Source organism: Segatella copri (assembly GCF_009495355.1).
Lineage (GTDB): Bacteria > Bacteroidota > Bacteroidia > Bacteroidales > Bacteroidaceae > Prevotella.
This window is the reverse complement of sequence record NZ_VZAD01000097.1, coordinates 1-57,671: the sequence shown is the minus strand read 5'-3', so window position 1 is coordinate 57,671 and position 57,671 is coordinate 1. Positions and strand designations below refer to the sequence as shown.

Sequence of the window (57,671 nt, the reverse complement as noted above, 5' to 3'; positions counted from 1 at the left end):
TGAACTACAGTTAGATACCATAGAGGAGATGAAGAGTCAGAGTGCTTATATCTGCGCCTTCTACGATCAGATGGCTGCTTACCTGCAGGACAACTGTTGCGATATAGACTCTTTTATCAAGGAATGGGACAATACGCTGCACGAGAAAAGCATACATAGCGATGCGCTCAATGGCATACGCCTCGTCACGATTCACAAGAGTAAGGGTCTGGAGTTTGATTATGTTATCATTCCTTTCTGCGACTGGATGTTGGAGACATCCAAAGGTACCCTGTGGTGTACGCCAGCCGAGGCTCCTTTCAACAAAATACCATTGGTTCCTGTCGATTTCATCGCCAAACAGATGAAGGGAAGCATCTACGAGGACGATTACCACCACGAGCATCTGCAGAACATGGTAGACAACATGAACCTGCTATATGTGGCTTTCACACGTGCCAGCCGTGGACTCTTCGTTATTGCTCATCGTGACAAGGAAACATTCCGTAGTTATCTGATAGAAAGTGTGCTATCAGATGTAGAGAAGACACTCAGCAGCGGCAATGTATCTGTAACGCTTTCCAATTCGCAAGACAAGGATATTCTTTTTGAATATGGAACCCTTAAGGTTGAGGAGGCTGATGCTACAGACAAGAAAAAGGAGAAATCGGAGAATGTCTTTTGCCAGCAAGCCACCAATATCGCTATGCAGCTGAAGGTGAATCCTGCTATGCCTCAGTTCAGGCAGAGTAACAAGAGTCGTGATTTCATAAAGGGCGACGAGGACGAGGAACAGCAGAAGTACTACATCAAGTTGGGTACCATTCTGCACAGTCTCTTCTCCTCCATCCGTACCACCGACGACATAGAGCAGGCCCTTCGTCAACTCGAATTAGACGGAATGCTCTACGACGAGAATCTCTCACGCAAGCACTTGGATTCAATGATACGCAAGCGTCTGCAGTCTCAGCAGGTGGCGCATTGGTTTTCTCCCCACTGGACACTCTTCAACGAGTGCTCTATCCTGAGTGTGGAACATGGCAAGGTGGTGATACATCGTCCTGACCGAGTGATGAAGGATAGTGAAAAGACCATTGTTGTGGACTTCAAGTTCGGTAAACCCAAGGACGAGCATCACGTACAGGTAAGACAGTACATGCAGTTGCTGGAAGGCATGGAGGCCAACCAAAGTGCAAATTCCGACAACGGAAACGACAGTCATCCACTGATAGAAGGCTATCTGTGGTATGTCTATCCCAACAAGATAGTCAAGGTGGAATTCTGACACCCCAGACTAAGACATAACGACTCTATTTCATCAAGATTATAAAAACGACGAATATGAAATCATTCTTGACATACGTAGCCCAAGACATCATACAGAAATATGGCAACAATCTGAGCGATATAGCCATCGTATTCCCCAACAAACGTGCCTCGCTGTTTCTCAACGAGCAGTTGGCACGTCTGGTTTCCCATCCTTTGTGGAGCCCCACCTATATCACCATCAGCGACCTCTTTCGTCAGCACACTACGCTGAAGGTGGGTGACCCCATCAAGTTGGTATGCGATCTTCATAAGTCTTTCGTCGAGTGTACTGGCATCGAAGAGACACTCGACCACTTTTACGGCTGGGGACAGCTGCTAATAGCAGACTTCGATGATGTGGACAAGAACATGGCTTCTGCCAGGCAGCTCTTTGCCAACCTCAGTGATATCCATGAACTCGATGACGTGTCTTACCTCACCGAAGAGCAGAAGGAAATCATCAAGAAATTCTTCAGCAATTTCTCTGATGACCACAACACCGAACTCAAAAAGCGCTTCCTACAGTTGTGGAGTCATTTCTACGACATCTATACCAATTTCAATCAGCGCCTTGAGGCACAGAACCTTGCCTACGAGGGTGCCTTGTATCGGCGTGTGGTGGAAGACGAGTCGCTTGAGTTCCGGCACAAGAAATATCTCTTTGTGGGCTTCAATATGATGCAGTGTGTGGAGCAGAAGCTGTGCTCACGATTGCAGAAAGAGGGCAAGGCTGCCTTCTATTGGGACTTCGACAAATACTATATGAAGGATGGCAACGAGGCCGGATATTACATCCGGCAGTTGATGAGTGCTTTTGGCAACGAGTTGGATTATTTATCAGATACAGAGCTATATAACTCATTTGATTCAACCAAAGATATTACCTATATTAGCGCTCCTACCGATAACATACAGGCTCGCTACATACATAGCTGGCTGATGCAAAAAGAGCGATATAAGCAAGGGCGCAGCACTGCCATCGTGCTTGCAGACGAGAGTCTGTTGCCTACTGTCATCCACTCCTTACCTGAGGAGGTGGAGAGTGTCAACATCACATTAGGCTATCCCTTGCAGCAGACTCCATTCTACAGTCTGATACAAACGCTAACCGATCTGCAGAACTTGGGCTATGACAAGGATAGAGATTGCTATCGTCTCCGTTATGTCAACTATGTGCTTCGCCATCCTTACGCCCAGTACATCTCGTCTGCTTATGCCGAACTCATGGGCGAACTTCATGACAAGAAGATATTCTTCCCTTCCCGCAAATGGCTTTGCCAAAAAGAGGACGAGGGACTTGAAATCCTGTTTCAGGAAATGTCATCGGGCGAGAACTTCAACCTTTCGCTCGTACAGTATCTCTTGGACGTGCTGAAGAACATAGGTACACAAGCACGTACGCTTGACGACCCACTCTTTCAGGAATCACTCTTTCGCACCTATACGCTTGTCAACCGTCTCCACGAACTCATCCAGTCGGGTGACCTAATCGTAGATATCATTACCTTACAGCACCTCCTGCTGCAACTCATGCAGACCACCACTATTCCTTTTCATGGTGAGCCAGCCGAAGGTATTCAGATTATGGGAGTTCTCGAAACACGCAATCTTGATTTCGATCATATCATCGTGCTTTCTGCCAGCGAAGGAAATCTTCCCAAGGGCGTCAACGACTCTTCGTTCATTCCTTATTCGTTGCGCAAGGCTTACGGACTTACCACGGTAGACAACAAAGTGGCTATCTTCTCCTACTATTTCCATCGCATGCTGCAACGTTCTGCTGACATCACCCTTACATACAACAACTCTACTGAGGATGGACATACTGGCGAAATGAGCCGCTTCATGCTACAGCTGTTGGTAGAAAGCAAGCACCAGGTGAAAACCGCTGCTCTGTCATCAGGTCAAGTACCACTTCCTCCCAACCAAAAGAAAATAGAAAAAACGGAGGAAATGATTAGTCAACTCATTGATGGAAAGATTATTTCTCCAACATGCCTGAACACTTACTTGAGATGTCAGAAACGTTTCTACTACCGGTATGTGGCTGGACTGAAAGAACCAGAAGAGTTGGATGATGAGATAGACAACCGTTACTTTGGTTTGATTTTCCATCGTGCTGCCGAACTGTTCTATCTTCAGTTTGCCCGTCCCGAAGATTTGCAAACCAATGCTAAGGGTGAGAAGCAGCTCATTCATCCCCTCATCATCAGCAAGGAGAAGATAGACTATGCGCTCAAACACGAAAACAGCCTGTATAGTTTAGTAGATCAGGCTTTTGCAGAACAGTTGTTCCGCTTGAAGCCCGGATCTAAAATGCCCGAATACAACGGTCTTCAGCTCATCAACCGCGAGGTTATCACAAGCTATCTAAAACAACTCCTCCGCATAGACCAAAAGCTGGCCCCCTATACACTATTAGGACTTGAGAAACAAGTGAATAAAACCTTTGAGTTCAATACTCCTATAGGTAATAAAGCCATCACATTAGGTGGTTTCATCGACCGTCTTGATGCTGTGGCTGCCAATGGTAATCCTGGTCTTGACAATATAGCCGAGCGCATTCGCGTAATCGACTATAAGACAGGACGTATGCCCTCACGGTTCCCTGCTGATGTGGCTACCATATTCGATCCTTCCAAGCTCTCGCTGCACACTGATTATTATCTGCAGGCATTGCTTTATTCTATCATTGTAGGCAATGACGGCCGATATAACAAGACAAAAGCCCCTGTTAGTCCGGGATTGCTTTTCATTCAGCAAGCGGGAAGCAAGGATTATGACCCGACGCTAAAGTTTGGCCGTAATCCTATCTTTGACGTGGCCGAATATCAGGACGAGTTCATGCAGCACATAGAAGCTCTCATCAGCGAGATATGCGATCCCACTCTTCCACTTGTGGCAACAGAAGACAAGCAGCGTTGTGAGCACTGTCCCTTTACAGCCTTGTGTAAGTAAAGCCTGTTGAGCTCAGCCTTATTAATTAAGGTATAAAGAGAGAAGTAGGTCATTTTTATTGATTTTAGAAAACTCTTACCATCTATATTTGGTCAAGTCTAAAAAAGAATGTACCTTTGCATAACATTATAATTAAGGTAAGCTACATTTCGACAAAACTTTTAAAAGTTATAATAATGGAAACAGTAAACAAAAATATTCGTATTGCGGTAGCTGGTACAGGCTACGTTGGTCTGAGCATAGCCACGCTGCTGAGCCAGCACCATCAGGTGACGGCTGTTGACGTAGTGCCAGAAAAGGTGGACCTTATCAACAATCGTCAGTCACCCATACAAGACGATTACATTGAGAAGTATTTGGCAGAGAAGGATTTGCATCTCAAGGCGACAACCTATGGAGAAGAAGCATACAAGAATGCCGATTTCATTGTTATAGCCACCCCTACCAACTATGATCCTGTAAAAAACTACTTCGACACGACTCACGTTGAGGAAGTTATCGAGTTGGTGATGCGTGTCAATCCTGATGCCATCATGGTCATCAAGAGCACCATTCCCGTAGGTTACACGGAGAATGTACGAAAGAAGTATCATTGCGACAACATTATCTTCGCTCCCGAGTTTTTACGTGAGAGCAAGGCGCTGTACGACAACCTTTACCCCAGCCGCATCATCGTAGGCCGTCCTGAGGGCGACGAGCGACTCGACCAAGCAGCACATACCTTTGCCTCACTCCTGCAGGAAGGAGCTATCAAACAGGATATTGACACCCTGTTTATGGGACTTACCGAGGCCGAGGCTGTCAAGCTCTTTGCCAACACATATCTGGCACTGCGTGTGAGTTTCTTCAACGAATTAGACACTTATGCCGAGATGAAGGGGCTTGAAACGAAGTCGATCATCGATGGTGTGGGACTCGACCCTCGCATCGGTTCTTTCTATAACAACCCGTCGTTTGGCTACGGAGGTTACTGTCTGCCTAAGGACACCAAACAGTTGCTGGCCAACTATGCCGATGTTCCTGAGAACCTTATTCAAGCCATTGTTGAGAGCAACCGCACCCGTAAGGACTTTATCGCCGACCGAGTGCTCAGTATGGCTGGATATTATTTCTATAAGGATAACAGCAGCTATGATCCTCAGAAAGAACACCCTTGCACTATCGGAGTGTATCGACTCACGATGAAGAGCAACAGTGACAATTTCCGCCAGAGCAGTATCCAGGGAGTTATGAAGCGCATCAAGGCTAAAGGTGCACAGGTGATAGTCTATGAGCCAACCCTCGAGGATGGCAGTACCTTCTTCGGCAGCCGTGTTGTCAACGACTTGCAGGAGTTCAAGAAACAGAGTCAGGCCATCATCGCCAACCGTTACGACCCTGTTCTGAATGATGTGAATGAGAAAGTCTATACACGCGACATTTTCAGAAGAGACTAATGAGGAAAGAAGGAGAATTTCCTGGAGAATATTCAATATTTCCACTTCATAATAAAGAAAAAACTATAAAAATAATATATTCAAAACTATGGCAAAATTAATTATCAATTCTTACGAGGAATTTGCATCTCACTTAGGTGAGAGATTAGGTGAATCAGAGTGGTTGCAGGTAGACCAGGAACGTATCAACAAGTTTGCTGATGCAACACTCGACCCACAGTGGATACATGTAGACGTGGAGCGTGCAAAAGTAGAGAGTCCTTACCACAGCACTATCGCTCATGGCTACCTCACCCTTTCTTTGTTACCCTACATGTGGCAGCAGATTGTAGAAGTACACAACATCAAGATGTTGGTCAACTATGGCATGGACGAGATGCGTTTCGGTCAGCCTGTCATCACCGGCTCACGTGTTCGCCTTGTGACAACCCTTCATGACATTCAGAACCTTCGTGGTATCTGCAAGGCAAGCATCAAGTTCGATATCGAGATAGAAGGTCAGCGCAAGCCTGCCCTTTCCGGTATTGCCACCTTCTTGTATTACTTCAACTAATTAAGTTGCTAAGCATCATTTCCAAAAACAGAAACGACAATGGGAGCAGGAAAATGGATTGGCGGTGTACTCGGATTCATCACAGGTGGTCCGTTGGGAGCCTTGGCAGGCTATGCCTTAGGCTCTCTCTTCGAACATGGACTTAACGAGGTAAACCGCCAGGATACAGGAAAGCAGGAAAGAAATAGCAGCGAGGGACAACGCAACTCGTTCATGTTCTCGTTACTTGTTCTTGCCTCTTACATCATCAAGGCCGACGGCAAGGTGATGCATTCCGAGATGGAGCTCGTGCGTCGCTTCTTACGCCAGAACTTCGGTTTGGGAGCCATGACACAGGGCGAGCAGATTCTTCTGAAACTTTTTGAGGAGCAGAAGCGTGTAGGTGTTTTGCAATATCGCAGCGTGATTCAGGACAGCTGTCAGCAGATTCGCAACAGTATGATGTACGAACAGCGCCTTCAGTTGCTCAATTTCCTGGTCATGATAGCCCAGGCCGACGGTCAGGTGCCGGCTGAGGAACTCACAGCGCTGAAAGAGGTTACCTATCACTTAGGACTTAGTGCTGACGAACTTGACCAGATGCTCAACCTCCGCAGTGGAGCTTCTTCGGCTTCAAGTCTCGACGATGCTTATCGTGTACTCGGCATATCGCCATCGGCTACCAATGATGAGGTGAAGAGTGCCTATCGCAAGATGGCTCTCAAGCATCACCCCGACAAGGTGGCTGCCCTTGGCGAGGATGTCCGCAGGGCTGCCGAGAAAAAGTTCCAAGAGATCAATGATGCCAAGGAACGTATCTTCAAGGCTCGTGGATTATAAAGTTGAGTGTTCTTACTCAACTTATGCTGTGTTCAGCTTCTTTACTGCATCGCCCTCGGTTATCCTGACGAAGCACCAGCGGCCAAACCAAGACGTGACGACATGATTAAGTTCATGGAGTAAGGACATATAGGCCTTTGGCCGATAAACCACAATACAATAGATCATTAACTCAACTTCCACATTTGTGAAAGTTGAGTTGTTTTTTTTGTAGACATCGAACGAAATGAAGGAAGGAATAAGAAAAAAAAGACGAAATAAGCCAGTTTCTCACGCGAAATGGTTGTAGAAAGTACGAAAAGAGAATGTAGTGAGAAAAAACACAGCTAAATATTTGCTTATTCAATAAAAATGCGCTAATTTTGCAAATGAAGCGAAGATGACAATGAGTATGATTGTAGCATCACCTTTATTAACTATTTATTATTCAAACAATTCAAAAAAATCATGAGCAATCTTTTCGACATTAAAGATTATGTTGTGGTCATCACAGGTGGAACAGGCGTATTGGGAAAAACTATCGCCAAGTATTTGGCTCTCGAGGGAGCCAAAGTTGCCATCCTGGGACGTAAAGAAGAAGTAGGCAACGCTATTGTGGAAGACATCAAACAAGCAGGCGGTGAGGCTTCTTTCTTCAAGAGCGATGTGATGAACAAGGAGATCGTAGAGCAGAACTGCAAGGATATCCTCGCTAAATATGGTAAGGTAGACACCCTGCTCAATGCTGCCGGTGGAAACATGAAGGGCGCAACGATCGGCCCCGACCAGACTTTCTTTGACTTGGAGACAGAGCAGTTTCAGACGGTGCTGAATCTGAACCTCACAGGTACTGTTATACCTACACAAGTATTCCTGCATCCAATGGTAGAGGCAGGAAAGGGAAGCATCATCAACTTCTCTTCTATGGCAGCCTTCCGCCCAATGACCCGTGTCTGCGGTTATGCAGCAGCCAAGGCAGGCATCTCCAACTTTACAGCATATATGGCTCACGAGACAGCCAAGAAGTTTGGTGAGGGTATCCGTGTAAATGCCATAGCTCCAGGTTTCTTCATCACCGAGCAGAACCGTGCGCTCCTTACCAATCCCGACGGAACCTACACAGAGCGCGGAAAGGATGTTATCCGCCAGACTCCGTTCGGACGTATGGGTAAACCAGAAGAACACTGCGGCACTATCCAGTATCTGATGAGCGATGCTGCATCATTCGTAACAGGTACTGTGGCTGTAGTGGATGGTGGTTTTAATATTTTCGCCATGTAACAACGCAAACCTTTACGCAACATTTTTGCAACATAAATGTATAACGTAAAGGATATTTTTATACCTTTGCAGCAGAAATAATTAGAAACAATATAAACAACAAAACAAATCATGAAAGAGCTTAAATCTTTGAACAAGCGTACTGCTCCAAAGAGCGTTATGCCAGAGAAAATTATCCAGTTTGGTGAGGGCAACTTCCTTCGCGCATTTGTTGACTGGATTGTATGGAATATGAACAAGAAGACCGACTTCAACGGTTCTGTTGTTGTCGTTCAGCCTTTGGCTGGCGGTATGGTTGACTGGCTGAATGGTCAGGACTGCCTCTACCATGTAAACCTTCAGGGTAAGGAGAATGGTCAGGCCATCAATACTCTTGAGCGTATCGACGTGATTAGCCGTGCACTCAATCCATATTCTCAAAATCAGGCCTTTATGGCTTTGGCAGAGCAGCCAGAGATGCGTTTCATCATCTCTAACACAACTGAGGCTGGTATCGCATTCGATGATTCTTGCAAGTTTACTGATGCTCCTGCTGCTTCTTATCCAGGTAAGTTGGTACAGTTGCTGTTCCATCGCTACAAGTTCTTCGAGGGCGACCCAACTAAGGGTATGATTCTGATGCCTTGTGAGTTGATCTTCCTCAACGGTCACCACCTGAAGGAGTGCATCTATCAGTACATTGAACTTTGGAAGGGTGACATGGGCGCTGACTACGAAGGCTTCAAGGAGTGGTTCACCAACCACTGCTACGTATGCGCTACTCTCGTAGACCGTATCGTTCCTGGTTTCCCACGTGATACCATCAAGGAAATTCAGCAGAAGGTTTGCTACAAGGACAACCTCGTAGTTAAGGCTGAGAGCTTCCACCTCTGGGTAATCGAGAAGGCTGAGAATATGACTGTAGAGCAGATGCAGGAAGAATTCCCTGCTCACAAGGCTGGTCTGCACGTTCTCATCACCGACAACGAGAAGCCATACCACGAGCGTAAGGTAACACTGCTCAACGGTCCTCACACTGTATTGAGCCCTGTCACTTACCTGAGCGGTGTAAACATCGTACGCGATGCTTGCGAGCACCCAGTATTGGGCAAGTACATCCACAAAGTACAGTTCGATGAGTTGATGCAGACTCTTAACCTGCCAATGGACGAGTTGCAGAAGTTTGCTTCTGACGTATTGGAGCGCTTCGAGAACCCATTTGTTGACCACCAGGTAACAAGTATCATGCTCAACTCATTCCCTAAGTATGAGACTCGCGACCTCCCAGGCGTGAAGATCTACTTGGAGCGTAAGGGTGAGTTGCCACAGGGCTTGGTATTCGGTTTGGCTGCTATCATCACTTATTACAAGGGTGGCAAGCGAGCTGACGGTGCAGAGATCAAGCCACAGGACGACCAAAAGATTATCGACAAGCTGACAGAGCTCTGGGCTACTGGCGATACTCAGAAGGTGGCTGAGGGTGTTCTTGCTTTCGACTACATCTGGAAGGAAGACCTCAACAAGACTGTTCCTGGCTTGACAGAGTTGGTTAAGAAGGATCTCGACCTCATCCAGGAGAAGGGTATGCTCGAGGCTGTTAAGACCATTCTGTAATCGGAAACTAAGACTGATGTAAATTTTTTGAACATAATGTAAAGAGGATTCCTCCTTCGGGAGAATCCTCTTTTTTGTTATTCAAACTTTATTCAAATATGAAGAAAAGCTATCTGTATCTCATAAAGAGTTTCATGGCATGCGCCCTACTCTGCTCTTTCGCTTATGCAAAGGCACAGACGAAGACAAAGGATCTGAGCAAGCCACAAACACAGGTCAAGGGTTACTATACCCAGTATTATGGCAATCAACCCGACCTCATCAAGAAGGCGCAACAGTGGGCAGAGTCGGGCGAGTGGCGCAATGGTTTCGTGCAGGCCAAGCCCCACAGCAGCGTGAATCTCGTAGACTTCTATCTGCAATATCAAAAAAACCCTGCACAGTGGAAAGCCCTCTTCGAGTATCTGAGTCATACCGACCTGCTCGCCATCAGCAAGGGCAAGCACAAAATACCCGGCACACAGTTGGTGGTAAGTGTAGAGGATTCGCAGAACGGTCCATTGGCAAAACGAAGGAGCGAGAGTCACAACCACCACATCGATTTCCAGTATGTGGTAAAGGGAACGGAGCGTTTTGGCATCATCGACCATTACACCAGTATGCCCAACAGCAAGTACCGACCAGACGTGATACACTATGATTACCAGGTAGAGAAAGCAAGATTCTATGACAGTAATCCCGATGAATTCTTTATTTTCTTCCCTCGCGACTGGCATATAGCCAAAGTGGAAAACGACACTAACGACCAACAAATAAGAGTGATAGTCATCAAGGTGGATTATATGGATTAAAGATTTAGGGTGTAAAGTTTACGTTTTTTTTGCTATTATGAATATTTATTAGTAACTTTGCACCCAAATTTTTGAAAAATATAACACAATAATGAAGGCTTTCAACATTCAGACAAAGTTGTTTTCTTGTTTGAAGACTTACAACAAGAAAACATTTATGTCCGATCTCATGGCTGGTATCATTGTGGGCATCGTTGCCCTTCCTTTGGCCATTGCGTTCGGTATTGCATCAGGAGTAACACCAGAAAAGGGTATCATCACAGCCATTGTGGCTGGTCTCGTCATCTCACTCTTCGGAGGAAGCAAGGTGCAGATAGGCGGACCTACAGGTGCGTTTATCATCATCATCTACGGCATCATACAGAAGTATGGCTTCGAGGGACTCACCATCGCTACCCTGATGGCTGGCTTCTTTCTCGTACTCTTCGGACTGCTGCGATTGGGTACCATCATCAAGTACATTCCCTATCCCATCGTGGTGGGATTCACCAGCGGTATCGCTGTCACTATCTTCACCACCCAGATCAAAGATCTCTTCGGACTGACTCTTCCTTCCAACCCTTCCGACTTTATCGAGAAATGGGGAGTCTATCTGCAGAACTTCGACACAATAGACCCATGGTGCGCCCTGATAGGTGTAGCGAGTGTGGTGGTTATTGCTGTCACTCCACGTTTCAGCAAGAAGATTCCAGGCTCATTGATAGCTATTATCCTGATGACCATCGTTGCCCTGCTGCTGAAAAACTTTGCCGGTGTCCTCTCTATCGAGACCATTGGCGACCGCTTCTCTATCAGCAATGAGTTGCCAGCCGCTCAGGTGCCCGACATGAACTGGGAAACCATCAAGAGCTTGGTATCACCAGCCATCACCATTGCCATTCTGGGAGCCATCGAGTCTTTGCTCTCTGCTACTGTAGCAGATGGTGTTATCGGCGACCACCACGATTCCAATACCGAGTTGGTGGCTCAGGGACTGGCGAACATTGCCTCTCCCCTCTTTGGCGGTATTCCTGCCACAGGAGCCATAGCCCGCACCATGACCAATATTAATAATGGCGGTAAGACCCCTGTTGCTGGCATCATCCATGCCGTGGTATTGTTGCTTATCTTCCTGTTCCTCATGCCTTTGGCCAAGTACATTCCTATGGCTTGTCTGGCAGGTGTGCTGGTGGTCGTTTCTTACGGTATGTGTGGATGGCGCTCGTTCCTTGAACTGATGAAGAATCCTAAGAGCGACGTTACCGTCCTGCTCATCACCTTCTTCCTCACCATCATCTTCGACCTCACCATCGCAATCGAGGTGGGACTCATCATCGCCTGTCTGCTCTTCATGAAACGTATGTCGGAGACTACTGATGTCAAGGCCATCACCGAGGAGATCGACCTCAACCAGGACGCAGAGTTCTCTACAGGAAACCTGGATCACCTCATCATTCCACAGGGTGTGGAGGTGTATGAGATCAATGGTCCTTACTTCTTTGGAGCCGGCAATAAGTTTGAGGAAATCATGGCCTCATTTGGCGACCGTCCTAAGGTGCGCATCATCCGTATGCGTAAGGTGCCCTTCGTTGATTCTACAGGTATCCACAACCTTACCAACCTTTGCGAGATGAGTAAGAAGGAAGGCATCCAGATTGTGCTTTCGGGAGTAAGAGAGAAAGTGAACGGACAGTTGGAGCATGCAGGATTCTATCACCTCATCGGCGAAGAGAACATCTGCAGCCACATCAACCTGGCATTGAAGAGAGCCAACGAAATCATAGAAAAGTAAATCGTTATGGAGAATAACAACAAGAAACCTATAGAGCTGATATTTAAGGAAGACCTGCATCAGTATCTCCTCTCAGTGGGGCGAATAGATGAGCGTCTGCCTGAAGCTCCCGACATTGAGGCACTCTGGGCAAAGATTGGCGAGAGTTATCTGCCCGATGCCATGCGTGAGTTTGGCAAGTATCCCACTGTAGCCTTGGGTTGGATTATGTTTGTAGGCATGGCCATCGCCAAATACTGGGATGAGGACTGGGAGCTATACGGCAAGGTGGAGGATCTGTATATCTATCTGCGCGACCGCATAGATTTCGACCACATGGATGACTACATCTGTGAAAAGGTTCTGCTGCTGGACGAGTATGCCCACAAAGGCTTATCGAACATTGTGGCAGAGTGTGCCGCCCGTACCTATAACACACTTATCCATCAAGGTCTGGAGCCAGGTACTGAGGCTGCCTTCAGGGGTTTCATCGCTGCCCTGCACCAGATGTACCTGATGGGCGCAGCCATCCAGCTCAACGCCATGGGTTATCACATGACAAGATTATAAAGGGAAGTTAGAGTAGTTAAAGAAGTAGCAGCACGCCCTGAAAGGGCAGAAGCTCTTAGCCCAGGGCGTTGCCCTGGGTATAATGGCAGTCTGCAAGGCGCCCTGTAAGGGCAAAAGCTTTAAAATATACCTAATAAAAATTGAAAATTCTCTGCGTTATGTAAAGCTTTTGCCCTTACAGGGCGACAGGTTTGCGTACAAAATAACCCAGGGCGTTGCCCTGGGCTAAGAGCTTCTGCCCTTTCAGGGCGTGTGGGGGAAAACAGGCGAGACATCAGTAACTTCTAACGACCGAAGGGAGTGATAATTTCTTGCAACTGTTGGGAGTGATAACTTCTTTAACTCCTAAACTTGCGAAAAGCATAAGAAGGGAATGAGCATTAATACTCATTCCCTTCTTCTTTGATAATACTGGGACCGTCGATCAGTTCGGGCGCAGGTTTGTTGCGGTTGACGTCACGGTAAGCCTTGCGCAAATCGCCAAGTCCTATGTCGATGCTCTTGTTGACAGGACGGTCTTTATCCACCAGACTATGAGAGAAAAGCCACTCATAGGTTTTCTTGAGATAAAAGATACGGGCAGGTGCTCCATGATTGGCACCAGGCAGCCAGTCGTAGAGCAGTCGGCTGTCGTTGCCACTCCTTTTCAGTTTCTCCACCACCACCTTCGACTGTTTCACGGGCACGGCTCTGTCGGCAGTACCATGAATAATCCAGAAAGGCAACTTGCCCAGTCCACTCACATCCTTGAGCGAGGTACCTCCGCAGAGTGCCATTCCTGCTGCAATGCGGTCGGGATAGGTGCCGCAGACATCCATAGTGCCATAACCGCCGAGACTCATGCCCAGCACATACACACGGGTAGAGTCGCAGGCGTAATGTTTCCTTACCCAGTCGAAGACATCCATCACCTTCTTCGGGCTCCAGGCTCCACCGGGGTTCTGAGGCACAATGGTGAGGGCATCAATATCCCTGCCTTTCACGATGGCATCAAGAGGACCATAACGGCGAACACGCGAGAGGTCTCTTCCGCAAAGGCTTGCTCCATGCAGGAAGATGATGACAGGAGTCTGCTCTTGAGAATAAAAATAATCTACTGGTGTATAAACCCAGAAGTTGTAGCCTCCGGGAATAGAATCTTTAACGGCTCTGAGGAAATCGTAAGCCGATACCTTCAGAGCCGTCAGAGACAGAACGATTGCAAAAAGTATTTTCTTCATATTTTTGGATATTCGTTATCAATAAACTTACGAATGCCAAAATTACAAATTATCTTTCTGAATCGCAAATTATTTCAATTACTTTGAAACACGTTAATAGGTGTTCACACACGTCGCACCCATTCTGTGATTCATTATTTCTTTCGCTTGAAACTTATCTGCGCAGGAACTTCTGTGCGCCTGTGCTTCCATCCTTGCCCTTGATGAGCACAATGTACATGCCTTTGACAAGAGCAGAGGTATTGACAAACTGAGAGTCTGTAGAGCCTGCCACCTTCTTACCGTCAGCGCTGAAGACATTGAGTGAGGCAATGTCACCATAGACAATCAGACCATTGGTGGTCTGGTACATCTGATAGGTCTTTGTGGCGCTATCCTTCTCTACCTGTTCAATGCCCGAAACAATAGGATTGCCATCTTCGTCCACCTCCTGGTAAACGCCCAGTGTCAGGTCGGTAAGGTACATGTCGCCACCACCATTATTGGTCAAAGTCACAACAATAGGCTTCTTCTCTATCTTGCCCACCTTGGCTTTCACGTCAACCGGAGCTACACCTTCTGACAACGAGACAGGTACCGTTCCTGATTTGGAATTATCTGCATAATGCCAGTCGATAACGAGCGTACGACGACCAGTGCAATATACATTAGATTTCATCTCGGCAAGAGAAGGCAGGGTGAACTCTACGTTGGTTGTCTTTGGAATTCTGTAAGCACCATAAGTAGCAGAGTACTTCTTGCCTCTCGCCGTAGTTTCATCTACGTAGGTCACCGAACCACTGCCATCTGATGACTTACCATAGTATCTTGGATTCACGCCATCTGCTGTTCCGCCTGTGATATACTTCTTCACCTCATCGGCAATTACCTCATCCTGGAAGAGATAGTTGTTGACTACGGTTGTGGTTACCCAGTTCTTTCCATCGCTTGGCTCAGGTATGGCATCTTCCACCGTACCGTCGTTCACAGGCATTTTGAGCGTATAGGCATTGTCATCGCCACCATATTCGTATGGACCATAGTCAGGAGCCTTGCCTACATAAGGGATGTTGAGGGTTACTGACCAGTTCTGTGGCGCATTGTCCGCATATTCGTATGCAGCCTTATGAGCATCCACCGTCTTGAAATCTGTAATCGGAGTACCTGCATCAATCAGCTTGCTGCCAGCTTTCAGACGACCGAACTTCAAAGGCAACTCTCCGTTATCCTGACGGGCACTGATGCCTGTCTCGTAGCTCAGATCCTCGTACTCGGAAGAATAATTATTGATAGTTTTGGCATAGGAAGTACCATTGCTGCTTGCCTTTTCACCCAAAGGATTGGTGTTATCGAGTGTGGTCCAAGTACAGTATTCGATGTCTGGCGCCTTAGTGAAAGCAGAGTTACGTTCCATCTTTTGTGAGCCATAGGCAAAGCCCACGCAGTTGCGCAGCACCCAGTTGCCATAGTCAGGCGCTTCCATGTTGTAACCATAGTTGATGCCGTTGCCATAGGAGAGGTCATTGATCAGATAAGAACCCTCGCGATGATGGTTTTGGTCGAATCCTTTGTTGGCGTGGAAAGCGACAATACAGTTTTTGAATACATGACCGCCTGTTGAGGTACCGCCCTGCTTGCATCCTCCCATCTTGAATCCGTTGGCATTACCCTTGTCGAAACCATTATTCAAGCACCAGCAGTTGTCAACCACAATAGGGAAAACGGTGTAGTACAAGTCCCAGCCGTCGTCAGAGTTGTGCCAGGCACGACAACCATGAAACTCGTTTCCAGGGCCAGGAAACAGTTTGATGGCGAAACCGTCAGCGTTGCCTCCGTTAGTCCATGGGTCGTGGTTATCATAAGCATCGCAGTTGACGATAATATTGAATCTTCCGTATTTGAACTCGGTATTGCGGGTGTTGTTGCCTTTACTGTCCTTACCGAAACCTTGCTGCAATCCTGTGTCTTCATTGCCATAGAAGCGGCAGAGCTCCACTACGCAATAACTACCCTCAAGTTTCATACCATTGTCAGCAGAATGGCAGATGTCGAGACCACGATAATGCCAGTAGTTGGCACCTATCTTGTGCATGATACCTCGGTTGTTAGCAGCCTCTGTTGCAGTACTGCGTGGCTGTCCAGCGAAGTCGAATACTGGGCGCTCTGTGTCACCAGGATAGGCAAACACACAGATACGCTTGTCTGCAGTACCTGTCTCAGTCACATTGATGGTTTGTGAAAGATGGTAGGTTCCTCCTCTTACATAGAGAATGTCGCCAGCCTTCAGTGCAGCAAAAGCCTTTACCGGGTCACCAAAAGGCTTGTCGATAGTCATACCATTACCTGTACCATTAGGTGCCAAGTAATAATCTTTAGCCATAGCTCCATGCGAAGCTAAAAGGCACAACGCTACAAGCGCTACCTTTGTCTTTGTTTTAGTTTTCATTTTCACTGTTTTGTTTTTAGTGTTTGTTTTTTGTAGTTTATATTTGTTTTTTTAATTAGTTGTGTGTGAATCCATTTTTGGTTTGTTTTTAGTGTCTTGAGTTTTTGATGCTACAAAAGTAATATTATCATCCGAAAAAGCCATGATTTTCTTTGACAATTAAACATGTTTAACCTTAGGGGCGGTAATCCCCCCAGTTTCACATGTGGTTCAAGTACGGGCTTTGTCTCAAGTCGCATTGTGGGGTAAGGGGATATTGTAGGCAGAAGTGGGCATTTCAGCCTCAATTTATCTGATAATTCAGTAATGAGAGGACGTGTACACGCAAGAAGGACGTTGAAGGGCTTAGTTGCGGATTTGAGGAGCTTTATTTGTAACTTAGCGTTTTTAATTTGCTAAGTTACAAATAAAAAATAGTATGCCAAAGTCTTTATATAAAATAATTATCCCCAAACCTCCTTGGTAATTGGGTATTATTGTGATAGGCGACTCTCAATTTATTAATCTTTATTCTTGAGCTTCATTTATTGTTCTTTGCTGTTCGTTAATCCACTTGGTTATTGTCTCCAGCACTTCAGGTGCAATGGTTTCTTCTATTTGCTGATATTCCACAATGCTGCCAGTAGAGCAATGCTGGAACAGATGGTTTACACCATCAATCTTCTTTATAGTGTGCTTGCAGTTGGAGAGTCCAGTTTCAAGTATAGTTGTATTGGCGGCGCAGTCCACTTGAGTGTCTTTTGTGCCGTTAAGTGCCAACACTGGGCATTTAATCTTGGACAACTGCTTGCCAGCATCTATAGTTATGAAATGGCGTATGTATGGCAAGTCGGCTTGCTCTAATGATCTCTTTAGGATAGGCTTTAAATTGTCTGGCACTCCGTCGATGGTTATCTCACTTGTCTTCTTGCCATTGGCAATCTCTTCGAGAATATTTGATATGTTATTGCAGTAGGAATCCACCATCTCCTTAGGCAGGCCTAAGGATGACATTGCCTGGCGGTTCTGCATCACGAGAGTTTCTTTACCTGATATAGCCATGCCAGCGAGCGACACAATGAAGTCGGCTTTGCCTTCAGCGGCAAGCATCATGGCTATTGTGCCTCCCTCGCTATGTCCTAATATTCCAACCTTATTGAAGCGCTTGCGCAATAATGGTAAGGCAGATGCGGCATCTTGGAGGAAGTCGGCTGTTGTGAATTGACCGAAATCAATATTCTTATCATTCCAACCACGGTCGTCATAACGTAAGGAAGCAATGCCTTGACGAGCCAAGGCATCTGCAATTACGGCAAGGGGTTTATGGTCAAACCATTCTTCGTCGCGGTTCTGCTGTCCGCTACCAGTAACCATCAGCACTACGGGAGTCTGCTTAGAATAGTTTTGTGGTAGGGTGAGGGTACCGTTGAAAGTATATCCTGCATTTGTGAAGCTTATGTTCTCTTCCTTATATGGAAATGGAGCAACCGGAGTTTGCGGACGTTTAACTACAAGTTTGCCGGGCTTTAGTGTAAGAGGGATGTGGAAACCATTTTGGGTGTATGTACCTTTAATTTCGCCATTCTCCATCTTTCCCTCAAATGTGGCTCCAATCATGGCAACCGAAACTTTTATTGTACCATCGTCCTTAATAGTCTTCTCGGCTGGTATTCCTTTAGCACCTTGCGAAGGCGAATCCATGGTGCAGCCGTCGCCAGAGAAGTTGAATACTAAAGGCAACTTAGTTCCCATTATGTTTAGTTCGCCGTTCCATGCTCCTTCCTGTGCATGGGCTGCAAGTGAGGCAAGCGCAATAAACACTGTTGTGATGATTCTTGTAGCTTTCATAATTGTATTTATTAATTGTATGTATTAATGGATTTTACTTTTTCAGTGCCCTCCCTGGGCTAAGAGCTTCTACCCTTTCAGGGCGTACTTGAACCACAAGAGAAACTTGAGTCATGTTATTCGAAAATTTCCGATTATTCCTCTTGCTTCTTCACCCAAACCTTGTGAGAGCCTCTTCCTTTTGCAGTGATAGGAGAAGAAGGGTCATCTGTCAACGTTTTCAATTCCATGGAGGCGGCAGTCCGGCTTAGATGATTGATGGCTGCATAATCGGTAAGGGTGATGAAACCGTTTTCATGAATCTCTTCCAAGGCACGACTGACACGCTCTTCTTTGGAGTACAGCTCGCGTTTGATAACTTTTACACCACTCATATCACGTTCCAGATCGGAGTTGACAAGTAGTCTTACTTCCTTTATCAACTCGGGCGATGTCTTGAAATTGATATTCTTTACTCCCACTGTACGATACGCCATCTTGTCATCGTCATGCTGCATCTCTGTAGGTTTTTCGTCTTCGAACCCCAGGGACAACGAAAAGGTTCCCAATCCATCCAGGTTGACATTGTACCCCATAGCCAACATACGGGCCAATATGTTACACATATCCGTTAAAGCAGCCTCTATCGCGCTCGTTGGTAATGCGTTGTTATACCACTTCATCTTTTTTATAAACTCTTCTGTAGACAGTGTCCGATAGGTCACCATTTTAGGATAAACCTTGCGTGTGCCGGTCTTATCCATGTCTGCCATTTCTACTAATTTGTACTTTGCCATAGTTATATTAAGTTTTTTTGTTATTAGGAAATGATTGTCTGTCACTTATGATTGTTTTGCCAAACACCAATAATGCGCAGAGTGGTCAACTAAAATCGTTAAACCACATTTAAAATCTCCGTTCAAAGGCTTTGAACGGACATTCAAAGGCTCTGAACGGACATTCAAAGGCTCTGAACGGACATTCAAAGGCTTTGAACAGAGATTTATCAAGTGCAAAGATACAATTTAAAAGGGCTTAATGCAAATTTTTAATGCTATTTCAGCAAAAAATCTTTTAATTCAAGATTTTTATTTCCTATATGGCTAAAAAAATAAGGGAAGTTAGACTGGTAAGAGGTTCATTGCTTATTGTTTAGTTTTCAAACAATAAAGCATTTGACTCTTAACCCATCTAACTTCCCTTAACTTCTTTATTTTACTCTAAATTTCCGTGCGACCAAAGGAAGCGAAGCTTCGCCTGATCGCTATTACTTACGTGTCTTAGAACTTATATCCCAAGGTCATGAGCAACTGATGACGGTTGTTGGAAACCTTGGTTGCTGAGACCTCATTGCTGATGGCTGGAGTGAAACCCTCTTTAGTGCCAAAGTTCTTGCTGCTCATAAAGGGATAGAAGTCACCGTCCTGAGCGCTGTACTGGTAAGCCAGGTCGAGGAACATCTTCTTGTAGTTGAAGCCAAGACCCAGAGTGAAACGGTTGATCGCCTTCCAGTTGGTGTAATCGGTAGAAGTTGCCATGTTGACACCTGTATTACCATCAGCATCATAAGAGCACATCAAAGTCTGGTCGCGCACACCGTCTTCCTTATACAAAGCCGACACATAGTTGTAGCCCACGCGTACAGCCAACATCGGAATTGGCTTGTACTCCATACCCAACTTCAGGGTGCTCACACCATTCAGGGTTGCCTTGGTGTGGTCGTTCATAGGCTTGTCGCTGCTGCTCGACTCGTAGTAGTCCCATCCGTCATAATAGCCACCGTCTTTGATACGATTGTCCATGTGATTGTACCAGGCATATTCGTAGGTAGCACCGAGAGCGAAGTAGTTGCCGATGGTGTGACCCAAGCTCAGACCTGCTTTCCAGGGAGTATTGAGACGATAGTCGTAACCCACGTATGACGAGTTATGTCCGGCAGCATACTGCCCCTGGTCGTTGACAATATTATTGTCGATAAGATACAGATCGGCAGTACCCTTCATAGTCAGGTCATAGAATACAGGCGAGTTGACATAGACACCGATGCGGAAAGGAGAACTCTCCACAGGACGGAAGATGACACCCGCCTTTACATCAAATCCAGTTCCGTCAATCTTCAGACTCTCGCACGACTCGCCATAGGCTTCCTTTTCGGCTACAAAATTCTCAGTATAGTAAGAGTCGCTGTGGTAATTGACATCATGCAATCCCAAGGTGACACCCCACCATACGCGGTTCTTGATGCTTCCGCTGATGTTGAAGTCGTAGACACCGATGTAGCCATGCTGATACTGTCCGAAAAGGAAGGAACGACCATCATAGAAATTCTGCAAGTTATTCTCGTCCTTGCCCATCAACTTATGATAATTCTCGTCCACACCGTTCCAGATCAGGTCACCCGCATTGCGGATGTAGCCATCATATCGTGTGTCGATATAGTTGCTGTAGTCAGTCTTGTTGGCTGCCAACTTAGACTGTGAGGCACCGTTGAGCATACTGGTTGCCGTGAGAATCTGCATGAAGTCGGTACTCTTATGGAAATTGAATGCCAGGTTGACGTAAGTCTGGTTGCGGTTGGCCATAGACCATACAAAACCAATCTGGTCGAAGCTCACCTTCGAGTTCTTTCCATCGATGTAGGCATTGGTGCCATCAAAAGTGAAGTTCTTGTCGGCCGACGACTGCGCCAGCACACCGGCAGAAAGAGCTGCCTGACTCTTGCGGAACATACCTATACCTGCAGGGTTGGTGCTGATAGTAGAAAGGTCAGCACCTAAAGCCTCCATGGCTCCACCCATGCCCACATAACGGGCAGTACCCGTGAGAGCAGTCTCAGCCAGTTTGGCATCCTGATAAGTTTCCTGTGCCATAGCCGGAATTGTCATGAGTCCCAACAAAGCCGGCAAAATGATCTTTACACGTTTCATATTCTTGAAATATTAAAAAGTTTCTATCTTCTTCCACTACCATAACTGCGCGAACCGCCTCCGCCACCGCTGAAGCCTCCGCCACGGCTGCCTCCAAAGCTTCCGCCATGACTCTGGTTGCCAAAGTTGCTGTAGTTGAAGCTGCGGTTGTTGTTATAATTGTAGTTTCGGTTGCTGTTGGTATTTGTGCTCTCGCGACGGCCAAAGCGATTGTATTGCCCAGGATAATTATTCCTGTAAGAGCTATTTACGTTAGAGCCTGATGCTGAATGGCTAAAGCTACGATAGCCGTTGCTTGGGCGCACGTAAGCCACAGCCGGACCTCCCCAATACCAAGGATAATAACCACCCCATCCATACCAGGGACCACCATACCAGCCAGCATAGCCATAATACCAGGGGTCGAACCAGGGATCAAACCAGGGATCGTACCATCCTGCATAATAGCCATAACGCCATGGATTGTGCCAGCGCCAGTAAGAACTGCGCCAGTAGTATGGTCCGCAGCCGTAATAACTATAGAACCAAGGATCGTAAAATCCGTCCCAACGGCTCAGGTCTCGGGTGCAGTCGAAATCATCACCCATGCCACGCATGTACTTCTCGGCAAAAGCCTCGTCATCGTAGATGGAATCGGGAGCCACGCCCTTGCCCACTCTGAACGATATGATGTCGTTGCCCAAAGAGTCGGCTCCGATGTTCTGATAATGGCTCAACAGTTTACCGCCACGGTTGTATTCATCCACATTTCGGTCACTTCCCGACCAGTAGAGGGCATATATGCTGTCTTGACGTGCACGCTGGGCAGCCAACAGCTTTGCCTTCTGCACACGTTCCTCGGCTGCCTTCTTGGCTTCTTGCTTCGGGTTGAAGTAGAGGTCATCATCTTGTGCCATCATTGTCAATGGCAGGGCAGCCATAAAGACTGAAAGGACTAACCATTTTTTCATATTCTTTTTCTCCTATTTATTATTGTTGTTCTTCTTATATCTGTTATCTATGTCTATAGATACAATGAATCAAGTGCAAAAATATTGCTTATTTACATGCAAAAATACAGAAAAACCCTAAATAATGGTAGGTTTTTCCCTATTTTTTATATTTTTGCAGTAAAATTTAAAACGAAATTCAATGAAATACTTAGTAGCGACATTCAAAATCGAGGTTGAAGCCGACCTGATGCAGGTGTGCAGAGACCTCTTGGCAGACAGCTCGGCTGAAGCGGGATTCGAGTCTTTCGAGGAAACGGAGCAAGGACTGGAGGCCTATGTGCAGAAAGATTTCTTCGACAAGGAGGCCCTCGACAACAGTATTGCCGATTTTCCCATAGAGAGTGCCCACATCACTTATGAAGTGAAGGAGGCTGAGGACAAAGACTGGAACCAGGAATGGGAGGAACAGGGCTTTGAACCCATTTGCATCGACGACCAGATTCTCATCTACGACGCCAAACATCCCGACCTGCACCCTACTACCTCGCCCGACCATATAGAAATAGGTATAGAGGCGAAGCTTGCCTTTGGTACGGGCAATCATGAGACCACCCGTATGATCGTCTCTACCCTTCTTGGTATGAACTTAGCGAAGAAGCGCGTTCTCGACTGTGGTTGCGGTACGGGTATTCTCGGTATTGCCTGCGCCAAGATGGGTGCAAGCGAGATTGTGGGTTATGATATTGATGAATGGAGTGTGAACAATGCGCAGCATAATGCCCAACTGAACGGCGTTGACAATATGGAGGTACTCTTCGGCAATGCTTCGGTCATCAACCACATCAGCGGAATGTTCGATCTGGTGATGGCAAACATCAACCGCAACATCTTGTTGGCTGACATGAAGTCGTTCAGAAGCGTGCTCAACGAAGGCGGCTATCTGATACTGAGCGGATTCTATAACGAAGACATCCCCGTGCTGATAGAGAAAGCAGAGGAACTGGGACTGAGAGAGGTAAGCAGAAGAGACGACGAAGGCTGGGCGTGCCTTATTCTGACCACTCCATAAACTTGCGCTCGTTGTTGTTGGCTCCGATGCACAGCTGGCGCAAATCATAATAGCTGCCATTGTAGATATTGAAGTCGACATAACCCTTAATACCTGGCAACTTACCGGCATCGGTATGTTGCCAGAACTTCCATTTACCCTTGTATTGTACCTTGTCTACATAGTAGTGGGCTATCCAATAAGGATAGTCGTCGAAAACAGGAGCACCAAGGTACTGCTCCTTAAATTTATAATAGGTGTAAATGATGGGCTTGACATGATAACGGTCTTCCACGATGTGAAGCCAAGTCAGCACATCGCGCTGGAATTCCTCCACACTCTTATCGGCAGGCTTGTGTTCTATGTCGAGAACAGGAGGAAGGTCGCCTTCTGTAAGATGCACCTTATCGAGGAAGAAATAAGCCTGTTCGCGTGCCGACGACTTGTTGCTCCAGAAGTGGTAAACGCCTCTAATAAAGCCATAATCGCGTGCCTGATTAAAGTTTTCTCTGAAATTCTCGTCAAGACGTGAGGAACCCTCAGTACTCTTGATAATGATAAAGCGCAGGGGACAACCTTTGATCATGGCGTCCTTGAGTTGTTCCCAGTCAATAGTGCCTTGATAATGCGAGATGTCGATGCCTCGTATTTCGTATCCATCAGGATACTCGGCATCGCCATAAAGCGCACGCCAGCGGAACCCCGTAGGTCCCACAAAGAAATAATAGAACGCACCCACGTAGAGAAGCACAACAGCAATACCTCCTATCCACCATGCCCAGCGAGGGTATCGGCCAAAGAAGCCATGGCGGGTACGAGAAGTGCGACGGCGCCTGACGGGCTGTCGACTTGTTTTGCGTTTTTGTGGTTTACGTTGGGTTTGTACCATTTGGTTTTATGTGCTTTTATGAAGAAAAGCAAAGAGTGAAAAGCAAAGAACCGCATGGATTTAAAATAAAAGCATTTGAATTCTTCACTCTTCACTCTCCTTATTTTATAGGGTAACTTTATTTACCTTCCTGTTCCAGCTTCAGAGTCTTTGTGGTCTGATCACAAACCTCAGCAGGACCCCAGTACTGGATAGGACCAGGATAAACGTAAGAAGTTTCTCTTGCCCAAACATCACGCTTGGCAGCGAAAGCCTTGAATGGAGCACCATCAAGCTCGACGAGAGCCTTGCGGATAACTGGCTTCATCTCGCCATTACGCTTCTCCATGTTCATCATCATGGTGATTGGCACACCTCCTGCCTTCCATTCGTCGGTATTGGCTGTTGTATTCTTTACGATGGCCATGTAACCAGTCTTGCCGTTGGCGATAAGCTGTGCAGCGCTGGTTCCAAGTGCGTAGCAGTAGTCTGCGTCAAAGTTGGATGGAGCAGCGCAACGACCTTCGTAACCGAAGAAGTGATGCTGAGCGGCAAACTTACCTACGTACTTGCCTTCCTTCTTCCATTCGTCCAACTTGGCAGCAACCATCTCAGAGAGCAACTTCTCTGTCTCGATGAGAGAAACCTGAACGTTTCCGTGTGGGTCGCGGTCGAGAGAGAGCTGACGGGCAACACCCTCAGGAAGAGTAGCGAATGTCTCGGCATTCTCCTTAGAGAGGTGAGCCAGAATGTACTCACGCTGAGCATCCTTGTCCAAATCCTTATAGTCAGCACCATGAGCTGCCAAGAGGTCGTTCAGTTCCTCAATAAGACGACCGATAGCAGGGATAAACTCTATCAATCCTTCAGGAATCAGAACAACACCGAAGTTATTACCATCAGCAGCACGGTCGGCTACTACCTGAGCGATATTCTCTACAATCTGGTTCAATGTCATATCCTTGGCCTCTACCTCCTCTGAAACAAGGCAGATGTTAGGCTGTGTCTGAAGCGCGCACTCCAAAGCAATGTGAGAAGCCGAACGACCCATCAACTTGACGAAGTGCCAGTATTTACGTGCAGAATTGCAATCGCGCTCAATGTTACCAATCAACTCAGAATAAGTCTTGCAGGCTGTATCGAAACCAAAAGAAGTCTCAATCTGATCGTTCTTCAAGTCACCGTCGATAGTCTTAGGACAACCGATTACCTGTACACCACACTTCTTGGCAGCATAGTACTCTGCCAATACGCAGGCATTGGTATTAGAGTCGTCACCGCCGATGATAACAACAGCCTGGATGTCCAACTCGCGGATAATCTCCAAACCCTTGTCAAACTGGTCGGTCTTCTCCAACTTGGTACGGCCAGAACCAATCATATCGAAACCACCAGTATTGCGGTAGTCGTTGATGAAGTCGGCTGTAATCTCCATATAGTTATGGTCAACCAAGCCACCAGGACCCATGAGGAAACCATAAAGGCGGTTGGCTGGGTTCAACTTCTTCAATGCATCAAAAAGACCACAAATGACATTGTGACCGCCAGGAGCCTGACCGCCACTGAGGATAACACCCACGTTCATCTTGGTGTCGTGAGCCTCGTCACCAGGTACGAACTCTACGAGAGGCATACCATAAGTGTTAGGGAAGAGCTTCTTGATTTCTTCCTGATTGTCTACACTCTGAGTAGGAGCACCTTCTTTCACTTTTACGTTGCCCTGTAATCCTTTAGGGAGTTTAGGAAGGTAGGCTGCTCGTGCTAATTGCAATTCACTTTTTTCCATGTCTTTTAGAATTTATAATTTTTTATTTACTGAAACTTCAAAACATCTGCAAAAGTAATTTATTTTTTCCACATAAAGAAACAAATAAAGCTAAAAATGAGTTAAAGAGAACTTTTTTTTCATTCTTGTGCACGAATTACGAATAAATTTACTATCTTTGAGCATTGAAATCATATTGTCATTCATTTAAAGATAAAAACTATGGCTAATAAAAGAGATTTAAAACGTACAATCAATTACATCACCAGCGATATGTTCGCCGAGTGTGTAGCAGCTTCATTGTATAGCAGCAAACCAGCAGACGAAGACGTCGACGGCATTCTGACTGCTATTGTCATGATTCGCACAGACTTTATCTGCCGCGTGTCACATCCAGAGCCAGGCATGGAGCAGAAAAAGTACTATAAGAAGCTCATTGAAGACTTCAACAAGCAGGCCTGCGAGATTATTGACCAAATCAACAATCTGGATTAATTATTGGAAGGAATTCTGATTCTTACATTATTATATATAATATAAGTTTTCTAACCAAAACTTCGAAACACACTGTAATGATTCAACAATTATCCAAATGGATACTCTATAAGCGCTTGGGATGGACCAAGGAGATTACCATAGCTCATCCCGAGAAGTATATTATCTGTCTTGCTCCACATACCAGCAACTGGGACCTCCTCATCGGACAACTCTACGCTCATGCCGAAGGAATCAAGAGCAACTTCCTGATGAAGAAGGAATGGTTCTTCTGGCCATTGGGACCCATCTTCCGCAAGATGGGAGGAATACCGGTATGGCGAAGCAAGCACACCAGCATGACCGACAACCTGGCTGAGGAAGCCCGCAAGCGAGACCACTTCTGTCTCTGCATCACACCCGAGGGAACCCGTTCGCTCAACCCCGACTGGAAGAAGGGATTCTATTTCATTGCCCTCAAGGCAGGAATTCCTATCCTGCTCTATGGCGCAGACTATCAGAAACGGCTCATTACGTGCACCAAGCAGATTATACCATCTGGCGACCTGGATGCCGACATGCGAGAAATCAAGTTGTACTTCAAAGACTTCAAGGGAAAGAAGCCCGAGAAGTTTACGATAGGCAACATATAAAAACCCTGATGAAAGAAAAACTCTACATGATACGACTGTTGACTTGCAGTTTAGCTGCATGCTCATTCCTTTCCTTGCCCGTCGCAGCTCAGTCTGTGACGGGCAAGGTATACCTTGACGGCAACACAAGAGCATGGGAAGATATCAACTACGAGGGAGACCCATGGGTCTTCAACATGTCTCGCCCCTACTTTGTAACGCGTGGACTGCAGAACAGACACCTCTCGGTATGGGCATCGCACGGAAGATATTATGATGGAGACCATAGAAGATGGAAATGGCAACGCCCCAACCTCTTCGGCACTACCGAGGACCTCTTCACGCAAACCATCGTGGTGCCCTACCTCATACCCATGCTGCAGAATGCCGGAGCCATTGTCTTCACTCCACGTGAGCGTGACTGGCAGAAGCATGAAGTGATCGTCGACAACGATGATGCCTTCAAACGCCCGTATTATGTTGAGACCGTCAACGGTAAAAAATGGAAAGACTGTGATTCCATAGGTTTCGCTGCCAGAAGAAGATATTATGAAGACAATCAGAATCCCTTTACCGACGGAACTGTAAGGAAGGCAAAAGCCACCAAGAAGAAGAACCATAGCGAGATAAGCTATCAGCCCGACCTGCCCGAAGCAGGCAAGTATGCTGTCTACGTAAGCTACCAAAGTCTGCCCAAGAGTGTGACCGATGCGAAATACATCGTCTACCACAAGGGAGAAGCAACCGAGTTTTCCGTCAACCAGCGCATGGGCGGAGGAACATGGGTCTACTTGGGCACATTCGACTTTGACAAGGGCTGCAATCCACTCAACCGTGTGGTTGTAACCAATCAAGCTTCCAAACGAGGAGTGGTGACCAGTGATGCCGTACGTTTTGGTGGCGGCATGGGCAACATCCTGAGGGGCAACAACTCAAGCGGTATGCCCCGCTGCCTCGAAGGAGCACGATACTATGCACAGTGGGCAGGTGCTCCCTATCATGTATACGGAGGAAGAAAAGGAGCCAATGACTACGCCGACGACATCAACACACGCTCGCTGATGACCAACTGGTTGGGAGGCGGAAGTCCCTATATGCCAGCGCTTCAGGGAAAGAAGGTTCCTATAGAACTCTCACTTGCCGTACACAGCGACGCGGGTTACAACAAGGACGGAAAGACAACCTGGGGCTCCCTGGCCATCTGCACCACCAACTTCAACGACGGCATGCTGAACAGCGGCATCTCGCGCATGACATCCAAGGACTTGGCCAAGGCTTTGCTCAAGAATCTGGTCAGCGACCTTAGACAGCAGTATGGCGAATTCTCAGAGCGTTATCTCTGGGACCGCAACTACTCCGAAACCCGTTTGCCCGAAGTTCCTGCCGCCATCATCGAGACCCTGTCGCACCAGAGTTTCCCCGACATGAAGATTGGTCAGGACCCGATGGGCAAATTCACCATAGCACGCTCGCTCTATAAGACCATCTTGAGATATGTATGCACCAACCACGGTCTGCCCTATGTAGTTCAACCCCTTGCACCCAACAATTTCTCGGTAGAGATTGATGCCCAAGGAACAGCCCACCTGTCATGGAGTCCACAGACCGACCACAGCGAGCCTACAGCCCAGCCAACATCGTATATTCTGTATACAGCTATGGGTAAAGGAGGCTTTGACAACGGACAGATCATTAAGGGAGCCTCTTGCAGCATGAACTTGAAGCCGGGCGAACTCTATACTTTCAAGGTGGCGGCTCTCAACAGCGGTGGGGAGAGTTTCCCAACCGAGAAACTTTGTGCGCGATACGAGCCAGCAGCCACCAAGACGGTCTTGATCGTCAACAACTTCCATCGACTGGCAGCGCCTCAGGTGATCGACAACGACTCCCTGCAAGGATTCGACATGGAACAAGACCCTGGCGTAAGCTATGGATTGACGGCAGGATGGAGTGGTAAGCAACTTGTCTTCGACCGACAGAGGATGGGCAACGAGAGCAGTTCCGGCTTGGGCTATTCTGGCAACGAACTGGCAGGAAACTTCATTGCCGGCAACGATTTCAGTTATGTGGAAGAACATGCCCGCAGTATAGCTGCCAGCCAAAAATACAATGTGGCAAGCTGTTCGAGTGAATGTGTCGCAGCAGGAAAGGTGAAGATGAATGCCTACCCTGTAGTCGACCTCATCAATGGTTTGGAACGCTACGACGGTTACACACCCACCTATTATAAATCGTTTACCCCCACCCTTCAGCAACGGCTCAAGGCTTATACTCATGGAGGCGGTGCCTTGCTGGTAAGCGGTTCCTATATAGGAAGCGACATGACCACACCCGATGAGAAGGACTTCCTGAACGATGTGCTGAAAGTAAGTTATCCAACCAATGACAGCATCACACAGACTACCGACAGCGTATCGGGCTTAGGCCTACGTTTCGCTTATTACAACACGCTTAATGACAGGCATTATGCTGCCACACATCCCGAAGTACTCTTGCCGACAACGACAGGGGTTACCGCTCCCTTCAGCGCCATGGTTTACACATCAGGCAGTAGTGCCGCAGTAGCATACAGGGGAAATGACTATCGCTCATTCACCATGGGGTTCCCCCTCGAATGTATCAACGAAGAAAAGACTCGCACAAGCATTCTCTTGGGAATACTCCGTTTTCTGACAGAGTAGAAACAGAGGCGCTAAGTTTGCGCTTGTGTAAGCTAAAATTAAAAGTTCAATAAAGATAACAACAACAACATAAAAACAGAAAGACTATGTATAAAATTCAAGCAAACCAGTCAGGCACACGCTCTATAGAAGTGAGCGACCTGCACCTTGAGACCATCGACAAATACCAGTTGCTCCGCAACCTCGTAGACAGCAACGGCATCATCGACGAGGGAGTATTGGAGAAACTCAAGCTCAACGTACGTGCCCTGCTCGAAGCGGACAACTGTCAGGACAAGGCATTACTCGACTTGTGTCTCGACGTCATCTACAACAGTAACATGAAGGCACTCGGCCTTCACAACCTCGTCCTGCTCTATGTGGACTGGCTCGACAAACGTGCCGCCAACGAGGCAGAAGACACAAACGCAATAACAGACTAAAACGTAAGAATGGAATACAGACTGACAGATTTTCTGCCTACCACTAAGAAGGAATGCGAACTGCGAGGATGGGATCAGCTCGATGTCATCCTCTTCTCGGGTGATGCCTACGTGGATCATCCATCCTTCGGTCCTGCCGTCATAGCACGCACGCTCGAAGCTCATGGATACAAAGTAGCCATCGTACCTCAACCCGACTGGCATGGTGACTTTAGAGATTTCAAGAAACTGGGACGTCCCCGTCTCTTCTTTGGAGTTTCGCCAGGCGCAATGGACTCGATGGTAAACCGCTACACAGCCAATCGGCGTATGCGCAGCGAGGATGCTTTCAGTCCAGACTCACGTCACGACATGCGCCCCGACTATCCTTCTATCGTCTACACACAGATCCTCAAGAAACTCTATCCCGATGTTCCTGTATCATTGGGCGGCATTGAAGCCAGCATGCGCCGCATCAGTCATTATGACTACTGGCAGGATAAGCTGAAGAAATGTATTCTTTGTGATTCGGGTGCCGACATCATCCTCTATGGTATGGGTGAAAAGTCTATCATCGCCTTGGCCGAAGCACTCGACAGCGGTCGCACAATCAAGGAGATAAGAGACATTCCGCAGACAGTCTTTCTCTGTCGCGAGGACGAGATCCCCGGCGGTATCAAGGAAGATGACATCATGCTGCACAGCCATGAGGAATGCCTGCAGAACAAGAAAGGACAAGCAGAGAATGTACGTCATCTGGAAGAAGAATCGAATAAGGTTCATGCCCAGCGCATGATCCAGCCCGTGGATGGCAAGGTAGTGGTGGTCAATCCTCCATTCCCTACCATGACAACGGAGGAACTCGACGCCTCCTTCGACCTTCCCTATACCCGATTGCCCCACCCTAAATACAAAGGTAAGACCATACCCGCCTACGAGATGATCAAGTTCTCGGTCAACCTTCACCGTGGCTGTTTCGGTGGCTGTTCCTTCTGCACCATCTCTGCCCATCAGGGTAAGTTTGTGGTCTGTCGCAGCAAGGAAAGCATCCTCAAGGAGGTGAAAAAGATTATCCAGATGCCCGACTTCAAGGGTTATCTGAGCGACCTCGGCGGACCATCTGCCAACATGTATGGAATGCATGGCAATAACCTCAAGGCATGTGAGAAGTGCAAACGACCTTCCTGTGTGAATCCACAGATTTGTCCTAACCTCAACACCGATCACAGCAAACTGCTCGACATCTATCATGCCGTGGATGCTCTGCCCGGCATCAAGAAGAGTTTTATCGGCAGTGGTGTGCGCTACGACCTGTTGTTGCACAAGAGCAAGGACGAGAAGATCAATGCCGCAGCCCGTCAGTACACCCGCGAACTCATTACCAAGCATGTGAGTGGCCGACTCAAAGTGGCACCAGAGCATACCAGCCCTGAAGTACTGAAGTTCATGCGCAAGCCGTCATTCGACCTGTTCTATGAGTTCAAGCGCATCTTCGATCGCATCAATAAGGAGGAAGGACTCAACCAGCAGATCATCCCTTACTTCATCAGTTCGCATCCCGGCTGTCATGAGGAGGATATGGCTGAGTTGGCGGTCATCACCAAAGGACTCGATTTCCATCTGGAGCAGGTGCAGGACTTCACTCCTACACCCATGACCATCTCTACCGAGACTTGGTATACCGGCTATGATCCCTACACGCTCGAACCGGTGTTCAGCGCTAAGACTCCAAAGGAAAAACTTGCCCAGCGCATGTTCTTCTTCTGGTACAAGCCGGAGGAGCGTCGAGCTATTGAGTCTGAATTGAAGCGCATTGGCCGTTCCGACCTGATAGCCAAGCTCTACGACAAACCATTGAGAGGTGGAAAAGGCAGAATGCCTCAAGCTCGTTACGACGACAAGGCCATTGGCTCTACTTACGACAACCCAGGAGTAGGACGTGGAGCCAAAGGCAAGCGTGGCAACAACCGACAGGAGAATCAGCGTGGAGCCTACAGACAAGACTCACAACGAGGCGGCTATCGTCAGAATGTACAGAGAGGAAAAAACGAATATGCTCCAAAGGGTTATGGCAACGTGGGTTGTTACGACGAAGAGAAATATCTTAATGATGGCAAACCGCTGAACGGAAAGTCTGCCAACATCCGTGATGTTGTGGCTGCTGCCAGGGCCGAATTGCACGAAGCCAAAGCCAAGGGTGCCGGCTTCTTCAAAAACAAAAAGAAGAAAAGCTTCAATCCCAACTTCGACAGCAACAACCGAAACAAAAGAGGAAAGAAATAAAGGAGTTTCATAAAACACCCGTGCGCAAGTATTCCAATAATTACAAATGATATTTGTTGGAATACTTGCGCTTGGCTTTTACTGGTGCACCATGAAAACCACCACCGATACTTCCGCCACTAAAGCCTCGGCTGCCGCCAGCCACACCACAATAGTCAGCCCACCGGGCACGGATACGGTCTACATAGTCGGCAGTTTCCGAACCACGCATATATCCATATTTCACTACCGGGTCGCTGTAATAAGCAGGCTGAGACAATCGCAATACAAACTCGCGTACATCACCCCAGTTGTATGCATTCCTGCCATGTTTACGTGCCAAAGACATGGCATCACGCACATGATGGAATCCACCATTATAGGCAGCTAAGGCGAAAAGTACACGCTGCGATGGGTCTCCGATATCAGCGAAATGCCCCTGCAGTTCAGCCATGTATCTTGCAGCAGCAGCCACATTAGCCTCAGGTTCATGCACCTGACTCATAGGCAAACCTAAGTGAGCGGCTGTAGAAGGCATAATCTGCATCAGTCCGCAGGCGCCAGCCCACGACTTTGCATTCGGGTCGAAGCAACTCTCCTGATAACACTGGGCAGCCATCAGTCGCCAGTCCATACGGGCAGCTCCGGCATACATCTGGAATAATCTGTCGTATTTAGATATCACACCTTTAGAACGATTGAGGAAAGGAGAGTAAACATGACGGCTGATGCTGCGTGAAGAAAGCAAGAAACTCTCCTCCTGTTTCACCTCTGCTATCATCTTAGGCTTGAACCAACTGTTGAGGGTATCGGCAAGACTCTTGTTGCCAGCAGCTACCGACCATTGTTCATCATCCGATTTCACACCACAGAAGAGCAATCCGCCCTTCGCCTTCACACGAGCCAAAGGTACGGCTATCAGGTCGCCTTCGCCTTTCTGCAACTTACTCACCATTTCAGCCGTGTCCTTACATTCCTCCACACGTAACGACACACCAATCTGTTGCGCGAACTTCTCGCACAATAAATATTGCAATCCCATTCCATGCCCATGATAATCATAATAGGTGGTAGGTCCATTCACGGTCAGCATGATGAGTTCACCACCCGACACGATATCATCGAGCGACAATCCTTTGCCCTGAGACTGAGGAGCAGACTCATCGGAAACCTCTACTTCCCCCACGGGCGTTCCCCATGGAGTAAGCTCTGGTTGTTCCTTTTTCGAGGAGCATCCCAAGAGCATAAAACCTGCAACAAATACAAATAAATATTCTTTCTTCATGTTTAATGCTACAAAAGTACAAATATTCTTGCATATTCGGGCAAAAATCTGTACTTTTGCATTGATTTTTAATAAAAATGAAGAAATATGTTACGAATAGCAGTGCAGTCAAAGGGTCGTCTCTTCGATGACACCATGAATCTTCTCTCGGAAGCAGACATTAAAGTAAGTGCCTCGAAGCGTACGCTCCTGGTACAGTCAACCAATTTCCCTATCGAGGTGCTCTACCTTCGCGATGATGATATTCCTCAGAGCGTGGCCTCAGGAGTAGCCGATATCGGTATCGTTGGCGAGAATGAATTTGTAGAGCGTGGCGAGAACGCTCAGATTATCGACCGTCTGGGTTTCAGCAAGTGTCGCCTGAGCCTTGCCATTCCTAAGAAGATCGACTATACCGGTCTGAAATGGTTCGACGGCAAGAAGATAGCCACCTCCTACCCCAACATCCTTCGCAACTTCATGAAGAAGAACGGCATCAACGCCGACATTCATGTCATCACAGGCTCTGTAGAAATCAGCCCCGGTATCGGTTTGGCAGATGGTATCTTCGATATTGTCAGCTCAGGCTCTACACTTATCAGCAACAATCTGGCTGAGGTAGAGGTTGTGATGAAGAGCGAGGCTCTCCTCATCGGCAACTGGAACATGGACGAGCAGAAACATCAGATTCTCAACGAGATGCTGTTCCGCTTTGAGGCAGTACGTTCAGCCCAGGACAAGAAATACGTGATGATGAATGCCCCTAAGGATAAAATTGATGCCATCACTGAGGTGTTGCCAGGTATCAAGAGTCCTACCATCATCCCTCTTGCCGACGAGAATTGGTGCTCTATCCATACCGTTCTCGACGAGAAGCGTTTCTGGGAAATTATCGGTAAGCTGAAGGAATTGGGAGCACAGGGCATCCTGGTAACTCCTATCGAGAAAATGATTTTGTAACAACCACTTGCAAATATCTTTGCATAAATAGTAAACTGAAGTTTCGCATGTGGTTCAAGTACGGGCTGAAGGCCCAAAAGCTCCTAGCCCAGGGCATCGCCCTGGGTATAATGGCAATCAGCAATGCGCCCTGTAAGGGCAACAGCTTTATATATTGCCTGGAGTTTTAAAGCTTTTGCCCTTACAGGGCGACAGGTTACCGCCCCAAACAACCCAGGGCGATGCCCTGGGCTAAGAGCTTCTGCCCTTTCAGGGCGTGTGGGGCTTACTTGCGAAACTTGAATATATAAAACTTAAATTGGAATGAAGGTAATAAAGTATCCTGCAAAGGAAGAATGGAAGGAACTCGTTAAGCGTCCGCACCTCGATGTATCGCAGCTCAATGCGACTGTTGAGGGAGTTTTGGAAGACGTAAGAAATCATGGCGATGAAGCCGTTAAGCGCTATGAAGAGAAATTCGACCATGCCCATCTCGACAGTTTGTCTGTATCCGAGGCTGAGATGGACGAAGCAGAACACATGGTGTCGGCTGAGCTTAAACATGCACTGGAGCTTGCCCATCATAACATTGCCCGATTCCATGAAAGTCAGAAGTTTGAAGGAAGCAAGGTGGAAACCTGCCCTGGTGTGGAGTGCTGGCAGAAAAGTGTCGCCATACAGAAGGTGGGTCTCTATATACCTGGAGGTACAGCCCCTCTGTTCTCTACCGTACTGATGCTTGCCACACCAGCCAAGATAGCTGGTTGCGAGGAGATAGTACTCTGTACCCCTCCTAACGCAGAAGGTAAGGTAAATCCAGCCATCCTCATGGCTGCCAAGATAGCTGGTGTCAGCAAGATTTTCAAGGCAGGTGGCGTTCAAGCCATCGGAGCCATGGCTTATGGTACAGAAAGTGTGCCCAAGGTATATAAAATCTTCGGACCGGGCAACCAGTTTGTGATGGCTGCCAAACAGCATGTCTCTCTGCACGATGTGGCGATAGACATGCCAGCAGGTCCATCTGAGGTTTGTGTCATTGCCGATGAAAGCAGCAACCCTGTCTTTGTCGCAGCCGACCTGTTGTCGCAGGCGGAACATGGTTTCGACTCTCAGGTGTTCTTCATTACCACCTCCGAAGAGATGATTTCTAAGGTGGTAAAAGAGGTAGAACTTCAACTGGAGCGATTACCACGCAAAGAGATGGCACTCAAGTCATTAGACAATTCCAAGTTCATCCTCGTAAACGACAAGCAAGAGGCTATCGACCTGAGCAATGCCTATGCCCCCGAGCACCTGATTATCGCCACAAGCGACTATGAGGCGATGGCAGAAAAGGTTATCAATGCTGGAAGTGTATTCTTAGGCAACTATGCTTGTGAGAGTGCCGGCGATTATGCCAGCGGTACCAATCACACCTTGCCGACTCATGGCTATGCCTTGGCATATAATGGTGTAAATCTCGACAGCTACAATCGCAAAATCACATTCCAGCATCTCAGCAAGGAAGGCATCCGAAGCATCGGCAAGGCTGTAGTCACAATGGCAGAGAATGAACAGCTCGAAGCCCACGCCAACGCCATGCAACTGAGAATGGAAAGCCTTGGTGAAAGGTAAAAAGGTAAAAAAAGTAAAAAGGTAAAGAAGTAAAAAAGTAAAAGGTAAAGAAGCGTTTTATATGCTTTTTTACCTTCAAATTTCTGACAAAATCATAATGAAAGAACTGAAACAACTTTGCCGAGAGAATATTTGGAACTTGGCACCCTATAGCTGCGCCCGCAATGAGTTCAGCGGACGTACAGCTCGCGTCTTCCTCGACGCTAATGAGAATCCATACAACGACCCTTACAACCGCTATCCAGACCCATTGCAGCTCGAATTGAAAAAACAGCTCAGCAAGGTGAAGGGCGTGGCAGAAGACAAGATCTTCTTGGGCAATGGTTCTGACGAAGCCATTGATTTGGTTTACAGAGTTTTCTGCCGTCCAGGCAAGGACAATGTAGTGGCCATAGCTCCAACTTATGGTATGTATGAAGTATGTGCCGACATCAATGACGTGGAATACCGCCCAGTATTGCTCAACGAGCAGTTCCAGACCACAGCCGACCATCTCTTGGCAGCCTGTGATGAGAACACCAAGGTCATCTGGATATGCAGTCCCAACAATCCTACCGGCAATCTCATATCGCCCGAAACCATTGATGGCGTATTGTCACGTTTCGACGGTATCGTGGTAGTAGACGAAGCCTATAGCGACTTTGCCAAGACCCGCCCCTATCGTCTGCAGTTGGCAAAATATCCCAACCTCATCGTACTCAACACCATGAGTAAGGCATGGGGATGTGCAGCCATCCGTCTCGGCATGGCATTTGCCAGCAAGCAGATAATAGATATATTCAATAAGGTGAAATACCCTTACAACATCAACCTCCTCACTCAGCAGCAGGCACTCGAGGTGCTGAAAGATCCCTATCAGGTAGACGACTGGGTGAAGACCATTCTGCAGGAACGTGGCAAGGTGATGGCAGCCTTCACCGACCTTCCTATCTGCGAGAAGGTGTACCCCACAGAGGCCAACTTCTTCCTCGCAAAGATGACAGATGCCACAGCCATCTATAACTATTTGGTCAACCAAGGCATCATTGTGCGCAATCGCAACAATGTGCAACTCTGTGGCAACTGCCTGCGTATCACAGTCGGCAAAAAGAGCGAAAATATCGACCTTTTGGCTGCACTCCGCCAGTATTGAGAAAAAAAGCCATGCTCCTTTGCAACAAATTACACGATTTAGAGTTATTAAATAATAAGAATAGAATATTAATAGCATAATTATCTAAAAAATTAGCATACAATAAACAATGAAGAAATATATCATTTTTGCGCTCATGCTCTTGTCTGCAGGTTCAGTTATGGCACAGTCAGGCATGACGGATGATCAAGTGATGAGTTTTGTAGCCAAGGAGCATAGTGCAGGCACCTCTAATTCGCAGATTGTCACCAAGCTGATGCAGCGTGGTGTCGACATTTCTCAGATTCGTCGAGTTCGTGAGAAGTATGAGAAGATGCAGAAGCAAGGTTCTTTGGCCAGTGCTACCGACCGCACAGGAAATGCAAGTCGTCTGCGCAGCAATAATGGCAAGACACGTTCCGACTATGGAAAACAGTCCGACAAAGAGGCTGCCAACTACTCCAACTATCGTGTGCAAGCCCAGCGCGACTATTCTTACAGACACACTTACGACAGCAATGACGAGGAATATGGCGACATGCAAAACGAGTTGAATGGCATTGTGCCCGATTCCACACAGATGCTCAAACAGTTGTTGGCTCAGCAGGCTAAAGATAAACATCGCGTTTTCGGCCGTGACATCTTCAATAACAAGGAGTTAAGCTTCGAGCCTAACATGAACATCGCTACCCCACAGAACTATCGTCTGGGGCCAGGCGATGCTGTTATCATTGATATTTACGGAGCATCTCAGCGCACCATTCAGAGCACAGTTTCTCCCGATGGCGAAGTAACCATCGAGGGTTATGGCCCTGTCAATGTCAGTGGACTGACTGTAGCACAAGCCAATGCCCGCTTACGCAACACACTCGGAAGCCGTTATCGCAGCAGCCGTGTGAAACTGACAGTAGGCCAGACTAAGACCATTATGGTCAATGTGATGGGCGAAGTAAAGGCACCGGGAACATATACCCTATCAGCCTTTGCCACCGTGTTCCATGCCCTGTATATGGCAGGAGGCACCAACAACCTCGGAACCCTGCGCAACATCAAGGTTTATCGTCACAACCGACTTGTAACCGTAGTAGATATCTACGACTATATTCTCAACGGCAAACTGACAGGCAACGTTCGCTTGGCCGATAATGATGTCATCGTGGTAGGCCCATACGACTGCTTGGTCAACATCAGCGGAAAGGTAAAGCGCCCTATGTTCTACGAGATGAAGAAGAACGAGAGCCTTAACTCCGTACTCAAATATGCCGGTGGTTTTACAGGAGATGCCTATACCAAGGCCGTTCGCGTGAATCGTAAGACAGGCAGAGAGTATTCAGTATTCAACGTAGAAGAATTCGATTACGCCAACTTCCGTATAGCTGATGGCGACTCTGTTAGCGTTGACTCTATCCTGCCACGTTATGCCAATACCGTAGAAATCAAGGGAGCCGTGTTCCGTCCCGGCATGTACAACTTGGGCGAACAGATCAACAGCGTTCGCACTCTCGTAGAACATGCAGAGGGACTCACCGAGGAAGCATTTACAGCCCGTGCCGTAATGCATCGCATGAAGACCGACCGCTCTTTGGAGGTAATCAGCGTCGATATTGCAGGCATCATGAGTGGTAAGGTGGCCGACATCCCATTGAAGGAGAATGATGTGCTCTTCATCCCTACCCGTCAGGACAAGATGATAGAACGCACCATCACCATCCGAGGCGAAGTAAACTATCCTGGCACATACAAGTATGCCGACAATGAGACCATCGAGGACTTCGTTCTTCAGGCAGGCGGACTCACCGACAAGGCTTCTGTAGTGAAAGTCAACGTAAGCCGTCGAGTCAACAATCCGAAGGCATTGCGTCCTGACAGCATCATTGCCAAGAGTTTCGAACTCACCCTAAAGGACGGTTTCGTTATCGACGGCACACCAGGCTTTACCCTGATGCCATTCGATGAGGTTTATATCCGCAAAAATCCAAGTTATACAGAACAGCAAAATGTAAGTATCGAAGGAGAGGTTGTGTTCCAAGGTGCCTACACCATGACCAAGCGCCCTTCACGTCTGAGCGACCTGTATCACATGGCAGGCGGTGCTACCGACCATGCCTACATCAAGGGAGCCCGTCTTCTTCGCCGCACCAATCAGGCTGAACGCGACCTGATGTACGCTATCTATAAAAAGGAACGCGAAAACCAGCAGAAGAACCTCCTTCAGTTGGCTGCCAGCAGCAATAACGGCTCCGCCATACAGCAGTCAGCCGAAAGTGCCAAGAATGCAGAACTTGAGAAGTTCAATATTCCAGACGAATACCCAGTAGGAATCGACTTGGCAGAAGCACTCAAGAATCCTGGCTCTGACGAAGACTTGGTATTGCGTGAGGGCGACCGCCTCATCGTACCACAGTACGACGGAACCGTTAAGATCAATGGAGCTGTTATGTTCGCCAACACTGTGGCATACGTCAAGGGCAAGCGAGCAAGCTATTACATAGACGAGGCCGGTGGTTTCGCATCTGATGCAGTGAAGAGCAAGGCATACGTCATCTATATGAATGGCAAGGTGGCAAAGGTAAGTCAAGGAGCCCGCATCCAGCCAGGTTGCGAAATCGTTGTACCATCCAAGTTGAAGCGTAAGATGAGTGTTGCCGAAACCATGAGCCTTGGTTCCAGCATGTCGAGCATCGCCGCCATGATAGCTACCATCGCCAATATGACGAAGTAAGAGCATGACACCTCAAACGAAGGAGTCATTCTTATGAAATATCCTATGCGTTGGTTAATGGGATAAGTTGTGATGAATAACTAAAGAAATTATGGAAGCAATCAAGAGATTACCAATAGGAATATCCGACTTCAAGACCCTACAGAGAAGTCAAAAGTATTTTGTTGACAAAACAATGTACTTGCCATTATTAGAGAAGATTTCAAATTTTCTCTTCTTGATACGTCCACGTCGTTTTGGCAAGAGTTTGTTTTTGTCAATGGTAGCCGATTACTTCGATTGCGCCAACAAAGATATCGAAAAAGAATATCAAGGCACATGGATAGAAACACATCCTTTAGAATCAAAAGGCAAATTTCAGATTTTGCAATTCGACTTTTCCCAGGTTTTGGACAGAGTAGAGAATCTTGAGACCGACTTCAACACATACTGTTGCAGTTGTCTGAATCAATTTGTTCAAAAATACCAGAACTATTATACAAAAGACACGGTAGAATGGGCTTTGGCAGCCACTACTTCCAAGGACAAAATTAACATTCTGTCCAAAGAAGCCAAGGAGCGAGGCTATCATCTTTATCTCATCATTGACGAATACGACAACTTCACCAACACCGTTCTCAATGAGTTGGGCGAGGATACCTATCATAACATGACCCACAGCAGTGGTTTTTACCGCAATGCCTTCAAGATATTCAAACCGAACTTCGAGCGCATTCTCTTTATGGGTGTCAGTCCTATCACCCTCAACGATTTGACCAGTGGCTTCAACATCGCTACCAACATCAGCCTTCATCCATGGTTCAACATGATGTTAGGCTTCAGCGAAGAAGAAGTACGCCAAATGATATCCTACTACATATCTGTAGGACTTATCAAAACGAATGATACTATTGAAGTCACCATCAGTGAGGATGAAAAAATCAATGCGATTATAGCAGAGATGAAACCATGGTACGACAACTACTGCTTTTCAGAAGACAGATACAATATCGATCCGAGCATGTACAACAGCAACATGGTACTCTACTATCTCAACAACCTCATCACAACAGGAAAAGCTCCCAAGGAGATGGCAGATCCAAGTTGTCGTACAGATTATGCCAAGTTGAAGAACCTCGTAAGGCTCGACCATCTGGATGGCGACCGCAAAGGAGTCTTGATGAAGATTGCCGAGAAAGGCTTTATTGATGCCTCTATTGCAGATTCTTTTGCAGCAGAGGAAGTAATGAATCCTGACCGTTTCGTCAGCCTATTGTACTACTATGGAATGTTGACTATTGGAGGAACCGACCTTGATGCACTTCATCTTGTCATTCCCAACAACACCATCCGCAAGATGTATTACGACTTTCTGGTAGAACAGTTTCAGACATTGCATAGCTTGGATCTCAATGACTTATCAGCAATGTACCGTAAGGCAGCACAAGAAGGAGAATGGCAACCTCTATTTGAATATCTTTCCAATTCATACTGGAAAGACAGCAGCATCAGAGACGGCATTCAGGGAGAACGCAACATACAAGGTTATTTCAATGCCTACCTTCATCTCTCAAAGCTCTTCATTGCGCATCCAGAGATAGAGGCAAATCATGGCTATTGCGACTTCTTCCTGTTGGCAGACACAAAGAAATTCTCCACCCTCCGCCACAGCTATATCATAGAGTTGAAGTATCTTCCCTCAAAGGCAACGGATAGAGAAGCAAAGACAGCAAAGGAACAGGCTGTAGAACAATTAAACAAATACATAACAGATACAAATATTCAAAGTCTGTCCGCAGGAACACAACTTCACGGAATATACCTCATATTCCAGCAAGGTAATGCGACAAAGATTGGAGAAATATAAAATATCTGAATCAAAACAAAATAAATCTGATATTTTTGCATTATATATATAAATACACATATAATATAATTGCTTACGTCTTCGATTGCTATATCAAAAAGCAAGCAATAAATTTGCAGTAAAGACAAACGATTCAACATGTTTCAAGAAGAAAGTCAAGACATAGAATACAAAGAAAGCTGGAAAGACGAATACCTCAAATGGATATGCGGCTTTGCCAATGCACATGGCGGAAGAATCTTCATTGGAATCAATGACGAAAAGGAAGTTGTCGGCATCAAGAACAGCAAACAACTTATGGAAGACATTCCCAACAAGATTGTCACGACATTGGGGATTGTGTCCGATGTCAACCTTCACCACCAAGGCTGCCTTGACTATATTGAGATCTGTGTAGAATCAAGCAATATACCAATCTACTACAAAGGCATATACCACTACCGATCAGGTTCAACCAAGCAAGAACTCAAAGGTGCCGCACTCCAGCACTTCATTCTCAAGAAAATGGGACGTTCATGGGATGACCTCATCAACGAGCGTGCCACCCTTGACGATATAGATGCAAAAGCAATAAAATACTTCTTACGAAAGGCTGTAGATGCCGAACGTATGCCTGTGGAATCACTAAACGATACTCCAGAGGAAGTTTTGGACAATCTCCACTTAATAGAAGATGGCAAATTGAAAAATGCCGCCATTTTGCTTTTCGGCAAAGAACCAGCAAGATTCTTCACATGTGCCGATTTTCGCTTAGGTCGCTTTATCCAAGATGATACCGATTTAATATTTCAAGACATCGTGGAAGGAAATATCATACAGATGGCAGACCGAGTAATGGAAACTCTAAAATCAAAGTACCTCATCTCCCCCATCCATTATGAAGGCATGCAGCGTATAGAGCCTTTGGAAATTCCAGAGAAAGCCCTGCGCGAAGCTCTATATAATGCCATCATCCATAAAGACTATACAGGCGTACAGATACAGATGAAAGTCTTCAACGATCACATTTGGCTTTGGAACGATGGCAACCTACCGGAGAACTATACAGTTGAGACATTACTCCACAAGCATACCTCGAAGCCCCGTAATCTCAACATAGCCAATGCTTTTTACAAAGCTGGTTTCATCGAATCGTGGGGACGAGGCATTGGTATCATTCAAGCAGGCTTCAAGAATGCAGGGCTACCTGCACCTAAATTAGAGGCTACTATGGGCGGTGTGCTTGTTGTCTTGCCAAGAGGATGCCAAAAGACAAATGAGACTGTAAATGAGACTGTAAATGAGACTGTAAATGAGACTGTAAAAATCAGCGAGTCTGAGGCAATAGTATTAGATTTGATACAAAAAGACAATAGTGTTACATATCAAGCACTTATTCAAATCACTAAATTGTCAAGGGCTACGATTGCCAGGATTATCAAGAAATTACAAGACAATGGATTTATACACAGAAAAGGTTCAGATAAAAATGGAATTTGGGAAATTATCAATAAATAATGATAGAAATAACACCTCATATTCCAGCAAGGTAATGCGACAGAGATAGGAGAAATATAAAATATCTGAATCAAAACAAAATAAAGACAAGATTATGGATTTACATACATTAATACAAGCACAGATGGAGCTGATGGGCAACGACCAACCAGTTGCTTCTTGCGGTCTTCACGGTGCTACAAGAAGAGACGTAATAGAACAAGCAATTGAATATCTCCAAAAATCATTAGCCAACACCGAACGCGACGAGCCTTCCGGATATGGCTATCGCATAAATGTAGAGATCTTCAAAAAAGGGAAGCCAAGATTCTTATCACAGCAAATCCCAACAACACAATCCGCAAGATATATTACGACTTCTTGATAGAACAGTTTCAGACATTGCATAGCTTGGATCTCAACGACTTATCAGCAATGTACCGTAAAAAAGGAAAGAAACTGTAAATGAGACTGTAAATTATATAATATAATAGCTTACGTCTATGGTTGGGAAATAGGATCAGTTAATAATTAAAAACATTACATTTATATTTAGTGTATAATACTGTTTGACAGAAATGGCAAAATACTTCATAACATATGGAAACTCAATGTTTGAACTGGCTAAAAAAAGAATAGAACAAGAAGCCATCAACTTGAACATTTTCGATAAAATCATTCTATATTCAGAGAAAGATATCTCTGAAGAACTAAAAAACTCAGATGTTTTTAAAGAGAAAAGGGGCGCAGGATTATGGAGTTGGAAACCTGATGTTATAAAGAGTACTTTAGCAAAGATGAACGATGGTGATTATCTTGTCTATTGCGATGCAGGTTGTTCTCTTTACAAGAGTAGAGAATGGCAAAAATATTTTAAGATGTTAGAGCAACACGATATTTTAGCACAGAGGATATATCAACGTAATGACAAATGGTCAAGAAAGAATATCCTGGAATATTTTAAGAAATCAAATCCACAAAACTGGGTAAAATGCTATCAATATCTTGCTACAGTCATCATATTAAAAGCTACACCCTTTACAAGACAATTCTTTACAGAATGGAGAAATCTAATGATGGAGCATCCTGAAATGGTTAAAGATGTCAATCAAGAAGAGCGACTATACGAGAGTTGCTCTTTTATCGAGAACAGACATGATCAAGCATTATACTCCGCACTGGTATACAAATATACAAGCAATGGAAATTTTAATCAGAAAATATTGACTAAATGGGAACATATTGAAGACTGTGATTTAATCTTTAAGCAAGCTATAAGAGCAACCCGTTTGAGAAATGGAGAAACAAAAGAAACAACAAAACGACACATAATAGCCATATTTAAAAGACTTGCGAAAGATTACCTTTTGCGTCCATTCAAATATGCTCCTTTACAATGGTACTATAACAAATAATAATCAATCATAGCAAATGATATATTTATTTCTTATTATCATATTTTGCTTACCCATCTTATTGAAGAACAAGATTCCTTTTTGGGGCAGCAATACTTGGTATTGGGGGCAGTGTGTTCTTTTGATTTTAGTAGCAGGATTGCGTCTTGTTGTCGGAGGCGATACACAAACCTATATGAGCGACTTTGACCGCTACCCAACTATAGATGAATTTACTGTTTTCCACTTTGCATTATTCCGCTATCAGCCTCTGTGGATTTTACTCAATGTTTTGGCAAAATCAATATATCCAGAGTTCTTTGTGCTCCAGATTATTTTGGCGTGCATTGTCAACCCTGTGACTTTCTATATTATTCAAAAAGAAACAGACAAAAAATTTGAAGTTGCTATTGTATACCTGCTCTTTCAATTCCTATACCTCAACTGTGAGATAATGCGTGATTCGGTATCAATATGTATCTTTTATTTTGCATTTAGTTTTCTTATTAAACGAAAATGGTTGCCATATTATGGGTTATGTACATTTGCGTTTCTTTTCCATGACGCAGCTCTTTTTTATTTTATAATACCTTTCATGCTTCCTATTATAACAAAAGAATTTACACCCAAATATGTACTTTTAATGTCATTGATAATTTTAGCGATAGCAAATCCATTAACAATAAGTAAGCTATCGTTCCTTTTACCAAATGGCAGAGAAGACTCTGTTGCCGATGTATATTCTAAAATGGAAATAGGTTCTATAGTTGGTATAGTACGAGGATTATTAGACATAATATTAATATATTTGATCATCATCTATATTAAAGGTCATGTCAGTTATAAAGTTTATCTTGGTACAAAGATCTGCTTTATACTACATATCATTGGAATTTTCATGCCTATTTTTTTAAATAGAATATGTAATTCTTTTAATTTGTTTTACTATATTGCATGGGTGGAATTTCTATATGTTGTGAGCAAAAAAAATGTAAGTTTACTTTATGGTGGATTTATGTTTATAGCTTTCTTTAGAACATATTTCGTAGATGTAACATATCAGGTTTCATCCAAAGAGACATCGGATAGATATTATTTCTATGAAAGATATGTTCCCTATTATAGTATTTTTGAAACACCAGATAATAATGTAATAGCGAGAAGAAAAGCTATCTATATAAATTCAATGGATATAGAAAATTAGAATTAATATGATGTATTGCGAAAAAAATGTATTTATAGACTTTCCTGTAAAAGGATATATTCACGGTACAAATATAAGAGAGGTTTTCATTAGAAAGCCTCTATCCAAACCTATGCGATTTCTTCGAAAATTACCTTTTTTCTCCAAGTTCATATCAAATACTAAAGAAATTGATAATTGGACAGACTATTGTAAAAATGCTAATAATATTATTCTGTTCGATACATATAGCCATTATGCTGAATACTGCGAGGAAATAGAAAAGGCTGTTTCAACAGAGAGCCGGCTAATCTTGTATCTGCTCAATCCCGTTTTTTTCTCAGATGATTACAAACTTTTATCAAGCAGATGGGAAATATGGACCTTTATGGAAGAAGATGCCAGGAAATATGGCTTGAAGTATGGTGCTACATTTTATAATCCACTACTCCTTGACCACACTAAAACTTTACCAACTTCAAAGCAGACATCTGACCTATTGTTTATCGGCACAGACAAAGGAAGAAAAAACTTTATCCTCCATCTAAAGGATCAATTGAAGGCTTATGGCATACGCTGTGACTTTAGAATCGTTGATAATTTCAAGTCCTTGTTTTCAAGAGTGTACTCACGTGAGGTTGATTACGTAAAATTGTGTCAGCTGACAAACAATACCCATGCAATATTGGATGTAGTTCAAAAGGCACAATCTGGTCTTACACTCAGAATTATGGAAGGATTATTATTCAATAAGAAAATAGTAACAACCAATCAATTTCTAAGTGAAAATAAAGATTTCAGAAACTGTTCGAACATATTTATATTAAATCAAAACAATATAACTGGACTTCAAACGTTTTTAAAAAAGCCAACTCAGGAATATCCGTTAAATATAAAAAAGAAATATTCTTTTGATGAATGGTTAGAGCGACTGATAAATAAAGAAGAAGCTAAATGAGTATATTTTCAAACTTCATAAAAGATTCATTTTGGACAATAGGAGCACAAGGTGTCTCCCTATTGACCAGTATCATAGTTTCTTTTATTTTACCTAAATACATTTCCGTAGAGCAATTCGGTTACTGGCAATATTTTTTGCTTTGGGCAAGCTATGTTGGAGTAATGCATTTAGGGTATGGAGATGGGGTATACTTAAAACTTGGCGGACAGTACTGGGAGAGTATTGACAGAAAAGAATGGATTCCTCAAATTCAATCCATGTTTTTTGTACAACTAATCATCTCTTTAATGGTTGTCCTTTTCTCATTCCTGTTATGCAAAAGTGAGAAATATTTAATCATCTTTTTGTGGACTGCTGCCTATTTAGTTATCGAAAATACATATAAAATCATCACTATGGCCATGATGGCTACAGATCAAATACCATTTGTATCAAAAACGGTCATTATTGATAAATTAATTATGTCGGTTTTAGTGCTTTACCTCATTTTTATCCACAATGAGAATGCAAGCAACATCATGTGTTCATACACATTGGCTCACCTCGTAGTTTGCATCATGGCTATACATAGATGTAGATTGTTCGCTTCTATTCAGATGCCTGACAAAAAATTGTTCACAAGTATAGCCACGGTTTGCAAGATTGGATTCATACTCATGTTGGCAAATTTCGTCTCAATATTAATTATGGGTCTATGCAGGTTAGCTGTAGAACATTATTGGAATATCGAAGTTTTTTCAAAACTCTCATTTTCAATAACTATAGCATCTTTCCTTTTATTTTTTATATCACAGATAGGATATGTCCTTTTCCCAATTCTAAAAAGAATAAGAAAAGAGGCACAAGCCATACTATTTGAAAAGATGGACTTTGTTATGACACTTTTGCCAATGGTGTTTTATATTATTTTCTTTGTGATGTATTTCTTTGTTCTCAACTGGCTACCTAAATATGAAGAATCTCTGAAGTTCTTGGCTTTTACAGCACCATGTATATGCTATGAAACCAGAGTCGTTCTTCTCTACAACACTTATTTTAAGAATTTAGGTAAAATAAAAAAGCTCTTGTATATAAATATAATTACTGTACTTTGTGCAATTATCTGTTATGCTTATGCCATAGCTCTACACAACATAGACCTCATGGCTTTAAGTATTTTGATAGCAGAAATAGTCAAAGTATTAATTATGCAAAGGGCACTTTATAAAGAATACTCTTTAAAACTCGGCCGATTAACTTGGATGGAAATAGGCAACACAATAGGATTTGTAATATGCTATTATTACTACGGAGTTTATTCTGCCATAGTTTGGTATATGTTATCAATTTCCCTGCTCGCCATATTATTCAAAAAAGAGGCATTCTATATTATTGAATTTATAAAAAAAATAAAATAATGAAAGACGAAGAATTATACAAAAAAGAAGAACTGAATTCTCAGAAGATCAACATTGACATTCTGCCATTGTTAGCAAATCTTTATAAAAAGAAACTAACTGTCATCATCACGACATTTATATTTGGTATAATAGGTATCATATCAGCTTACACTGCTGACAGAGATTATACGGCAAGTGAAGTAGTTGTTCCAGAACAAGAACAAGATATGAAAAGCTCGTTGATGAACAGTTTGTCAAGTTTTATGGACTTAAGTACAGCTGCTGGTTCAGAAGAAGGAGCCTACAATGTAACCATTTTTCCAGAAATGGCTACAAGTAAACCATTTCTTGCATCATTGCTGAAAGTAGATGTTATGCCAAGCGAAAAAAGCAAGGTGAGAAAAGCAACAAAGAAAAGCAAAATGTCCTTGTACGACTATTATACAGATCCATGCAGACTGACATGGAAGGATAAACTGATGGGCGGAATTAAGAAAATGTTACATCTCACTAAAAATGAACCTAACGGCAACATCAATAAAATTGATATAACTCATTATACAAAAAAACAAGAAGACATATTGAAGTCTTTAGAGAAGAAAGTTGATGTAGTAATCAATAAAAAAACAGGTATTACCACTATCTCGTTTACTGCTGATGACCCAGCTGTTGCTCAGCAAATAGCAGACACTATCAGTTGTAGATTGCAGGACATGGTTATAGATTATAAAACACTCAAGGCTAAAGAAAAACTTAAATATTACACAAAAATATCTGATGAAGCAAGAGTTAGATTAATAAACTTACAGAAAAAATATGCAGCTGCTGCTGACGAAAACTTTTTTGTAGAATTACAAAGTATCAAAAGCAACATTGACCGTATAGAGCAAGATGCTATTTTGGCTCAAGATGCCTACAACACAATAGAAAAGCAAAGAATCAGTGCGCTGATGGAGGTTCAAGATGCCAAGCCTGTTTTTGTTGTATTGGAACCTGCATATTTTCCAAACAAGGCTAATTCGGGTAGAGCAATAAAAGTGATGCTATATACATTACTCGGTTTTATATTAAGCTCTATCTGGGCAATGTTCGGAACTAAGTTTATGGATAATTGCAAAAGTGGATGGAAAGTAATTAAAGGCTAAAAGTGAGAAAATGAAAATTGTAAAAATATTAGGTGGTTTAGGAAATCAGATGTTCCAGTATGCACTTTATTTAGCGCTAAAAGAACATTTTCCTGACGAAGAAATCAAGATTGATACATCTTGCTTTTGCGCTTATCCTCTGCATAATGGATATGAATTGAACAAGCTGTTTCATATAGATGCTAAAGAAGCCTCTTTTATAGAAAAAGCAAAGATTGCATATCCATATTTGAATTATCGTTTTTGGCAAATTGCTAAAAGAATTCTGCCAAAAAGAAAATCAATGTTGACAGAACCTAAAAACGAAGAATTTACTACTTCTGTATTTACACAAAATGGCAACTGCTATTATGATGGATATTGGCAAAACGAGCGATATTTTAAAGATATAAGAAATAAAGTGTTGGCTACATTCTGCCCTATAACTGTCAGTGAGAAAAATATGGAATATGGTAAACTTCTGAAAAATAAAAAAAGCGTCAGTATACATGTGCGTAGAGGTGATTATATTAATAATACCCTTTATGGCAATATATGCACCAAAGATTATTATTTAAAGGCAATAGAACGGATAAAAGAAATAAAAGAAATAGACACATTCTGCGTATTTAGCAATGATATAATGTGGTGTAAGGAAAATCTGTCATCATTTCTTAATGAATGCAATGTTATCTACGTTGATTGGAACCATGGCAAGAATAGCTACCAAGATATATACTTGATGAGCCAATGTAATAATAATATTATTGCTAATTCATCTTTTTCGTGGTGGGGAGCATGGTTGAATCAAAACATTGACAAGATGGTTATTTGCCCTAAGAAATGGAATAATATTCCCAATTCTTTATTTGAAATGCCGGACGATTGGATTAAGATATAATTCCATCATCTTTAAATGTAATAATGAACACCTAAATATGTGAGATTATGACCATATCAGTTTTAATGTCTACCTACATCAAGGAACAGCCAAATTACTTAGACGAGGCCATGCGTAGTATTTGGACAGAGCAGACAAGAAAGCCTGACCAAATTGTGTTGGTGGAGGATGGACCTTTACCAACAGCTTTGTATGGTATACTTAGCAAATGGCAAAATGTTATAGGTGACAAATTAACCATCATAGAAAACAAACAAAACAAGGGACTTGCACTTTCACTTAATGATGGCATAGAGGCTTGTAAGGGAGACCTTATAGCCAGGATGGATACTGATGACATTGCATTGCCTGACCGACTCAAACTTCAAGAAGAATATATGAATGCTCATCCTGATGTTGAAATTCTGGGTGGTTCATTAAGAGAGTTTAATGACCAAGGCACACTCAACAAGACACGTCAATATCCACAGACTATAAAGGAAATTAGGAAAAGTATCCATAAAGCTTCGCCTCTTGCACATCCTACAGTTATGTTTAGACGCAATTTCTTTGATAAAGGATTCAGATATAGTAACAAATACTTTATATGTGAGGATGTTACACTCTGGTTTGAGGCTGTATCGTCTGGTGTTGTCATCAACAATATTCCTGATATTGTCCTTAATTTCAGACGCAATGACTCCGTGATGAAACGTCGTGGACGACAAAAAGCATGGAGTGAATTTAAAGCTTATAGCCATGGAATTTTTCTGCTTGATGGGGTATTTACACTCAAATACATATACCCACTTATGCGACTGGCATTTAGACTGATGCCTACTAAAATAATTAAAGCCGTATATAACAGCAAACTTCGCAATGCAGTCACAAAATAAAAAAATGACTCGATTCAAAAAATGCAATAAGACAACATGATATAATCAGCAAAAGCATAAGCAAACTGCTCTACGTGTAACTTGCTCTAAGCTGTAGGCTAACTATTGTCTGCGACGTTTCCAATTTTCTGAAATTGAATATGCAAAATACCCTTCATCTTTTTCTCGGAAGCCCCTGTGTTTATCGGCATTCCGAGCGAAAAGATGAAGGGTGAAGAGTGTTCTTGTGTACGGCTTTTGCTATTGACAATACAATGCTGTGCTATTCCACTACCAGCCATTCTTTCAGTCCCCTACTCTCCTTAGAAAATTCAAGAGCGATACTAATGATTTTCTTTTCACTCGCTGCATAAATATCAGCATAATGGCGCGACTTCATCTGATTAACAGCTGCATTAATACCGCCATTATCATCCATTTTTAATTCCATGACATAGACATAGAAATCATTCTCGGCTATCAAATCTATTCTGCCTGATGCCATTTCAATTTCCTCCTTAGCATCAAAGCCGCACAAGTAAAATATATTCTTTAAGATAAATCGGAAATGCTCCTCAAAAACAAATTGTTCTCTCTTTTGAATACTATAAGGAGTACCTGCAACCAAACCTTTAAGACAAAGCATGGCTTCATCTACATTTCCAATACACAAGTTCAATTTTAACTTTTGAATGAGAGTATTTACTTCTGAAGAAGATTTATTTGTCATCATGGGTAAAACCATTTCAAACATGGCTTTCTTTACTTCCTTATTAGGATAACCTAAGATATAATAATCTCCTCTTACAGCCTTGATGGTAAGATAGCCAGATTGATAGAGAAAGAGTTTCGGCTCTTCCATATTGACATCACTCATCTCCAGATAGTCAGCATCTATGAGACAACCATCGAGTGAGGGTATTTCATCCACATATTTCTTGGAAAGATTATTAAGAATTTCATTGGAGCCAGTTGCTATCCAGTAAGAATTTAGCTGTGAGCGACTAAGCGCATTCAACACGCTAAAGGGGTTATAGACATTTTGTAATTTTCGTGAAAAGTGATAGCCATCATAAGTGGCTTTAAGTTCTGAAAGTACTTGCGATACCTCCATGTCATAGCGTGAGGCCAACTTAGAAATTTCCTCAGAATAATACTGAACCAATTCATCATGTGTCAATCCACAAATCGCAGAATATTGTTCATCAAAGCTTACATTTGTCAGAGTATTGAGCATACTAAACAGGCTAATCTGAGTAAACTTTGTGATGCCTGTGATAAAAACGCATTTGATGCAATAACCATAATCTTTTAGCCCAGTAAAGAAATTGCGATAGATTTCCCTACATTCATCATGCTGATTAGTTTCATAAGTATGCTGCAAAGGCACATCATACTCATCAACAATAACGGCTATCTTTACCCCAAACTGCTCGTAAGCTCTCTGAATAATGCCATTAAGGCGATTTCCCAACGAACGCTCATCAGGATTCTTTCCATAAATCTTCTCGTAGGAAGACAATACATTATGCAAGTATTCCCTAAGTTCCTGTGCAGAAGAACCACCCAAACTCATACTTAAATAAATGACGGGACGTTTAACCCAATCATCCTCAACCTGCATAATTTTTAACCCTTCAAAGAGCTCTTTTCTTCCTTCAAAATAGCACTTTAGGGTAGAACATAACAGGGATTTACCAAAACGACGGGGACGGCTTAAAAAATTGTACTTGTCACCATTAGCCAGCTGCCATACAATATCTGTCTTATCTACATAGAGATAATCACCCCTACGCATCTCTTCAAAGTCCTGTATGCCCAAAGGCAATTTCCTATTTTGCTTCATCGTTTTGATTCTTTTTTTTATCCCCGCGTGATCATTATTTATATATAGTCCACAAAAATACACATTTTTTCAATACCATCCAAATATTTTTAATGAAAAACAGCAGGAATAGTACTGAATCTATCGACAACCAAGCTAATCTATAATTCTTTACATACAACCATTTCGACTCCACGATATACTATCACAATACGATGGAGATGAGTGCTCCTCGCACCCAACCTTACCATTTCGGTTTCTGCATACTTACATACTTGTTTCTCCGCATCATGAGTTTTTACTTCTATCTCTGCTTCTGAAGCATTTGACTTCACGTATTTCAATTCTACCACGTAGGAATGCTGGATATCTTTATAAATGTCAAGCAATGGCAAGAGGAATATATCAGCATACCCTTCCTGATTAGGGTATTCTGATACTGGTCTGTAGAACTGATTTTGGCAAGTCATTGCCAAGGTAAAACCATGTACAAACGACTCGCCTTTCTGTTTGTCACGTTGTGAGGAAAAAAGATAAATGGTGTCTGATATGTTCTGAAAATAGGGTTCCCAATTACCATCATAAGCCAATCCTTCTTCTAATCCGTCGTGCTTACGGACATCTACGGACAATCCGTTCTCATCATAAGTATCCAACAGGTACTTGAAAACCTGCTCACGCACTACTTCATTAGGTATCACAAACCTGGTCTTTCCACGATAAGTTCCTGCTATTGTAACAAGACCGAAATAGTACAAAAGACTAATAAAATTGTCGGGCTCACAGATTCTCTCTGCAGGAAAACCTGCCTTCAACTCACCTACGACAAAGCCACAAGTTACCAAGTCTTGAATAACAGATGCATCATGGGTAAAATTTTTGTCTTTACGAATAAGCATACGAAGCTTATTGTAATCAATACGGATGTTCTCCTCTAACATGTCCTCAGGAATCACACAACCATTATTGAGATATTTATCCATAAAGTACAAAACCATATTGGAATTATACATTGTAGTTTTTCCGTAAGACTCTTTGGCGAAGCAATAGTTGTCGTACCAAGGCTTCATTATCTGAATCAATTCATCAATAGAATGATTGTAATCATAATATTCTGAGTACTCTTGCAGCATGGCACGTACTTCTACCTCTGTAAATCCTGTCATCTCATTAAAACGAGAATCGAGTGAATAATTGGTTCCTATATTAAAACCGCTTGTAAGATCATCCATCGTCACAGGACTCACTCCTGTCAGGAATACTCGCTTGATGCTTGAATCTGTACCTGACTTAACTGCGTTGTAGAAGGAGCGAAGATATCCTGTACCATGTGTCTCCGAAGCATAGTCATCTTGACGCGCAACCTCTGAAAGTATTGTATTAGTGAAATGATCATACTCATCGATGAAGAGATAGAGACTTTGACCTGCTTTGTCACAAAGGTCGCACACACAATAAAGTTGTTCTACTGCTCCTTTTTTCTCCTTCAGTTTTATCAAGGCATCTTCCGGCAAAAGCCGTGAATACTTCTCACAAAAAGAAGTAAAGACCGTATTGCAATACGAATCCATAGACTCTCTATAGGAACTAATTTCTCCATTGACAACAGAGAAATTAAAATACAGTACTAAATAGCTGTTATGCAAAGGTGTAGGATGCTCACCTATATACAATCCTTTGAACCATGTTTCAAATTTATCAGCCTCATTCACATCATAATAATGACGCAACATTGAAAGGGTAAGACTCTTCCCAAAACGACGAGGACGTATGTAGAAGAAATACATGTTGGCATGCTCTATTTCTTCAACAAACCTCGTCTTGTCCACATAATAACAGTTTTCTTCTCTCAACGCCACAAAATTCATCATGCCGTATGGGATGCGCTTTGGATTGTTCATATTGCTAATATTTTAGCACAAAAATACACATTTTTTCAATACCATCCAAATATTTTTAATGAAAACATCAGAAATTAATCGTTCGCTTATGCGCATCTTTTCGCACCATGGCAGAACCAAAGTATGATGAACCATGCTCATTGGACCAACAAAGAGGAAACATTTTATACATACTTACAACAAAAAAATCATTTTTTTGATTACTATGCAATAATTGTTAAAGTTAGGGGTTATATATATAAAGAAAAATAAATACACACAATCCAAAACGGAATAACAAAGAAATAGAACAACAATGATACACTATATCCTCCCTGTCATAGGCGCCTTTGCGATGAGCACAATCTGTGGATTTATTTTTATCCCAGTACTGCTCAATTTCTGCAAAGAAAAGAAACTATACGATATACCCAACCAAAGAAAGGTACATAAATGTTTGATTCCACGTTTGGGTGGTATTGCCTTTACTCCCAGCATGTTACTGTCTTTCCTCATTGTCACTCTGATCATGAGTTCGGAAGCACAAGGACAAAAACTGCAGGTGAGCACATGGACTTTAGGCTTACTCATCAGCCTTCTGCTTATCTACTCGGTAGGTATAGTAGATGATCTCATTGGTCTGAATGCTAAAATCAAATTTGCTGTTCAGATTATTGCTGCAAGTATTCTGCCAGCATGTGGTCTATATATCAACAACTTATATGGATTATTCGGTATCTATGAGATACCTTTTTATATAGGCGCTGTACTCACAGTTTTGCTGTTGGTGTTTGTGGATAATGCCATGAACCTCATCGACGGAATAGACGGACTCTCTGCGGGACTATCTATCATCGGACTGACAGGATTCTTATACATATTTTTCTCAACCGACCTGACTGCCTACTGCATATTGATTGCAGGCCTCGTAGGTGTGCTTATCGCTTATCTGCGTTTCAATTTGTTTGGAAATCCCGAGAAGAACCGTAAGATATTTATGGGTGATGCAGGAAGCCTGACTTTAGGATTTATCATGGGATTCCTTTTCGTTAAATCTATGATGCATAATCCCCATATCATGCCATTGTCTTCAGAAAGAATCGTACTGGCATACAGTCTGTTGATTGTTCCCACATTTGATGTGATAAGGGTTATCATTCATCGAATACACTATAAGAAGCCTATCTTCGATGCTGATAAAAGTCATATACACCATAAGTTCATGTCATTAGGAATGAACCAGCATCAGGCTCTCATTGCCATTCTGATACTCCAACTGGGATATATCATCTTCAACCTTTTACTGTTCCACATCGGATGCAACTTCACTTGGATTCTATGTATTGACATCATTACATACACCCTACTCCATATATTCACAACTCATCGCATACAAAAAGCAAAGAAATGAAAAGAACGACAGACTTTATCATAGCGGGTATTTGCCTCGTCGTGTTTTCTCCGCTCATGCTTATTTGTGCGCTTTGCATCAGATGGGAAGATGGTCTTCCTGTCATCTACAAGCAGGAAAGGATAGGTCTGCATGGCAAGCCTTTCTACATCTATAAGTTCCGTTCCATGAAGATTGATGCAGAGAAGGACGGGCCCGACTTATTGGAAATAAAGGGCGACCCGAGACTTACGAAAGTGGGACGTTTCCTAAGGGCTCATCACCTTGATGAATTGCCTCAGCTGTGGAATGTGTTCAAAGGGGATATGTCGTTCATCGGTCCGAGACCGGAGAGGAAGTTCTATATCGACCAGATCATGGAGCACGATTCACGATACCAGTTCCTGTATCAGATTCGTCCAGGCGTCACTTCCTATGCCACACTGTATAATGGCTATACGGATACGATGGAGAAGATGCTGCGACGTCTGGAACTCGACCTTTACTATCTGGAGCATCGGTCGTGGTGGTTTGACGCCAAGATATTGCTGAAAACTTTCTGCAATATCGCTTTCGGAAAGAAGTTCTAAGGAAAGAAAATCAAAGGAAATAAGTTGTAACTAAAGTTTCGCAAAGTGGTTCAAGTACGGGCTGAAGGCCCAAAAGCTCTTAGCCCAGGGCATCGCCCTGGTCATTATGACAATCAACAAGAGCGTGTGGGGCAAAACTTGCGAAAGTTGAGTTATGAGCCCACTTTAAAAGTCGAAAATGACTTTGACAAAAATGACTAATGACTAAATCTTGCGAAGATCATCAAAAATCGAAAATGACAAAAATGACTTTGACAAAAATGACTAATGACTAAATACAAAAAATCAGGCTCACCCCTTATGGAGCGAGCCTGATTGTATTAGATTTCCCTGTCACGTTTCACCAGAGTTGCTTGTCACCTCTGCTGTCAAGTCGCCCTTGGTGAGGCGGAAGGTGCGGCCCTGGGCAATGGCTGCAAGCAATTGGGGAAGCTGGGCAAGAGTGGCGAATGCGAAAAGGAGTCCAACGGCGGAAAGGACACTGCTGTCGATGATTCCCAATGGAGGACTCAGGAATCCACCTACGAGAAGAAGGATGGAAAGAATGAGCGAGACATAGAATGTTTTCATAGAAGAGATTGATTTTTGTCTTTGTCAAGAATATTTTTTGTTTTGTCAAGAATTTGAGAATTTAAGAATTTTTCTCTGATTCCTATCCGCTACGCGCGGTGAACGTTAATTCTCTGTTTCTCAAATTCTTGACTCAAAATACTCTTGACTAAAAATTATTCTCCGTCACCAGTGCCGCCGCCTTCGGTCT

General features: G+C 44.1%; 44 protein-coding genes and 1 pseudogene (1 of these 45 running past the window's edge). 33 read left to right on the top strand and 12 right to left on the bottom strand.

All coding sequences use genetic code 11. The annotated features are described in order from the left end of the window. The 11 genes and pseudogenes from F7D20_RS12590 to F7D20_RS12545 all read left to right on the top strand — a co-directional run. On the top strand, nucleotides 1–1,264 hold the 3' end of the coding sequence (locus F7D20_RS12590) for a UvrD-helicase domain-containing protein (RefSeq protein WP_158464344.1). It extends 1,973 nt beyond the left edge of the window; the window shows 1,264 of its 3,237 coding nt (coding positions 1,974–3,237); its start codon lies off the left edge, out of view; it ends in the stop codon at nucleotides 1,262–1,264. Nucleotides 1,265–1,320: 56 nt separating this feature from the next. Next, nucleotides 1,321–4,245 carry a PD-(D/E)XK nuclease family protein gene (locus F7D20_RS12585; protein WP_158464343.1) on the top strand — a complete coding sequence of 975 codons (2,925 nt, stop codon included), beginning with the start codon at nucleotides 1,321–1,323 and terminating at the stop codon, nucleotides 4,243–4,245. A 176-nt stretch (nucleotides 4,246–4,421) separates the two neighbouring features. After that, nucleotides 4,422–5,681, top strand: coding sequence for a nucleotide sugar dehydrogenase (locus F7D20_RS12580; protein ID WP_158464342.1), 1,260 nt, complete (start codon nucleotides 4,422–4,424; stop codon nucleotides 5,679–5,681). Nucleotides 5,682–5,769: 88 nt separating this feature from the next. Continuing rightward, a complete protein-coding gene (locus F7D20_RS12575; protein WP_022252297.1) occupies nucleotides 5,770–6,234 on the top strand; it encodes a MaoC family dehydratase in 465 nt (154 codons plus the stop codon). Between the two features lie 39 nt (nucleotides 6,235–6,273). Then, on the top strand, nucleotides 6,274–7,053 hold the full coding sequence (locus F7D20_RS12570) for a TerB family tellurite resistance protein (RefSeq protein ID WP_158464341.1): 780 nt from the start codon (nucleotides 6,274–6,276) through the stop codon (nucleotides 7,051–7,053). Between the two features lie 33 nt (nucleotides 7,054–7,086). Beyond that, nucleotides 7,087–7,176, top strand: a pseudogene (locus F7D20_RS13110) (nitroreductase family protein); the annotation flags it as partial. A 324-nt stretch (nucleotides 7,177–7,500) separates the two neighbouring features. Next, nucleotides 7,501–8,313 carry an SDR family oxidoreductase gene (locus F7D20_RS12565; protein ID WP_158464340.1) on the top strand — a complete coding sequence of 271 codons (813 nt, stop codon included), beginning with the start codon at nucleotides 7,501–7,503 and terminating at the stop codon, nucleotides 8,311–8,313. A gap of 111 nt (nucleotides 8,314–8,424) precedes the next feature. Next, nucleotides 8,425–9,906 carry a tagaturonate reductase gene (locus F7D20_RS12560; RefSeq protein ID WP_022252300.1) on the top strand — a complete coding sequence of 494 codons (1,482 nt, stop codon included), beginning with the start codon at nucleotides 8,425–8,427 and terminating at the stop codon, nucleotides 9,904–9,906. 98 nt (nucleotides 9,907–10,004) lie between these two features. Further along, the gene (locus F7D20_RS12555; RefSeq protein WP_228114192.1) at nucleotides 10,005–10,697 is read left to right on the top strand and encodes a YhcH/YjgK/YiaL family protein; all 693 of its coding nucleotides are present in this window, start codon (nucleotides 10,005–10,007) and stop codon (nucleotides 10,695–10,697) included. Between the two features lie 91 nt (nucleotides 10,698–10,788). After that, nucleotides 10,789–12,468, top strand: coding sequence for a SulP family inorganic anion transporter (locus F7D20_RS12550; RefSeq protein WP_158464339.1), 1,680 nt, complete (start codon nucleotides 10,789–10,791; stop codon nucleotides 12,466–12,468). Nucleotides 12,469–12,474: 6 nt separating this feature from the next. Beyond that, on the top strand, nucleotides 12,475–13,017 hold the full coding sequence (locus F7D20_RS12545; protein ID WP_158464338.1) for a hypothetical protein: 543 nt from the start codon (nucleotides 12,475–12,477) through the stop codon (nucleotides 13,015–13,017). A 380-nt stretch (nucleotides 13,018–13,397) separates the two neighbouring features. Here the strand turns inward: F7D20_RS12545 and F7D20_RS12540 are convergent, their stop codons facing one another. The 6 genes from F7D20_RS12540 to F7D20_RS12515 all read right to left on the bottom strand — a co-directional run bounded on the left by F7D20_RS12540 (nucleotide 13,398) and on the right by F7D20_RS12515 (nucleotide 22,345). Continuing rightward, nucleotides 13,398–14,237 carry a prolyl oligopeptidase family serine peptidase gene (locus tag F7D20_RS12540; RefSeq protein WP_158464337.1) on the bottom strand — a complete coding sequence of 280 codons (840 nt, stop codon included), beginning with the start codon at nucleotides 14,235–14,237 and terminating at the stop codon, nucleotides 13,398–13,400. 154 nt (nucleotides 14,238–14,391) lie between these two features. Continuing rightward, a complete protein-coding gene (locus F7D20_RS12535) occupies nucleotides 14,392–16,662 on the bottom strand; it encodes a right-handed parallel beta-helix repeat-containing protein (RefSeq protein ID WP_158464336.1) in 2,271 nt (756 codons plus the stop codon). Nucleotides 16,663–17,169: 507 nt separating this feature from the next. Then, nucleotides 17,170–18,489, bottom strand: a complete 1,320-nt coding sequence (locus F7D20_RS12530) for an alpha/beta hydrolase family protein (RefSeq protein WP_158464335.1) — start codon at nucleotides 18,487–18,489, stop codon at nucleotides 17,170–17,172. Between the two features lie 134 nt (nucleotides 18,490–18,623). Beyond that, nucleotides 18,624–19,265, bottom strand: a complete 642-nt coding sequence (locus F7D20_RS12525) for a DNA-binding protein (protein WP_022252307.1) — start codon at nucleotides 19,263–19,265, stop codon at nucleotides 18,624–18,626. A gap of 483 nt (nucleotides 19,266–19,748) precedes the next feature. After that, nucleotides 19,749–21,395, bottom strand: a complete 1,647-nt coding sequence (locus F7D20_RS12520) for an OmpP1/FadL family transporter (protein WP_158464334.1) — start codon at nucleotides 21,393–21,395, stop codon at nucleotides 19,749–19,751. Between the two features lie 23 nt (nucleotides 21,396–21,418). Next, nucleotides 21,419–22,345 carry a hypothetical protein gene (locus F7D20_RS12515; RefSeq protein ID WP_022252309.1) on the bottom strand — a complete coding sequence of 309 codons (927 nt, stop codon included), beginning with the start codon at nucleotides 22,343–22,345 and terminating at the stop codon, nucleotides 21,419–21,421. Between the two features lie 181 nt (nucleotides 22,346–22,526). On the opposite strand from F7D20_RS12515, the gene prmA reads away from it, so the two are divergent. Further along, nucleotides 22,527–23,396 (top strand): 50S ribosomal protein L11 methyltransferase, encoded by an 870-nt coding sequence (prmA, locus tag F7D20_RS12510; protein ID WP_158464333.1) that lies wholly within the window; start codon nucleotides 22,527–22,529, stop codon nucleotides 23,394–23,396. Here prmA and F7D20_RS12505 read toward each other — a convergent pair. After that, entirely contained in the window at nucleotides 23,377–24,264 is an 888-nt protein-coding gene (locus F7D20_RS12505) for a glycoside hydrolase family 25 protein (protein ID WP_022252311.1), read from the bottom strand. The genes prmA and F7D20_RS12505 overlap by 20 nt on opposite strands. 118 nt (nucleotides 24,265–24,382) lie before the next feature. Continuing rightward, nucleotides 24,383–26,029 (bottom strand): diphosphate--fructose-6-phosphate 1-phosphotransferase, encoded by a 1,647-nt coding sequence (locus tag F7D20_RS12500; protein WP_022252312.1) that lies wholly within the window; start codon nucleotides 26,027–26,029, stop codon nucleotides 24,383–24,385. A gap of 201 nt (nucleotides 26,030–26,230) precedes the next feature. Here F7D20_RS12500 and F7D20_RS12495 point away from each other — a divergent pair, with 201 nt between their 5' ends. From F7D20_RS12495 to F7D20_RS12475, 5 genes are all read left to right on the top strand, one after another. Continuing rightward, complete coding sequence (locus F7D20_RS12495; protein ID WP_022252313.1) at nucleotides 26,231–26,503, top strand: hypothetical protein; 273 nt, start codon at nucleotides 26,231–26,233, stop codon at nucleotides 26,501–26,503. A 77-nt stretch (nucleotides 26,504–26,580) separates the two neighbouring features. Continuing rightward, nucleotides 26,581–27,135 carry a 1-acyl-sn-glycerol-3-phosphate acyltransferase gene (locus F7D20_RS12490; RefSeq protein ID WP_022252314.1) on the top strand — a complete coding sequence of 185 codons (555 nt, stop codon included), beginning with the start codon at nucleotides 26,581–26,583 and terminating at the stop codon, nucleotides 27,133–27,135. Nucleotides 27,136–27,143: 8 nt separating this feature from the next. Further along, nucleotides 27,144–29,795 (top strand): fibronectin type III domain-containing protein, encoded by a 2,652-nt coding sequence (locus tag F7D20_RS12485; protein WP_228114191.1) that lies wholly within the window; start codon nucleotides 27,144–27,146, stop codon nucleotides 29,793–29,795. A gap of 86 nt (nucleotides 29,796–29,881) precedes the next feature. Further along, on the top strand, nucleotides 29,882–30,217 hold the full coding sequence (locus F7D20_RS12480) for a hypothetical protein (RefSeq protein ID WP_022252316.1): 336 nt from the start codon (nucleotides 29,882–29,884) through the stop codon (nucleotides 30,215–30,217). 9 nt (nucleotides 30,218–30,226) lie between these two features. After that, nucleotides 30,227–32,479 carry a YgiQ family radical SAM protein gene (locus F7D20_RS12475; protein WP_158464332.1) on the top strand — a complete coding sequence of 751 codons (2,253 nt, stop codon included), beginning with the start codon at nucleotides 30,227–30,229 and terminating at the stop codon, nucleotides 32,477–32,479. A 40-nt stretch (nucleotides 32,480–32,519) separates the two neighbouring features. Here the strand turns inward: F7D20_RS12475 and F7D20_RS12470 are convergent, their stop codons facing one another. Beyond that, a complete protein-coding gene (locus tag F7D20_RS12470; RefSeq protein ID WP_158464331.1) occupies nucleotides 32,520–33,743 on the bottom strand; it encodes a transglycosylase SLT domain-containing protein in 1,224 nt (407 codons plus the stop codon). A gap of 87 nt (nucleotides 33,744–33,830) precedes the next feature. Here F7D20_RS12470 and hisG point away from each other — a divergent pair, with 87 nt between their 5' ends. The 14 genes from hisG (at nucleotide 33,831) to F7D20_RS12400 (ending at nucleotide 51,247) form a co-directional block, all read left to right on the top strand. Beyond that, on the top strand, nucleotides 33,831–34,682 hold the full coding sequence (gene hisG / locus F7D20_RS12465; RefSeq protein WP_022252319.1) for an ATP phosphoribosyltransferase: 852 nt from the start codon (nucleotides 33,831–33,833) through the stop codon (nucleotides 34,680–34,682). Between the two features lie 303 nt (nucleotides 34,683–34,985). Then, nucleotides 34,986–36,275: a histidinol dehydrogenase gene (gene hisD, locus F7D20_RS12460; protein WP_158464330.1), complete on the top strand. Its 1,290-nt coding sequence runs from the start codon at nucleotides 34,986–34,988 to the stop codon at nucleotides 36,273–36,275. Nucleotides 36,276–36,372: 97 nt separating this feature from the next. Further along, nucleotides 36,373–37,407 (top strand): histidinol-phosphate transaminase, encoded by a 1,035-nt coding sequence (gene hisC / locus F7D20_RS12455; RefSeq protein WP_158464329.1) that lies wholly within the window; start codon nucleotides 36,373–36,375, stop codon nucleotides 37,405–37,407. Nucleotides 37,408–37,516: 109 nt separating this feature from the next. After that, on the top strand, nucleotides 37,517–40,108 hold the full coding sequence (locus F7D20_RS12450) for an SLBB domain-containing protein (RefSeq protein WP_158464328.1): 2,592 nt from the start codon (nucleotides 37,517–37,519) through the stop codon (nucleotides 40,106–40,108). A 91-nt stretch (nucleotides 40,109–40,199) separates the two neighbouring features. Next, nucleotides 40,200–41,954: an AAA family ATPase gene (locus F7D20_RS12445; RefSeq protein ID WP_158464327.1), complete on the top strand. Its 1,755-nt coding sequence runs from the start codon at nucleotides 40,200–40,202 to the stop codon at nucleotides 41,952–41,954. 138 nt (nucleotides 41,955–42,092) lie between these two features. After that, nucleotides 42,093–43,451 (top strand): ATP-binding protein, encoded by a 1,359-nt coding sequence (locus F7D20_RS12440; RefSeq protein ID WP_158464326.1) that lies wholly within the window; start codon nucleotides 42,093–42,095, stop codon nucleotides 43,449–43,451. A gap of 94 nt (nucleotides 43,452–43,545) precedes the next feature. Continuing rightward, a complete protein-coding gene (locus tag F7D20_RS12435) occupies nucleotides 43,546–43,815 on the top strand; it encodes a hypothetical protein (RefSeq protein WP_158464325.1) in 270 nt (89 codons plus the stop codon). A 193-nt stretch (nucleotides 43,816–44,008) separates the two neighbouring features. After that, a complete protein-coding gene (locus tag F7D20_RS12430; protein WP_158464324.1) occupies nucleotides 44,009–44,845 on the top strand; it encodes a hypothetical protein in 837 nt (278 codons plus the stop codon). 16 nt (nucleotides 44,846–44,861) lie between these two features. After that, nucleotides 44,862–46,028 (top strand): EpsG family protein, encoded by a 1,167-nt coding sequence (locus F7D20_RS12425; RefSeq protein ID WP_158464323.1) that lies wholly within the window; start codon nucleotides 44,862–44,864, stop codon nucleotides 46,026–46,028. A 7-nt stretch (nucleotides 46,029–46,035) separates the two neighbouring features. Further along, entirely contained in the window at nucleotides 46,036–46,965 is a 930-nt protein-coding gene (locus F7D20_RS12420) for a hypothetical protein (RefSeq protein WP_158464322.1), read from the top strand. Further along, the gene (locus F7D20_RS12415) at nucleotides 46,962–48,365 is read left to right on the top strand and encodes a lipopolysaccharide biosynthesis protein (protein ID WP_158464321.1); all 1,404 of its coding nucleotides are present in this window, start codon (nucleotides 46,962–46,964) and stop codon (nucleotides 48,363–48,365) included. The genes F7D20_RS12420 and F7D20_RS12415 overlap by 4 nt, the downstream gene beginning before the upstream one ends. Next, nucleotides 48,365–49,492 carry a Wzz/FepE/Etk N-terminal domain-containing protein gene (locus F7D20_RS12410; RefSeq protein ID WP_158464320.1) on the top strand — a complete coding sequence of 376 codons (1,128 nt, stop codon included), beginning with the start codon at nucleotides 48,365–48,367 and terminating at the stop codon, nucleotides 49,490–49,492. Before F7D20_RS12415 ends, F7D20_RS12410 begins: the two co-directional genes overlap by 1 nt. Before the next feature lie 10 nt (nucleotides 49,493–49,502). Further along, a complete protein-coding gene (locus F7D20_RS12405; RefSeq protein WP_158464319.1) occupies nucleotides 49,503–50,372 on the top strand; it encodes an alpha-1,2-fucosyltransferase in 870 nt (289 codons plus the stop codon). Nucleotides 50,373–50,419: 47 nt separating this feature from the next. Then, complete coding sequence (locus tag F7D20_RS12400) at nucleotides 50,420–51,247, top strand: glycosyltransferase (RefSeq protein ID WP_158464318.1); 828 nt, start codon at nucleotides 50,420–50,422, stop codon at nucleotides 51,245–51,247. Between the two features lie 262 nt (nucleotides 51,248–51,509). Here the strand turns inward: F7D20_RS12400 and F7D20_RS12395 are convergent, their stop codons facing one another. Then, nucleotides 51,510–53,072 carry an ATP-binding protein gene (locus F7D20_RS12395; RefSeq protein WP_158464317.1) on the bottom strand — a complete coding sequence of 521 codons (1,563 nt, stop codon included), beginning with the start codon at nucleotides 53,070–53,072 and terminating at the stop codon, nucleotides 51,510–51,512. A 140-nt stretch (nucleotides 53,073–53,212) separates the two neighbouring features. Then, nucleotides 53,213–54,952, bottom strand: coding sequence for an ATP-binding protein (locus tag F7D20_RS12390; RefSeq protein ID WP_158464316.1), 1,740 nt, complete (start codon nucleotides 54,950–54,952; stop codon nucleotides 53,213–53,215). Between the two features lie 295 nt (nucleotides 54,953–55,247). On the opposite strand from F7D20_RS12390, the gene F7D20_RS12385 reads away from it, so the two are divergent. Further along, nucleotides 55,248–56,342, top strand: a complete 1,095-nt coding sequence (locus F7D20_RS12385) for a glycosyltransferase family 4 protein (protein WP_158464315.1) — start codon at nucleotides 55,248–55,250, stop codon at nucleotides 56,340–56,342. Further along, nucleotides 56,339–56,911, top strand: coding sequence for a sugar transferase (locus tag F7D20_RS12380; protein WP_158464314.1), 573 nt, complete (start codon nucleotides 56,339–56,341; stop codon nucleotides 56,909–56,911). Before F7D20_RS12385 ends, F7D20_RS12380 begins: the two co-directional genes overlap by 4 nt. A gap of 333 nt (nucleotides 56,912–57,244) precedes the next feature. Here F7D20_RS12380 and F7D20_RS12375 read toward each other — a convergent pair whose 3' ends face one another. Further along, a complete protein-coding gene (locus tag F7D20_RS12375) occupies nucleotides 57,245–57,481 on the bottom strand; it encodes a hypothetical protein (protein WP_158464313.1) in 237 nt (78 codons plus the stop codon). Nucleotides 57,482–57,671 lie beyond the last annotated feature (190 nt).

What these genes read in the sequence shown, in the direction of transcription:
- F7D20_RS12585 (WP_158464343.1), top strand. Translation starts at nt 1,321, where the DNA reads ATGAAATCATTCTTGACATACGTAGCCCAAGACATCATACAGAAATAT.
- F7D20_RS12580 (WP_158464342.1), top strand. Translation starts at nt 4,422, where the DNA reads ATGGAAACAGTAAACAAAAATATTCGTATTGCGGTAGCTGGTACAGGC.
- F7D20_RS12575 (WP_022252297.1), top strand. Translation starts at nt 5,770, where the DNA reads ATGGCAAAATTAATTATCAATTCTTACGAGGAATTTGCATCTCACTTA.
- F7D20_RS12570 (WP_158464341.1), top strand. Translation starts at nt 6,274, where the DNA reads ATGGGAGCAGGAAAATGGATTGGCGGTGTACTCGGATTCATCACAGGT.
- F7D20_RS12565 (WP_158464340.1), top strand. Translation starts at nt 7,501, where the DNA reads ATGAGCAATCTTTTCGACATTAAAGATTATGTTGTGGTCATCACAGGT.
- F7D20_RS12560 (WP_022252300.1), top strand. Translation starts at nt 8,425, where the DNA reads ATGAAAGAGCTTAAATCTTTGAACAAGCGTACTGCTCCAAAGAGCGTT.
- F7D20_RS12555 (WP_228114192.1), top strand. Translation starts at nt 10,005, where the DNA reads ATGAAGAAAAGCTATCTGTATCTCATAAAGAGTTTCATGGCATGCGCC.
- F7D20_RS12550 (WP_158464339.1), top strand. Translation starts at nt 10,789, where the DNA reads ATGAAGGCTTTCAACATTCAGACAAAGTTGTTTTCTTGTTTGAAGACT.
- F7D20_RS12545 (WP_158464338.1), top strand. Translation starts at nt 12,475, where the DNA reads ATGGAGAATAACAACAAGAAACCTATAGAGCTGATATTTAAGGAAGAC.
- F7D20_RS12540 (WP_158464337.1), bottom strand. Translation starts at nt 14,237, where the DNA reads ATGAAGAAAATACTTTTTGCAATCGTTCTGTCTCTGACGGCTCTGAAG.
- F7D20_RS12535 (WP_158464336.1), bottom strand. Translation starts at nt 16,662, where the DNA reads ATGAAAACTAAAACAAAGACAAAGGTAGCGCTTGTAGCGTTGTGCCTT.
- F7D20_RS12530 (WP_158464335.1), bottom strand. Translation starts at nt 18,489, where the DNA reads ATGAAAGCTACAAGAATCATCACAACAGTGTTTATTGCGCTTGCCTCA.
- F7D20_RS12525 (WP_022252307.1), bottom strand. Translation starts at nt 19,265, where the DNA reads ATGGCAAAGTACAAATTAGTAGAAATGGCAGACATGGATAAGACCGGC.
- F7D20_RS12520 (WP_158464334.1), bottom strand. Translation starts at nt 21,395, where the DNA reads ATGAAACGTGTAAAGATCATTTTGCCGGCTTTGTTGGGACTCATGACA.
- F7D20_RS12515 (WP_022252309.1), bottom strand. Translation starts at nt 22,345, where the DNA reads ATGAAAAAATGGTTAGTCCTTTCAGTCTTTATGGCTGCCCTGCCATTG.
- prmA (WP_158464333.1), top strand. Translation starts at nt 22,527, where the DNA reads ATGAAATACTTAGTAGCGACATTCAAAATCGAGGTTGAAGCCGACCTG.
- F7D20_RS12505 (WP_022252311.1), bottom strand. Translation starts at nt 24,264, where the DNA reads ATGGTACAAACCCAACGTAAACCACAAAAACGCAAAACAAGTCGACAG.
- F7D20_RS12500 (WP_022252312.1), bottom strand. Translation starts at nt 26,029, where the DNA reads ATGGAAAAAAGTGAATTGCAATTAGCACGAGCAGCCTACCTTCCTAAA.
- F7D20_RS12495 (WP_022252313.1), top strand. Translation starts at nt 26,231, where the DNA reads ATGGCTAATAAAAGAGATTTAAAACGTACAATCAATTACATCACCAGC.
- F7D20_RS12490 (WP_022252314.1), top strand. Translation starts at nt 26,581, where the DNA reads ATGATTCAACAATTATCCAAATGGATACTCTATAAGCGCTTGGGATGG.
- F7D20_RS12485 (WP_228114191.1), top strand. Translation starts at nt 27,144, where the DNA reads ATGAAAGAAAAACTCTACATGATACGACTGTTGACTTGCAGTTTAGCT.
- F7D20_RS12480 (WP_022252316.1), top strand. Translation starts at nt 29,882, where the DNA reads ATGTATAAAATTCAAGCAAACCAGTCAGGCACACGCTCTATAGAAGTG.
- F7D20_RS12475 (WP_158464332.1), top strand. Translation starts at nt 30,227, where the DNA reads ATGGAATACAGACTGACAGATTTTCTGCCTACCACTAAGAAGGAATGC.
- F7D20_RS12470 (WP_158464331.1), bottom strand. Translation starts at nt 33,743, where the DNA reads ATGAAGAAAGAATATTTATTTGTATTTGTTGCAGGTTTTATGCTCTTG.
- hisG (WP_022252319.1), top strand. Translation starts at nt 33,831, where the DNA reads ATGTTACGAATAGCAGTGCAGTCAAAGGGTCGTCTCTTCGATGACACC.
- hisD (WP_158464330.1), top strand. Translation starts at nt 34,986, where the DNA reads ATGAAGGTAATAAAGTATCCTGCAAAGGAAGAATGGAAGGAACTCGTT.
- hisC (WP_158464329.1), top strand. Translation starts at nt 36,373, where the DNA reads ATGAAAGAACTGAAACAACTTTGCCGAGAGAATATTTGGAACTTGGCA.
- F7D20_RS12450 (WP_158464328.1), top strand. Translation starts at nt 37,517, where the DNA reads ATGAAGAAATATATCATTTTTGCGCTCATGCTCTTGTCTGCAGGTTCA.
- F7D20_RS12445 (WP_158464327.1), top strand. Translation starts at nt 40,200, where the DNA reads ATGGAAGCAATCAAGAGATTACCAATAGGAATATCCGACTTCAAGACC.
- F7D20_RS12440 (WP_158464326.1), top strand. Translation starts at nt 42,093, where the DNA reads ATGTTTCAAGAAGAAAGTCAAGACATAGAATACAAAGAAAGCTGGAAA.
- F7D20_RS12435 (WP_158464325.1), top strand. Translation starts at nt 43,546, where the DNA reads ATGGATTTACATACATTAATACAAGCACAGATGGAGCTGATGGGCAAC.
- F7D20_RS12430 (WP_158464324.1), top strand. Translation starts at nt 44,009, where the DNA reads ATGGCAAAATACTTCATAACATATGGAAACTCAATGTTTGAACTGGCT.
- F7D20_RS12425 (WP_158464323.1), top strand. Translation starts at nt 44,862, where the DNA reads ATGATATATTTATTTCTTATTATCATATTTTGCTTACCCATCTTATTG.
- F7D20_RS12420 (WP_158464322.1), top strand. Translation starts at nt 46,036, where the DNA reads ATGATGTATTGCGAAAAAAATGTATTTATAGACTTTCCTGTAAAAGGA.
- F7D20_RS12415 (WP_158464321.1), top strand. Translation starts at nt 46,962, where the DNA reads ATGAGTATATTTTCAAACTTCATAAAAGATTCATTTTGGACAATAGGA.
- F7D20_RS12410 (WP_158464320.1), top strand. Translation starts at nt 48,365, where the DNA reads ATGAAAGACGAAGAATTATACAAAAAAGAAGAACTGAATTCTCAGAAG.
- F7D20_RS12405 (WP_158464319.1), top strand. Translation starts at nt 49,503, where the DNA reads ATGAAAATTGTAAAAATATTAGGTGGTTTAGGAAATCAGATGTTCCAG.
- F7D20_RS12400 (WP_158464318.1), top strand. Translation starts at nt 50,420, where the DNA reads ATGACCATATCAGTTTTAATGTCTACCTACATCAAGGAACAGCCAAAT.
- F7D20_RS12395 (WP_158464317.1), bottom strand. Translation starts at nt 53,072, where the DNA reads ATGAAGCAAAATAGGAAATTGCCTTTGGGCATACAGGACTTTGAAGAG.
- F7D20_RS12390 (WP_158464316.1), bottom strand. Translation starts at nt 54,952, where the DNA reads ATGAACAATCCAAAGCGCATCCCATACGGCATGATGAATTTTGTGGCG.
- F7D20_RS12385 (WP_158464315.1), top strand. Translation starts at nt 55,248, where the DNA reads ATGATACACTATATCCTCCCTGTCATAGGCGCCTTTGCGATGAGCACA.
- F7D20_RS12380 (WP_158464314.1), top strand. Translation starts at nt 56,339, where the DNA reads ATGAAAAGAACGACAGACTTTATCATAGCGGGTATTTGCCTCGTCGTG.
- F7D20_RS12375 (WP_158464313.1), bottom strand. Translation starts at nt 57,481, where the DNA reads ATGAAAACATTCTATGTCTCGCTCATTCTTTCCATCCTTCTTCTCGTA.